The organism is Umezakia ovalisporum Ak1311 (assembly GCF_029891685.1).
Taxonomy (GTDB): domain Bacteria; phylum Cyanobacteriota; class Cyanobacteriia; order Cyanobacteriales; family Nostocaceae; genus Umezakia; species Umezakia ovalisporum.
In genome coordinates, this window is sequence record NZ_JANQDJ010000049.1 from 1 (window position 1) to 57671 (window position 57671).

Below are 57671 nucleotides of genomic sequence, written 5' to 3' on the forward strand. Positions count from 1 at the left end.
ATCGCCATACGTTATATGTTTGGCTCTAGTTTCCCCGGAGAACAACTCATTGATGGCGCCATCGCTCCTGATGCTACCCGTAACTCAGCAGAAATCCAAGCATACTTAACAACTCTCAGCGCTCTAGTTTAGTTGTTAGTAATTAACAAAAACTGCGGAAGTCCCTACCCTCAGCCAAGGAGGGACTTTAACTATTGGCTAATTTCTACCTATAACTAGACAAAACCAACTTAACCTCTACATATTTAGGTACTCCTCATGGGGTTAGATATCAATATTTTCTCCCAATTCCCTTAACCGAGAGGCTAAACATTCCCCTCCTGGATTTGCTGCTTGCTCTGATAACAATGGTAATTAATCATCACTCAAAGTTTCAATTAACAGATTTATCTGTTGGTGTCGCTGGTGCAAAAAACTTTCACACTCACGCAAAGACTCCACAGCACTGGAAAACTGCTCAAACACTTCCTCTAACCCCAATTCGCCCTCCTCAATCCGGCCAATAATTTGTTCTATTTCAACAACCTTCTCTTCAAAACTCCAATTGACCATAGAATCAGCACCAAAACCATCCTGAGGTTTAACCATTCAATTCCACCTATCCCCTGGGTCTATGTCAGTAACCTTCACTTTAACCTTTCCTTGCCCCAACAAAATCAGCAAATCTTCACCCACCGCTAACTCAGAACCAGAACGAGCGATCGCGCCATTTTCCCGCCTCACCACAGCATAACCACGCTGTAAAACTGCTTTGGGGTCAAGACTAGCCAATTTTTCCTCCAACAATTGTAAATGCTGCCTTCCTTGCTGCCATCGCCCCAGAGTCCCTTGCACCAATTGCCGCTTGTGCCAACCCAGCTGCTGTATCTCCTGTTGCACCTTGCGGTCTAACCCCAAACGCCGCAAACCATGGCGTAAACCTTGTAATTTCTTCTCAGCACCTTCCTCAAATTCTCCCACAGCTTTACGTAGAGCAACAATCATTTGTCGGTGCTGAATATACAGATCCGAAAGTGATGGCACAACGGTTTCCGCCGCCGCTGTGGGTGTATGTACACAGACATCAGCCACTAAATCCGCCAAAGACTCATCTCGCTGATGACCAATACCAGTAATCACCGGAACAGAACAACCAGCAACAGCCCTAACTACCCGTTCATCATTAAAACAAGCCAAGTCTTCAACCGCACCACCACCCCGTGATAAAATCAGCACCTCTGCCCGACCATCACCATTGACCCGATTAATAGCCTTAACTATAGAATCTGGTGCTTGCTCACCCTGCACCGTAGCTGGAGAAAATAAAACCTGTAAACCTGGATATCTTTCCTTGAGAGTTTTTTGAATATCCCCCCAAGCAGCCCCAGTGGGAGAAGTAACCACAGCAATAATTTGGGGGTGCAGAGGCAAAGCACGTTTCCGTTGTTCATCAAACAACCCCTCAGCCAGCAATCGGTTTTTTAATTGTTCATAGCGTAGCGCCTGTAACCCAGCACCAGCAGGTATAACTTGAGAAACAGATAATTGATACTCTCCCCGTTGGGGGTAAACTGCGATACTGCCAAGGATAATTAACCGCTCACCCTTAGTGGGCATTTGCGCGAGTTTAGCAATTTTGCTTTTCCATACCACACACTTAATTACCGCCGTACTATTTGGGTCTTGCAGATTAAAAAACAACCCTTTGGCATGGTTGCTAGCACTGGAAACCTCCCCGGTCACCCAAACTTGCCGTAATTCATCCTTTTGCTCCAACAGAAAGCGGATGTAGTCAGTTAATCTACCCACTGACAGCGCTGTATCAGGAATCACAGAATTAAAAGTCATCTCAATGTGTGAGCATCAGTGCCGGAACAATTTTAGCATTTTTAATACCCTGACCAACTCACACCACAAAGTACGCTACCTTAGCGATAGGGTGAAAAGCCCACCAGAACCAGCAACCTAGTGGCGTACTTCATCCCCTAGGGGAGACATCAACCTAGCTCCTGGAGCCGTTTTGTGTAAACTAAAGTTAGTTGCAGATAACTCACTGTGCCTTGGTCTAAACTAGATAGTCTCGGCTTTTTGGCAGGTAGTCAAATTCAAGCCATCACCTGATAATATGAATGTTTACTAATTACCAATCACCATTGCGTACCTCTATGGTAAAAAAATTGTCCTAAAATTCTGTAGTCCTGCTAACCTAATTTCCGATCCATCGCCCTAGCATTTGGTCACATTTCCCTGCTTCAAATTTGTATTTAAGAATTTTCTGGTTAAAATAGTATATCTGTTCTACTCCAACTTCCAGCCCAACACTCCAGCAAATCCACATAATTCCTATATTTAGAGGCAAGAATGGCTATCAACACAGATCCTTCTGGCAAGCAAAAGGCATTGAATATAGTACTCAATCAAATTGAGCGTAGCTTCGGTAAAGGAGCAATCATGCGCCTGGGGGATGCCACCCGAATGCGAGTAGAGACAATTTCTACCGGCGCCCTGACCTTGGATCTAGCATTGGGGGGAGGTTTACCCAAGGGACGGGTAATTGAGATCTATGGACCAGAAAGTTCTGGTAAAACCACAGTAGCATTACACGCTCTGGCAGAAGTGCAAAAAAATGGCGGTATAGCAGCCTTTGTTGATGCTGAACACGCCCTAGATCCCACCTATGCTGCGGCTTTGGGTGTAGATATTGAAAATTTGCTAGTTTCCCAACCAGACACAGGGGAATCTGCATTAGAAATTGTCGATCAGCTAGTTCGATCCGCCGCCGTTGATATTGTTATCGTTGACTCAGTAGCAGCATTGGTTCCTCGTGCAGAAATTGAAGGCGATATGGGTGACACCCACGTTGGTCTTCAGGCAAGGTTAATGAGCCAAGCCCTACGTAAAATTACAGGTAATATAGGTAAATCTGGCTGCACAGTTATTTTTATCAACCAACTACGGCAAAAAATCGGCGTCACTTACGGTAGCCCAGAAACTACCACTGGCGGTAACGCATTAAAGTTTTACGCTTCAGTACGTCTGGATATTCGCCGAATTCAAACCTTAAAAAAAGGCACTGAAGAATTTGGTAACCGCGTGAAAGTCAAAGTCGCCAAAAATAAAGTTGCACCACCGTTTAGAATTGCAGAATTTGACATTATCTTTGGTAAAGGAGTTTCTACCTTGGGTTGTTTAATTGACCTAGCAGAAGAAACAGGGGTTATTATTCGCAAAGGAGCCTGGTACAGCTACAACGGTGATAATATTTCCCAAGGTAGAGATAACGCTATCAAGTACCTAGAAGAAAAACCAGAATTTACTCAACAAATTAAGGATCTAGTGCGTCAAAAGCTAGATATGGGGGCCGTTGTTTCCGCTAATTCAGTTTCGAGAGCCAGCGAAGAAAATGAAGATTTTGAATTAGAAGAAGAAGAAGAACCATAACAATAGCAGCTTTTCACCAACTAGAGTCATAAAATCCTTGAAAAGACTGAACTTATATTAGGTTCAGCCTTTTCTTAGTCCAAACCCACAATTTCACACAAGGGAACAGGGGAAAAATTTTAATTTTCCAGTTTTTTCATCACACTAATCATCATTTCTATTCTTTTCCTGACCATGATCCCAGTTGACTTAAAGAATATGTGAATACCTGTTCAGATATTGTAAGATAGTTCATGATGAACTCATGGAGAAAAATTATGACTACCGTTACCCAAATGAAATGTGCTTGTCCCCACTGCTTGTGTATTGTTACACTCGCAGATGCCATCATCAATAAAGAAGATAAATACTATTGTTCTCAAGCCTGTGCTGAAGGTCACAAAACCATTAAAGGCTGTGGTCATCATGGCTGTACTTGTTAAATCAAGTCCAAATTACTGAATGCTGAGTAGAAAATCACCCACTGAGCTAATCAAACACATCTGATTGATTTTTTGACTCAGCACTCAGCATCAATACTTACAGATTACATAGCACTTCTCGTGCAGCAACTAAAGTCTGGTGGATATCAGCCTCAGTGTGAGCCAAAGAAGTAAAACCAGCCTCAAACTGAGAAGGTGCTAAATAAACACCACGCTCTAACATCCCGCGGTGGAAGCGAGCAAATTTCGCCATATCGGACTTTTTAGCATCCTCGTAGTTATGAACTGGCCCAGAGGTAAAGAATAATCCAAACATAGCGCTGATGTGACCACCACAAGCTTCATGGCCAGTTTCTTTGGCTATTTGCAGCAACCCATCTGCGAGCTTCTGAGTAATTTGGTCAAGATACTCATAAGTACCAGGTCTTTGTAGCAATTCTAGAGTTTTAATTCCAGCCGTCATTGCTAAGGGATTACCCGAAAGAGTCCCCGCTTGATACACATGACCCGCAGGCGCAATCATAGACATAATATCCCTACCACCGCCGTAAGCTCCCACTGGCAACCCACCACCAATGACCTTGCCCAAAGTCGTTAAATCCGGTGTAACACCAAATCTTTCCTGAGCCCCACCGTAGGCAATGCGAAAACCTGTCATCACTTCGTCAAATACCAGTAAAGCCCCATGTTCATGGGTAATTTCCCGTAAACCCTCCAAAAAACCAGCATCGGGAGTAATAAACCCAGCATTGCCAACCACCGGCTCCAAAATTACACCGGCGATTTCGTCGCGGTTTTCTGCAAATAAAGCTTTTACAGCTTCCAAATCATTGTAGGGCGCTGTAAGAGTACTGCTAGTTACCGCTTTAGGTACTCCTGGTGAATCGGGTAAACCAAGTGTAGCTACACCAGAACCAGCCTTCACCAAAAACATATCAGCATGACCGTGGTAGCAGCCTTCAAACTTGATGATTTTTTCTCTGTTTGTGAAAGCCCGCATTAACCGTAACACTGCCATACAAGCTTCAGTGCCAGAATTGACAAATCTGACCATTTCCATACTGGGGACGGCATCAATTACCATTTCCGCCAGTAAGTTTTCCAGCACTGAAGGAGCGCCGAAGCTAGTACCTTTTTCCAAAGCTTCATGAAGGGCTGCTATTACTTCTGGATGGGCATGACCACAAATAGCTGGACCCCAAGTACCGACATAATCTATATACTGGTTGCCATCTACATCCCAAATGTACGAGTCTTTCACACGATCAAAAACTATTGGTTGCCCACCAACTGATTTGAAAGCACGAACTGGAGAACTAACTCCTCCTGGCATGAGATTTTGGGCTGCGGCAAAGATTTCCTGTGATTTTGTGGTTTTAATCGTGGTATTTACCAAGGCTCTCTCCTAAATAGTGGAAAATAAAAAGCTCTATCTGAGCATAGGGTGAAAAACTGCTTAGAAATTGTACCTTATAAAAAAATAGGCTGAAAACCCTTGACGTTAAGTTTTGGAGCTGGGCGGAAAAACTTAGCCCTCCTTTCGCCAAGGCATAAAAGCCAGTTGAGGCGTAAACGCCTCAGTTATTTTAGCTATTCCCCTTATCAAGCAATTTAGCGTTTAACCGTTTCTGTACAAATATTACCAGTTGTGCTAACAAAATAACTAGGACTCCACAAAGTAGGAAGTTTCAGCAAATCGGGAAATTCTCTTCTCATAAAAGTAAGTAGGCTACGGAACGAACACCCTGAAGAAAAAGCGCGTAACCTATCCAGGGACAAGGCCTTAGTCGCCTGTGAAAATTTAAAAGTCAAGAATGCGGCTTGGTGTACTTTTTGTCAACGGCTAGAATATTTTGCTCTTAAGTTTAACTGTGAAGTTGTTGGTGTTCCTCCATATTACACATCTCAAAAATGTAGTAATTGTGATGCAATTGTGAAAAAATCTCTTTTTACTCGTACCCACAGATGTAGTTGTGGCTGTCAGTTGCAATAGAGATGTGAACCCAGCAGTAAATATCCTCAATTTAGCAAAAAATACGGGAGGCTATCCCCGCTCCCCTAAGTACCGTCAGACATATTAACGCCACAAAAGTTAAAATTAATACTCTAGTGGGTAAAAACCTGCTAGGGCAAGTTCTAACGTAGAATGTAGAATCTCCATAGCTTTAGTCCGGAGAGTGTCAACCAACTTTAGTCAATAAATTTATTTAAACTAAACAACATGAGCGGGAAATTAATTGTATTTGAAGGAGTAGAAGGCTGCGGCAAAACCAGCCAAATGCAGCTTTGTTATCAATGGTTACAAAATCTCGGACTTTCCGTAGTTCTCACTCGTGAACCAGGGGGAACAGAGTTAGGCTCACATCTGCGCCGCCTCTTACTGGATAAGCTAGATAATAAACCAATTTCTGAGGTGACAGAGTTATTATTGTATGCTGCTGACCGAGCCCAACATGTTGAACAAGAACTCAAACCAAATTTAGCAGCAGGAAAATATGTATTGTGCGATCGCTATACCGACTCCACCACCGCCTACCAAGGTTATGGTCGGGGTCTCAATCTCAGCTTAATCAATCAACTCAACTATATTGCTACTGGTGGGTTACAAAGCGACTTAACTATTTGGCTTGATGTCGATGTGGAAGTTGGACTAGCCCGGAAAAAAGGCAATGCAGTTGGATTAGACCGCATTGAGCAAGAAACAATTACTTTTCATCGCTGTGTTCAGCAAGGATACGCAGACCTGGCTACTCGCTACCCATCTCGAATCGCACGGGTAGATGGTAATTTAACTCAAGCAGCAGTGCAACAAGTGATTCAGGAAATTTTGCGCTCAAGGCTGCTGTTGCCTCAAGTGGGTTAGTGATGACTTCTTAATTACTGAGGTTTACATTAAGCAAAAAGAACTGAATCCCAATCTTAAAAAAAAACCGGATTCGACAATACAGGTAATCTTTGACCTTAAATCACATTTGCTCAATTGCCGAGTGTTAACTGCGATGCCAACGTAGATAGGCGACATAAATAAGAGCTGCAACCTGCATTGGCAAAAGGGCAATCAGGCTTTTTAAATAATAATTCATTTCTAAATTAGACATGGCACTGAAATATCCACAGCCTAATATAAGTAATAACAACCAAATCATCTCTTTACGTTTGATACTGACCATGGTAGTCTGAATTAAACTTTTTCATCGAAATATAAATTATCCCAGAGTCTGCGGGGTAGTTATTTAATACTTACTGTTGAAAGCAATTGACCTACGGGAGACCTGCTAACAGCAGTGTACATTTCTCCAGTTTGTGATAAGTAATATAAACGAAGGCAATAGTAAATAAAAATGGTAAATAGCCCTAATATTTGTAGCTTTCTCAGCCTTAATAGGCAAAAATAGAATGCTGTAACACGGCGTCTTGTTAATAGTTCTAAGGTAATGTGAACTATTGCAACTACAAAGCTGGCAAATAAAAGTGGACCAAATAAATGTTCTGCTATTGCTTGGCTCCAGTCTCCTCGACCAATAGCCATAAACGAACGAGTCATACCACAGGTGGGACAAGGAATCCCTGTCAAGTGTCGTATTGGACAAACTAGGAACGCTATTCTATAGTTTTGGTTGTAAAAATAGGTACCAAGTAATGGGGCATAAGAAAATCCTAATATACCCCAACGCACTAATTTACCGTGGTATGACAGAGGATAAGGAGATAATTTAAACACTGATGCACTCTTAAATTAAAACAGCAAGCAAAACTTCAACATCAGAGGATCAAAACCAGCCTTTTTTGTTAATAATATAAACACTGGAGAATTCTTCATCGGTCTTGGTTAAGTAAATAATCCCTTCCACTAACCCAACAACTCCCACTATTGGTGCGACAAATCCACACGTGAGTAGGCTAACAAGTAGCATAATCAAGCCCTCGGTTGTGTAACCAAGAATGAACTTATGAATACCTAAAGCTCCCAACAAAATTGCACATATCCCAGCTGCAAGTTTTTTACTGCTGGCTTCACTGGAGTTATTATTCGACATTGATTAGAGATGCTCCTCAAGCACAAATAGCAACCTCATTCTATAGTAGTTATCCTTACTAAGTAAATTCTGCAATATTTATTTACAACTTGTCCCATAGGTGTTACATCTTAGCGGATATACCTAATCAGCCCCTTCAATTTCCCAGAACACTTGATTGTATCGCCATGCAGCAAGGATACGCAGACCTGGCTACTCGCTACCCATCTCGAATCGCACGGGTAGATGGTAATTTAACTCAAGCAGCAGTGCAACAAGTGATTCAGGAAATTTTGCGCTCAAGGCTGCTGTTGCCTCAAGTGGGTTAGGGTTTTTCAACCCAAAGCTAGGCGGAAGTTTTTTCAGTTCGGTTGCTCAAGAATTGAGTTTTATAATTTACCAAAAATGGCGCGATTCTGTCTGATTGTGTCTTGAGGAGGGACGTGGCAAACCACGATTTCCCAACAAAAGTAAAGGCAAACTGAGAATACCTAAAATTATTACTACTCCGGTCATAATCCACACCGGTAAGCGGTGGGGTCGATAATCCCCGCGTTCAATTTCCCAGAATACTTGATTGTATCGCCATGCTGCTAGGGCTATGGCTACAATGCCAAACACCACAAATACAGTCCCTAACTTTTCTGAGTTAAATATCGGGTTGACCAAAGGTTCTTGCTGTGTTAAGGCAAAATTTAACTGACGCATAAATAGACCAAATCGCGCGATCGCAAAACCAAAACCAATCAATGAGATGGAAGTACGTAACCAAGCTAAAAATGTTCGCTCGTTTGCTTGATGTTCCCGTTGACGGTCAATTTTTGGGATTTTACCTGGGATTTTACTCATGTTACTTCTTAAGCCAAGTGATGGCACTCAGTTCATATATCTCAACTAAAATAAGCTAGAATGCTAATATAACAAGCATTTCCCGCTTAAACATCCCATGCTGGAGACCCTGGAAACACGACTTTACGAATTAGAACAATTTGCCAACACCCTAGTATCTAACCAACTCACCCACCTTAATTTACTGAGTATTGGTATAATTTTTGCAGCTGGCTTGCTAACAAGTCTTACCCCCTGTATGCTGTCCATGGTGCCTATTACCATTGGATACATTGGCGGTTATGAAGCGAAAAGTCGCCTACAAGCAGCAGCACAATCTACATGGTTCGCTTTGGGATTGGCGACTACTCTAGCAGGCCTAGGAGTAATAGCAGCTTTTGTTGGTAAAGTCTATGGTCAAGTGGGAATCGGCTTACCAATTATTGTCAGTATTATTGCCATTCTCATGGGGCTGAACTTACTAGAAGCCCTACCTCTACAATTTCCTTCCTTGGGAGAAACTAATTGGATTTCCCCAGATTTACCCCCCGGTGTGCGTTCTTATTCCCTGGGTTTAACTTTCGGATTGGTAGCATCTCCTTGTAGTACACCTGTTTTAGCTAGTTTGCTGGGTTGGGTTGCCAGTACACAAGATTTAATTCTCGGCGCTGTTTTGTTAATATCCTATACGGCAGGGTACGTAGCACCGTTGATTTTAGCAGGTACTTTTACTGCTTCTATTAAAAAGCTCCTAGAACTGCGGCGTTGGTCCGGTTGGATCAACCCTGTTAGTGGTGTGCTATTAGTGGGATTTGGTGTATTTTCCTTGATTTCGCGATTTCCCTGGGGAAATTTCTAAGCCATGACCCTAAAAAATTCAGTGTCCACAGAATCAAATTGGTGGTCAGTACCTGGGGGATTTCTACCCAGAGAGGTTTTACCAGTACTGACTGATTTACGATTAGCCATCACACTACTGCTAATAATCGCTATTTTTAGCGTAAGCGGCACTGTGATAGAACAAGGTCAGTCACCCGCATTTTATCAAGCCAACTACCCAGAGCATCCAGCTTTATTTGGTTTTCTGACCTGGAAAATAATTCAAATAGTAGGTTTAGACCATGTATATCGCACTTGGTGGTTTTTGGCCTCACTGATTTTATTTGGTACTAGCCTCACAGCTTGTACATTCACTCGCCAGTTACCAGCTTTAAAAACCGCCCGTCGTTGGAAATATTACGAAGAACCCCGGAAATTTCAAAAATTAGCTTTGAGTGCAGAACTAGATCATGGTTCCCTGGAAAATCTCAGCAAAATTTTACAGAATCGCCATTATCAAATTTTTCAAGAACAAGATCATATTCTTTACGCCCGTAAAGGAATCATGGGACGCCTAGGCCCCATAATTGTGCATGTGGCAATTGTAATGATCCTTTTAGGGGGAATTTGGGGGGCTATGACTGGATTTATTGCCCAAGAAATGATATCCAGTGGTGAGACCTTTCAGGTCAAAAATATTATTGATGCTGGCCCCTGGGCAAATCCTGAAATTCTCAAAGATTGGTCTGTGCGTGTGAATCGTTTTTGGATTGATTACACACCCACCGGTGGAATTGACCAATTTTATTCAGATATGTCTGTTTTAAATAAACAGGGACAGGAAGTTGACCATAAAAAGATTTTTGTCAATCAACCCCTGCGTTATCGTGGCGTAACATTCTATCAAACGGATTGGGGAATCTCAGCTGTTCGTATCCAATTTAATAACAGTCCCGTTTTTCAATTACCCATGGCCTTGCTAGACACCAAAGGGCGAGGACGCATTTGGGGAACTTGGATCCCCACTAAACCAGATTTAAGTCAAGGGGTTTCTGTCATCACCAAAGACTTACAGGGAATGGTATTAATTTATGATTCCACAGGTAAATTAATCAATACAGTGCGAACCGGAATGTCAGCTAAAGTCAATGGTGTCAACCTGAAAATTATCGATTTAGTTGGTAGCACAGGCTTACAAATTAAATCTGATCCTGGTATCCCATTGGTTTACGCAGGGTTTGCAATACTAATGTTAGGCGCAACCATGAGTTATTTCTCTCACTCCCAAATTTGGGCACTGCAAACAGGCCATCGCCTGTATATTGGTGGTAAAACCAACCGCGCCCAACTTGCATTTGAACAAGAAGTACTACAGATATTAGACCACCTCAGTTCTCAACCACGAACCTAAACCCACCCACAGAAGCGCTAACACCTAGCGTTTCTTTGCTTCTACACTGGTTTTTGATGACGCACTTCCACCACAGTATGCACATTACCACGGGGACTAAAATCCGCCTTGACCGTCACCTCCAACGGGTCACAAGCAGCAACAAAATCATCTAAAATTTGATTAGCAGATTCTTCGTGAGAAATATAGCGATCACGGTAATTATTAATATAAAGCTTTAACGCCTTTAACTCCACCACCCGCCCATCAGGGACGTAAGTAATATAAATCGTGGCAAAATCAGGATAACCAGAAAATGGACACTTACAAGTAAATTCCGGTAAAGAAATGCTCACATCATATCGCCGACCCACACGGGGGTTAGGAAAGGTAATTAATTGACCTTCTTTAATTTCACGTTCACCATACTTCATTTCCGACTGTGGCTGGGATATAGTCTCAGGAGAAGAATTACTCATAACTTGTTCAATGTTCAATATAGATAACTTATGAAATTCCAAAAACTGTCCGCCTGACTAAGTTTAAACCTTTTCCCAATCGGGACAATTATCATCATCCCACCCATGAGGATGCATACCACAGACTAACAGATTACCACCATAAACTTGACCGTGGTAATGCTGACAACCTATACAAGCAGGATTCATTTCTCCTGTTGGCTCCACAGCGTAAGGAAAACCAGGCTCTGGATCTCCCATCACCTCTTCCAGTTCCCAGTAAACTTCCAAAATTGGGTCAGTGAGTTCCTGTAAATAATAGTCTATTTCAGTAGCAATAGAATTTTGGACTTGATCGGAAAATTCTTCTGTTAGCTCAAAAAATACATCTATCATTTCGCTCATCCCTAGGAAGAAACGTTCCACTTCATCAGCCACGGTTTCAACCATTTCCGCTAAATCTTTTTGCCATTGTTCCATAAATTCCACGCCCTTAATGAATATTAACAGCAAACTGTGCGCTACCGGGCTTGCAGCACTACACCAAATCCTAGGCAATGTATCTCACCTAGCTTCCGCACATAATGGTAAGTGGAGATGGCTCTCAATGTAAAGATAAGAGAGGAAAATTTACTTTTTACACATCTTGTTGCAAGTTTCTTAACTCTTCCTGCATTTCTAGCACCTTTTGGCGCAACTCAGCAACATCATCTGTGGAAGCACCCTTTGACCTTGAGTAGTTCCCCACCTCATCCTCTTCTAGAATTTCAATGCGGCGAGGTTCATAGCTTGGTGGTTTTTCCTTACTTTCACCGGGCTGGGGGGTACTTTGAGCCTGTTTCATCATTTCTTCCACGAGACGGCGAGCTTCTTCTGTGCTTATTTCGCCCCTTGCCACCATCTCGTCCGCCAGTTTTTGGGCTTGTAATCGCAGTTCGCTCAACTTTTCTCCCGCCTTCTCACCTGCGTAAGAAGCTAAACCGACACCCAGGTAAAAAGCTTTTTGAACAATATCTCCAAAACCAGGCATTGCTGATGAAAGCTCCTAATGAAATAGGGCGACCCGGAGACTACGCCTACCGTAAGCATCCCGTATTGCTGCTACCTTCCGGTCCTGACAAGGTTTGGGCGTTACAGTCGCGTAGATCCAGGTCTCATACCAATATAACATCAAAAGTTCGTAAGTGTGTGTTATTCCACAACAATTTTCCATTCATATAGCTGATAAGTGACGCAGCCGTTTTGTACCAATGGGTCAAGAGCCACTATTCCTTCTGCTTCATCCCTGGAAGCAGCTTCAAACATCAACATTCCCCCTCTGTCTTCTGCCCAATAACCTGTGCGAGCTTTGTGTCCTTTGGCAATCAAATCTTGCACATAAGCTTTATGGGCAGGTACGAATTGATCAAATATAGGTTTATCAACTTTACCCGCTTCAATTTTGACAAACAAAGGCATTTGCTGGACACCTCTCGATTTTTGTATCTTACATATCTTAACTACCCCGGATGCATCCGAACCGTAAACTAGCACCAAGCAGTCGTCTAAGTTTTAGTTCCCTTAAAGGGATTAGGTTAGCGCAAAGGAATTGAGAGAATATTCCTTTGTCAACTTTCTGGGGATTTGGCAAACTCCCCAGGTTTTTTGACCTTGCTACAGATTTGCCAAACATCTTCCCCATCAGCCAACCACCATATAATGATTGTCTGCTCTTTTCTAGATACTTCCCGGGATTGTCGTCAACTCACGCGCAATTCATCTCATCACTTGCGCTTCCCATTAAGTTAGAGGCTTCCTGCGGTTTAAGCTAATTACGAATTACCACCCGTCCCATGCCCATAGCTGTTTTCCGTCCCACTCCCGCAAAGTTAGCAAAATGGGCTAAGATTGTCCCAATTCTAGCTTGTTCAGGTTCCAGAAACCGATACTTGACCCACCCCTCAACCCCAATTTCTGGACCACCTTCCATTTTCAAAGCATGGGTTTTTAACTCAAAAGCAGAAATTAAAGCATTCCATTCAACTTTGGGAAAATGCAATTCCGGCGGTGCAAAAATATTCCACCGCCGTAATAAACTGTTAAAAACCAACTCCGGCAATGGAAAAGGCTGGATAAATCCACGTTGTTTAAAGCTCGTGGGTGAGAGAAACTTCAATTCAATCACGCTTTGGGTAGGTAAGTTCACTAGTTGTTCAAAGCTGCTAGTGGGGAAAATGTCTATGCACTTACCCAACTGACAAGGTATTCCCCCCAGGGTGATTTCTCCATCGAGACTGGTGCTCAATCCCCAAAGTAGCGGTGCTAATAGTTTTTTTTGTAATAAACTAATTCTCAAATGTAGCTTTTGGCATGAGCCATACCCCATTGTCAGAGTTATGGGCACACTGTCTTGTTCATGCAACTGAGCTGCTAAACCAGGATCAGCAATAGCCAGCCATTGAAAACATTGAGCATGAATCCCTCTTCCCAGGCTTGCTGGCAAAGTTTGTGTAGTGGAAATAGCAACTTCAATAACATGCAAAGCATGATTATCTACTTCTACTCCAGTCACTTCATAGGGCTTTCCTTGCCACTCCACCAAAGTATGATCCGCAATGCGCTCACATATACATTGCATCAGATATTTATACAACAATGGTTGTGGCAACACAGGCATAATTTTAGCTACACCCCCAGAAATTCCTAGAGGAATCCAACTCAGTCCTGGTTTAATTTCTGGCAGCCAAGATGTTAACGCTGTACGAGCGATCGCACCTGGTGTAGACTTGAGAACTAGCTTAACTCCAGCATAAGCAATCTCAGTATCTTTGGTACACATCATAACTGCTACTTGTGGCCATAAATTGCAGAGGCAGAAATCCAGGTTTAATTACGCGGTCTTTATCAAGTTGTGCTTTATCCTGAGAAAAAGGATTAATCCGATTAAAAGTAGTTTTTTCACTTAAATCATCCATAGGTTGCACCGTAAACCCATTACTAGGATTGGGATTAAAGGTAGCCTCTGGGGTTACTTGTCCATACTCGGGAAGATGCTGAAAAAAACAGCCGCGTTTACCAAAGTAATTAATTTGGCCAAACAGTCCCTCTAGTTCTCCTAAATAATTTCCCGCACTACAGCAAATTTGGAGATTTCCCTGCATATACACCCATTCTCGAAAAACAAACCCTCCTTGCATTGGGATTGTCACACGATTTTTATCTACTTTGTCCGCATTTTGATCGTAGTACCGTAATTTGTAACCATTGCGATTCACAACCAATTTTTCTGGAGGCCAAATATAAATTGTTAAATCTCGAATCCAGGTAAATTCGCTATCAATCCATTGAATAAAATCACTTTGGTGTTCTCTTCCCTGAGTTTCTAGCAAAACCCTTAACAATGCCATTTTAATAGCATAAGGAGTAGGCACTAAATTAGACCGTCCCGCCATGCTAGTTGCATCAGACCTTTTAAGGGAAAATAGGCTCACAGGTTGATAAACCACAGTTAGCCACTGCTTAGAAAAAGATTTAGGCGATAGCTTCGGCATTTTTACTCTCCCAAGGTTGACTTTCACCAATTAAAGTTTTAATTTGATCCGCAAACTCAGCCATATTATTAAAATCAAAACAATGAATCGTTTCCGCACCATTAAGATTATTTAATGTCCTTGCTAAACTATGAATTTGATCCTTGTATTCCCATTCCAATGGGCTAATCATCGGTGCAGGACAGCGCCGAGTACTCACAGTGATCACACCTTCAAAATGGTCAGCATGGGGTAAATGAGTATTGCGTTTAGCTCCATTAGGCTGCAAATAGGTATACAGCACACTTTTGAGTAAAGCATCTAAGCGTTTTTTGCGTTCAGTCACGTCAATGCTATAACTAAAATTGTGAGGATTATAACCAATTCGAAAAGCCTCTATATTCAAAACAGTGGCATATAAACCAGAACTGACTTGTACATTATAAGGAGTTGGATTATCCACACCGTATTTAGCATGAAAATAACTCTGAGTTTTTACCGAACTAGGTAAACCCACAACCGCCCCAAATTCAATTACAGAATCCCGCTTCAGAGTTTGTCCCTTCTTTTCTGTCACCATAAAACCTTCCAAATCGCTGATAGTGCAAAGTTTGAGAACCTTACCTGTTTTAGCAGCTAAATCACTATCTTTGTCCCTAAAAAAAGAAAGATTTTTCTCCAAATCATAACCAACTCTATCAGGATTAAATTGCTTACCACCCTCGGATAAACTTAATCCACATTCCATCGCTAGACGGTGTAAATGTTCTGCCTGAATATGTTTGAGCATATCCCCAGAAATTCCATTGACATACTCAGGTTCATTCATACCTTTTTGAATGATATAATAACGCCGAGTTAAAGATTGATTACCCTCATTACCCTCATTATTTAAAGCGTGAAGTTGCCAAGAAACTAAACCACTGATGGAAATTGAATAAACTGGAAATTGCACCCTAGTCATTATCTGATTATCCTTCTGTTTCTAAATTATCATTGCTATCAGTTTCATCAGTATCCTTAACTTTACCCCAACCTTTGGCATAGCCATAAGCAATTAACAGGTTAGCAACTAAACTAGAACCATAATGGTCAATCAGATGAATTACCCGGTCTAAATCATCTTTGGTAGTCCAGATACGGCGTAACTTACCTTTTTTCTTTAATTCCTCATCAATGCGCAGATTCTCATTTTCATAACTAGCCAAAAAGGTTGACAATTCAATAATGAAATCTTTCTTAGAACCTGCTTGACTACTTAAGCGTTGGGCTAAACCATAAATTCGCACCCAACCGTGTTCTTCTTTTCCTGCATACACTGTAGCGCTATTAATGGCTTTAGCTATGCGTAAAAAACCAGAGTCTTCAGTGATTTCTGTTAAAGACCAATCTTGGTCATCTTGACGATGCTGGAAATTTTTGACCATGAGGTTTAATCCCTTAAGAGAAAATAACCGGGGACCTTTAGCCTTGGAATCTGCTAAAACTTTGACAACATAATCAGCGTAAATGATTTGAAAGTGAAAAAATTGGTACAGGTTATTACTAGTAATAAAGTCTCGATAACCTGCCAATAATTCACTATTTCCCTCTTCCGCAGACAAGCTAATAATTACCGATAAATGCTCCTTTAAAAGACTTTGATAATCCATTAATTCCTCATAATTTTGAGGACTAATCCAACCAGGTAAACCCAAACTAAAGACTTCTTTAACACCATACACTTGACCTTTAGAACCAAAGTGAGTCCCCAAAAAGCTGCTAACAAAATGGTTAATTGGTTGCCAAATACTAAATTCATCTGGTTCCCCCTCTGCTTCGGCTTTGTGATAATTAAGTAATTCCTGACAGAACAGTAATATCAACTCAGCATCAAATCGGGCAATTCCATGTCCCCCAGAAGGTGGGTTAAATTTGCGAAGTTTATCCAACACCCCACGATATTTCGTTAATTGAATATCTTGAGGTTGAAGCACAACGACTCGCCAATCATAAACTCCCTCACTAATCTTGAGCCATTCTGCTATGCCAAAGTGAAATAATCCCCCCGCAATTAGCCATAAACTTAACCAATCTTTTTTTTGCGAATCTACCTTGTTACCATCTCCTTTAACCCGATTGACACCTTGCACAGATGTCGGAAAATAAATTTTGACCGCACTAGCTGTTTCAGGTAACTTCTGGCCTGTACCTTGTTGAAATAACTCCGCAACTTTTTGAATATCTCCATCTAGACTGAGGTAATTTTCCTGACTAAAAGCTTGAATTAAACAAGCAAGTAAAACCCCATAATTATCTTTAATTTGCCATCCTAAGCACCATAGTTCATTATGATTGCGATCATGGCGCATAGAAGTAAGAATTACGCCATTTTGCGTACTAGCATGAGGAGGCCTCGGTGCATCTTCATTAAATTGAACTTTACCTCGTTGTTGAAATACATAGTTCCGGTAAAGTTTGCGATGGTCACTTTTCTGAACTGTGTCAAAAAGTTCCGTTTCCCGTGGGATCTTGCTAATGTCAGTTTTTTGACCTTTAACTGGCGGGAAAGGATTGTTATATTTCAGTTGAGCGATAACTTCTAAATTTACAGTTTGTTTGAGTTTTAGGCAGTAGCGTATTCCTTCATCTACAATCTGAATTGCACTTTTTTGGTTAGTTGCCCTCAGTCCGTACTCCACAAGCTGTACCAAACCTAGCATGAGAAAGGTGTCAGCATAAGTGCCGAATTTTTTGGTAACAAAGAGCTGCTTTGTCATTTTGACTTCAACCCATAGGACTTGTGTACTTCCAAACATTATATACTCATATGGAAAACGGCTATTCCATATAAAAATTATGCCTCTTCAGCACATCAGTATCTGCGGCACTGCCCCCGGCGCAATCCCTTCTTACTACCCTTTACACAAATCCACCAACACCTGGGCCAAAGCCTGCACCACCGAGCGACTAGAAACATCCTCTCCCCGTGCCAGGTGATGAATAGTACCAGTCAATAATGGTGATATTGTCATAATTATATCTGCTTGAGCATCAAGATCACTAACAATCTTGGCAATGACCCGTATATTTAAATTGCTACAAAATTCTTCCCATTTCCGTACATCTTCTTGTGCTTTCTCCCCAGCTAAAATCACTGCATGAGTTACTTCACGCATAATTACCCGATTTTCCTCACTGATTTTGCCACCCACATCAACAATATTTAATGGTGTAGTGGCAGACCTCACCCAACCAGCTGCTTTTTGTGCAAACTCCCGTGTAAATTTGGCTTTATACTCATTTTTTAGTCGTCTGGCTAAATCAGGGTCTCGCTTCGCAGCATCCGAAAACCAAGCCCCTTCCCCATCTGGACAAGCTGTAATAACATAAGGATATGGTGCGCCGGAAATATTACTAATAGCTTGCTTTAAACCTTCACGCAGACATGATTTACCCGACTGGGGAGGGCCGCACAGCACAACTTTGATAATTTGCCTATTCTTTTGTGGTTCGTCTGTTTCTATGAGCTCCCCTAATTGATAACTCGGTGTTTGCGTAACGGCAATAATATAAGTTTTGTATCCAGATCTGCCAATTTTAGGGTCAAAAACCGCGATCGCACCATAAAGATGAGCTATTTTATTTGCTATCAAGTAACTCACAGCAACAGATGCCGGTCCATCAATTTTCAGCAGTTTTCCCCCAGACATTTCTCCAGAGTTGATCATTTTATCTAACTGTATTGCCGCATCCCTCACAACTTCGTCGCCATTGCCTGGTTGACCAAACCCAACTTTTAAAACATCACCATTCAGACTGATATGATACGTTGTCATAATATTTCTGACTACCTATTTCATCTCCTTTGTTAATCAAATATCAATCAATCAAGTCTCCCAGCTTATATGTAGGATTATGAGTGATACAAATCACATACTTACCCAATTTAGGATCATAAAAACCAATAGCACCGTAAATATGAGCCAATTTATGAGCTAAAACAAATGCTACAGGTATAGAAATCGGCCCATTAATCCTGAGCAATTGTCCTCCACTCAATTCTCCTAAAGTAGACATTTCTTCCAGTCTTAGCGCCGCATCTTGGACAATTTGGTTATTTTGTGCCGGTTCAGCGAAACTGACACGCAAAATATCATCCTTGAACTCAATTCTGTAGGTACTCATAATTTTCTATCTTCAATTAATACATACATCATACACAGCAATGGAAGATGCTAGTTCCATAGGGTTTTATGCTAGTGTTATACTTCAACTTAGTTAACCAGTGTCTGAGCCAATTTTTGTAGATACTCCCCAAGTAGAACTGCTGCAATGGTTAGCTCGCGGTTCTCTCAAACAAAACTTACTCCGAGCAATTCGATTATGGGTATGGTTACGTTCCTTATATGGCCTTGAAGAAGGATCGTTATATGGATCAACTCCAGAACGCTTGCTCCTGAATAACTCTTTTACCTTTGCCCACTGGCGCGACGCGTTTTTTAGTTCCACACATCCCAAAGGTGAAGCAATTCCTCATCTCCATGATCAAAACTGCCCTTGTGCTAAAACCACTGCTGCATGGTTATTTAACTCAAACACTGAACTTTCAGAACCACAATGGCGGCGATCGCTCATAACCCACGCAGGTGTTTTAGAATCTGATGTGAATAAGGCATTAGAAAAACGATTGTTTAGTGTAACTCGTCGTTCCCTCCAAGCAGATTTACAAATCCTCACAGATATGGGATGGCTGGAATATCGAGCACAGAAATATCATTGTGTCAAAACATTACCATCTCGTCCCATCACCACATCTTCAACAACAATAATTAATAATTATCATCGGGAAGAATTCAACTTTCTCAATCAAGAAGACTTAGTGGCCATCGCTCAAAATCATTCAGCAAAGATTTGTGGTGTACAAAGATTTTTCTGCAAACTTGATTATGTTAGTCCCCGTCATACTATAGATAAAGTCGATGACTGGTGTAATATATTACAAAAAATTTGGAAAAAAACACCAGTACCACCCGTGCAGCTAACTTACAACAGTGCCAGTTTACGAAAATCTGTCAAATGCACAGTTTACCCAGTCTGTAGTTATTATGTACAACGAGCAGTTTATCTGTGTGCCTTTGGGCAAAGTCCTGATGGGCACAATGATTGGTACAACTATCGACTCGACCGAATTCAAAATATTAGACCCATCAACTGGACCGATATATCTATTCCCCTGGTTTTACAGCAACGCTATCAACAAGCTAATTTGCCCAATCCCGAAGACATTGAAACCCAAATGTCTAAAGCTTGGGGCTTTGATTTTTACCTACCCCCCCAATTGATGCTGCTACGATTTGACCGAGATCATCATGACCTATATATTCAGGATACTGTTCGTCATAACACATTTGAAGTTATCTCTTACCAGCAAGCAAAAACTTTAATCAGGCAACACACTCCAATACCAGAACAACGACAAGCACTACTCACAATCCTCAAAGATCGTTCTCCACAAGACGCCTACTACCGTGTCCAATATCGACATCTAGATCACGATGTCAGTATGCGTATACGCGCATGGCGACCCAAAGCAGAAGTTATCCTACCTTGGGACTTACGGCAAAAGGTTGCCGCCGATATCCTTGCCGAACATAAACTCTACCTTAATTAATTAAACTATGAAATCCACAAAATTGACAGCAAAATTTGAATCAGCATTAGTATATGCCACTCGTCTCCACGCTAATCAAACCCGTAAAACTGGCGGAGTTCCTTACATTGCCCATTTGCTAAGTGTAACAGCATTGGTACTAGAAGCTGGAGGAACCGAAGAAGAAGCGATCGCATCTTTATTGCATGATAGTATCGAAGACCAAGGAGGGAAAGTTATCCGTAAGGAAATCAACGACCTTTTTGGTGAAACCGTAGCAGAAATTATTGATGGTTGTACAGAGTGGGATACACCACCTAAACCCCCTTGGAAACAACGAAAGCAGCGATATTTGCAAAACCTGCATCACGCCTCACCATCCGTAAGATTAGTATCTTTAGCAGATAAATTACACAATGCGAGATCATTACTTGCCGACTGGCAACAATATGGTAATAGTATCTGGGGTCAGTTTAAAGCTGGCAAAGAAGGAACTCTATGGTTTTATCAAGAGTTATTAAAAGTTTACACAGCCACCGGCTCTGATTTTATGACCGATGAATTTTCACGAGTTATTAATAACTTGCGCCAACAAAGCTAAAACAATCCAGCCTCTACCACAATCAGGTTAGCAGTGATCCCAACTTTGTCAAGAGTCTAAGAATTATTTATTGCTTACCCTTAACCCACCCTTTCCCCTCCACCAAGCTGGTTTGCTCTAGTGATTTTTCTTAATGATTTTTATTGAGCAAAATTCTCTCTTTCCACCTGAAAAGCTTTAAACCTATTTACTGCCATTTTGCAGTAATCAGACCTAATTTCAAACCCTAAAAATATCCGTCCTAAACCTGCTGCTGCTATACCAGTAGACCCAGAACCAGCAAAGGTATCAAGAACTAACTCTAACTGATTTGATGAAGCTTTAACAACTCTCTCAACAATCCCTAAAGGAAACTGCGCCGGGTGTCCAGTGCGTTCTTTTGAACTGCGTTTTTTACCTGTAGTGATTTTAGGAAACTCCCAAACATCAGACGGATTTTTCCCCAGAGGATTACATCTATATTTACCATTTTTTTTCTGATGGGGATACTTCACATTTGGATCACGGATGTCATCTAAATTGAAAGTATACCTTTGAGCATCCTTAACATAAAAAAGCCATTTTTCGTTACGTGGACTCAGACGATATTTTGTGCAAACACCAGCGCCATATTGCCATACCACCTCTTGCAGTAAATAAAACGGTGACTTATCCCATAATAAATAAGGTATGGGTACACATAAACCTTTATTGGCAACTGCAAAATGCCCCACATTTAACCAAAATGCACCGTCAGGTTTAGTAACTTTATGGATTTGACACATCCACACCGAGGAACTTTCAATATACTCATCCACAGACATTGGGGCTTCATATTCTTTACCAATGTTATATGGCGGAGAGGTCACAGTTAGATCAATATTGATATTTGTTGAACTGAGTTTGTCTAAAAAATCTTTAGCATCACCGTTATAAAGAATAAATCCATTGTCAGAATAAAATGGCGCACCTAAAACTTTAAATAATTGTCCCTCTAAAACTTGTTGTTTAACTGAGAGATCATATTTTAAACTTTCAGAAAAACATTGCAACAGGGAAGATGGAACACACTGAGTTGCCTTGTGTGGTGCCATGCCTTGAGCAAGATAATTATTGTGTTCTTTACTAGCAATTTTGCGTGTTTTATCCATTGGCTCTGGAACCTTCATCCCCAATTTAACAAACACAACTTTCTTCACCACACCTTACCACGTCCCCCACTTCTTAAAAAAGCGGGGGATCTAAATTTTGTTAAGCAACTACAAAATTCACCAACTTGCCAGGAACTACAATCACTTTTTTAATCTCCTTACCTTCAAGGTAACGCTGAACCACTTCAGATTCACGCGCGTATTTTTCCAAGTCAGCCTTATCAGCTTGTGCAGGAACACAAATATCAACACGTTTTTTGCCATTAATTTGAATTACCAAAGTAATTTCTTCTGCTACCAAAGCAGCCCGGTCAAAACATGGCCAAGTCTGAGTGTGAACAGAATTAGTATTACCCAGCAAGTGCCACAATTCCTCAGCAATGTGTGGAGCGAAAGGAGCTAACATCATCACTAAAGTCTGAATACCTTCAGCATAAATTGGCGAATTTTTGCACTCGGCATCAGTAAGAGCATTACTTAACTTCATCAATTCAGAAACAGCCGTATTAAATTGATATTCGTCTTCCAAGTCCTCCGTTACAGCTTGAATAGCTGCGTGAATTGCCCGGCGTAATTCCTTTTCTGGTTTACTTAAATTAGAAACTTGGGCTTGCTGAGTTGATACTCCAGCCCCAGCATAATCTGTTACCAAGCGCCACACCCGATTCAAAAAGCGGAATTGTCCTTCTACATCGGCTTCATCCCACTCCAGGTCTTTTTCTGGTGGTGCTTTGAACAAAATAAACATCCGCGCTGTGTCCACACCATACTTACTAATTACATCTTCCGGTGCTACACCATTACCCTTAGACTTGGACATAGTAGCATAAAGGCGTTGTAATGGTTCACCCGTGTGGGGGTCCCTGGGGTCCTCTGGGTTGACTAAATGTGAGGGAACCCATTTATCTTTACCACTTTTATTAGGATTCATGTAAGTTAAACCCTGTACCATCCCCTGGGTTAACAAACGTTCAAAAGGTTCATCAAAATTCAATAAACCTCGATCCCGCAACACTTTAGTAAAGAATCTCGAATATAACAAGTGTAAAATGGCATGTTCAATACCACCTACATACTGATCCACTGGCATCCAGTCATTAGTTTTAGCAGGGTCGAATACCTGTTGTTCATTTTTGGCATCAGGATAGCGCAAGAAATACCAAGAAGAATCAATAAAGGTATCCATTGTATCGGTTTCCCGCCGAGCTGGAGTGCCGCAAGTCGGACAAGGAACATTTAGCCAGTTTTCCAACTGAGTCAAAGGTGAACCACCACGTCCAGTCAATTCCACCTCTTCTGGCAACTTCACTGGCAAATCCTCATCTGGGACTGGCACCACACCACAATTGGGGCAATGAATTATCGGTATGGGTGCGCCCCAGTAACGTTGTCGAGAAATCAACCAATCCCGCAAGCGATATTGCACTCGCAGTCTACCAACATTGTTTTCCTCGGCATATTTAGTGATTGCAGCTTTGGCATCTGCAGAATTCATCCCAGTAAAAGGCCCAGAATTAATTAAAATTCCCGGTTCAGTATATGCCTCGTTATATTCAATATTAATAACTTTTGTGATTTCATCTGTTGCTAATGCTGGCGTTAAGTCAAAATCTGCCACATCTTCCACAGAAGCAATGACAAATTCAATAGGTAAATCATAAACACGGGCAAATTTAAAATCTCGCACATCGTGGGCAGGTACACCCATTACTGCCCCAGTACCATACTCATACAACACATAATCAGCAATCCAGATGGACACTTCTTCCCCCGTAAAAGGATTGATGGCTTTACCGCCAGTGGGGACACCTCGTTTTGGTTTATCTTCGGCAGTACGTTCTAACTCACTTTGCTGGGAAACTTCTCGAATAAAAGCTTCTACATTTCTTTTGTGTTCTTTGGTCGTAACAACCTTGGTTAAAGGATGCTCTGGTGCCAATACCACATAACTAACACCATAAACTGTATCCGGGCGCGTGGTGTATACAGGGATTTTTTCATCCATCCCCACCACAGCAAATTCTAAATAAGCACCTGTAGATTTACCAATCCAATTCCCTTGCATCACCTTGACCCGTTCCGGCCAGCCTGTTAATTTATCTAAATCATTGAGCAATTCTTCAGCATAGTCAGTAATCTTTAAAAACCACTGCCGTAATAGTTTGCGCTCAACTTTTGCCCCACTGCGCCAAGAACGTCCTTCGCTATCAACTTGCTCGTTGGCCACCACTGTTTGGTCAACAGGGTCCCAGTTAACTGCTGCTTCTTTTTGATAAGCTAAACCTCCTCGCCAGAACTGCAAGAAAATCCACTGCGTCCACTTATAATAATCAGCCGAACAAGTAGCAAGTTCACTATCCCAATTAATAGACAAACCAAGACGCTTTAATTGCTGACGCATTTGAGCAATATTTTCATAAGTCCACTTTGCCGGTGGAACTCCTCGGTCAATAGCGGCATTTTCTGCTGGCAAACCAAAGGCATCCCAACCCATTGGGTGCAGCACTCTATATCCTTGCATTCGCTTGAGGCGTGCAATTACATCAGTGATAGTGTAATTACGGACGTGACCCATATGGAGGCTGCCGGATGGATAAGGGAACATGGAAAGAGCGTAGAATTTTGGCTTGTGACTATTTATAGCTGTCTGATCTAAGCCAAGTTCCGCCCATGTTTGTTGCCATTTTTCCTCAATGTTTACTGGGTTATATCGGGAATCCACCAAAAATTCTCCTAGGGGACTGTAATCGTGTCTGCTTAAATATTGTAGATGCTAGGTACTGTAATAAGTTGCTGCAAAATAATATTTCCTGGCTGAGTTAAAATTTTTGTTGAGCATCTACTCAAACCACCTCAAGCTAATTATCCCAGTTACAAAGATTCAAACTCAGCTGTAAATCCTGGCAAGTTTGCACACTCTTCCTGAAAAGCCTCAGCATCACTGACATCTTCTATTTTATATTCCATGATCCGCGTGCCATCTGGCATTTTCTTAGAAGCAATACATTCACCTTGATACTTATCTGACCTAATTTTGAAACTAGCACCTTGTTGTTTCCAAGCATCACCCGAACAAATAACACTAACCCGCCACATAGTTGATCTCATTTACTAGAATTTAGTTTTAATCATCTCATAAACGTTACACCATTTTTTTAGTGATTTTAGATTTTCTCTCTAAAGGAGGTATTTATTTATTTAAACATCTATTACGATATGGGTGCAAGATAATGTCTGAAAAATTTTATCCAATTATCTCAAAAGGAAAAATTAACAATGCCTAACAACATCAAAGAGCAAATTAAAACTGACCTACAGCAAGTAAAAGAAACTGGAAAGTTAAGAACTGATCGCATTCGTGAAATTGTCAAAACCGCCGTTTCTCAGCTTGGTTCTGAGTTAAAAGCAGGTTCCAGCGAAATTCGTTCTTTGGTAAAAGATGCAGTTTCCGCTGTGGTGGAAAGTTTGCAAGGTAAAGGGGCAGAAATTAAAGAAGAACTCACAGCATCAATTGAAGGTGCCCTGGAAGGTGCTAATACTAAAAGACACGAAGCTATTGTCAAAACTCAAGCAGAGTTGAAAAAGCTACAAGCTCAATTGAATCAAGAAGAAGAACAAATTCAACAAGAAGTTGACGGTATGTTAGCGGAAATTGAAGAAACCACCAAAGATAAAACTGCTGATACTAAAAATGCTATTATTTCCGCCATCAATGCAGTTAGAGATAGTGAAGAGTTTACATTAATAAAGAAACGTTATGCTCAACTCCAAGCACAACTAGCCATTATTCGCGCCAATTTAGCTGCACGCTACGGCGGAAGAGATGGTGAAATTAAAGATTATATCGACGAAGCAAAACACTGGTATAATCAAGCTCGTCCACAAGCTGAAGCCGTAGCTACACAAGTAGAAGAAAAGCGATCACAGTTAGAAGATAAACTAGGTGAAGCTGGTTCAGTTATTGCTAAAAAAGAGCGTCAAATTAAACAAACTTTAAGAGAGTTATTGCTATCAACAGCTGACTTGTTCAAAGAGGAAGAACCTGCACAGAAACAAGAAAAACTTCCTCAAAAGAAATAAGCTAGTACGAGCAACACACAACTCCCCAAAATTCCCGACTCATTAAAGATGTCGGGAATCTCAACCTTTCGCCCTTAGCAAATCACATATGAAAATCTAGACATTGACCAAAAAAAACTAGGGTGGTAACTAACCCCATATTTTAGTAGAAAACTGCAATTATTAAATCCTAGGAAATGCGTCTTTCTTTATTCATTTCTTCTTCATGTTTAGCAATAACCCACACTGCATGGATGCTACCAGGAAGCCAACCTAAAAGTGTAAGTAAAATGTTAATTAACAAAGTTGGGCCCACACCCACTGTGAGAAAAACACCTACAGGAGGTACTAATAAACCTAAGAGTAACCGAACTATTTTCATGACTTCTTCATCTTGTAGAATTGGTTTTCTCTGAAAATCCTGAAATTATCCCGCTTCATCCTAATACTCATCTAGAAGGTAATTCCCCTTGGCCATTTACATCCCCCCTGGATAAAGCAAGACTTTTTTCGGCAAAGTATTTGTTCATAAAGGTGCTAGCAAAAGAGAGAATCACCGGTCCTAAAAGAAATGCCACCAGCCCACGCACTGCGAACCCAGGAACCAGCACTGCGGCTAACCAAAAACAAAAACCGTTAACTATCAGCGAAAATGCTCCTAACGTCAGGAAGTTAAGTGGTAGCGAAAAAGTGGAAAGTACTGGTTTAACTGAACCGTTAATTAAACCAATTACTAAAGCAGCAATTAACGCAGCCGGAAAATTAGCAATATTTACACCTGGGACAACTAAATCAACAATTAATAAACTCAATGCTGTGGCTATAGCAGTTAAAAATGTTCCCCACATTGTTTTTACTAAAAATTACTGATACACTTTTTACGAATCTTGATACTATTATTCAATAATTACTAAAATTTTGTCTCTGATGAAAGATAGATTTCGGTTCCACCTTTAGACCAGTGTCTTGGTGTCTCGGTGGTGAAATTTATCTCATAACCACAAAGGCACAAAGACACAAAAATCCTATGATTGTTTAACAGCTTTCATGGACAAACTAATACGCTTTAATTTTTCGTTAACTTCCAACACCTGCACCTTAACAAGTTGCCCTACTTTGACAATTTTTTGAGGATTATCCACGAATCTATCAGCTAGTTGGGAAATATGTACTAAGCCATCTTGATGTATACCAATATCCACAAAAGCACCAAAGTTAGCAACATTGGTAATAATTCCCTCTAATTCCATTCCCGGCTGTAAATCGGTAATTTCTTTAATTCCTTCCCTAAAGGTGGCATACTTAAACTCTGCACGGGGGTCTCTACCCGGTTTCTCTAATTCCCTCACAATATCCCGCAGTGTAGGTTCACCAACACCGTCAGTGACGTATTTTTTCAAGTTTATGTTTTTGAGTTTTGCGGCAACTTGTGTCACCTGATTTAACGGTACATTTAAATCAGCTGCCATCGCTTCCACCACAGGGTAACTTTCTGGATGCACTGCTGTATTATCCAAAATATTATCACCACCACGAATTCTCAGAAAACCCGCAGCTTGTTCAAAAGCCTTTGGCCCCAACTTAGCAACTCTTAACAGTTGTCGGCGGTTCTTAAACACTCCATGCTCGTTGCGATGAGCAACAATGTTATTAGCAACTGTGGGTGTGATTCCAGAAACAAAAGTCAAAAGTTCTTTAGAAGCCGTGTTTAAGTCCACACCCACGTAATTGACGCAACTTTCTACAGTTTCATCTAATTTCTTTTTCAGCAACTTTTGATCTACATCATGCTGATATTGTCCCACACCAATAGATTTAGGATCAATTTTAACCAATTCCGCCAGAGGGTCTTGTAACCGTCGACCGATACTAATGGCTCCACGCACGGTAATATCCAAGTCAGGAAATTCTTCTATTGCCACCTTACTGGCAGAATATATTGATGCACCCGATTCATTGACAATGACTTTAATCGGTTTGCAGTCCATATTTTGTAATACCTCGCCGACAAACTCATCTGTCTCACGGGAAGCTGTACCGTTACCAATTGCAACTAACTCAATGTGATACTTTGCAATTAAATTTTTAATGGTTTGTGCGGCTTTGGCCCGTTGTTCCGCTCCTTGGTGAGGAAACACCCCCTGATATTCTAAAAATTGTCCAGTTTGGTCCAGTACCACAACCTTACACCCAGTTCTAAACCCTGGGTCTATAGCTAGTGTTGGCTTCATCCCGGCTGGTGCAGACAATAATAATTCTCGCAGATTTGCTTCAAAAGTTTTAATCGATTCCATATCAGCATAAGTTGTTTTTTCAGAAATCACCTCACTCATAATGGAAGTTTTCATCAGCCGATTAAATGCGTCTTTGAGTATTGCTTGATAAAAGTCTCGAATTATAGGATTTTTATTCTTAATCTCTTTTGATTCCAAATATTTAAGTACCAAATCTTCATCAAAAGCAATTTCATAATTCAAGACCTTCTCCGCTTCACCGCGACACAAAGCCAGCATATTATGGGGTGCAATATTCCTTACCCGCATTTGATAGTTGCGGTACATTTCAAACTTGGTTGTACCCTCGGGATAATCCTTTTTAATCTGAGAAACAAATATCCCCTCTGCTAAAAAGTAATCACGCAAATAAGCCCGTAATTCCGCTTTTTCTGCCACCTCTTCCGCTAAAATATCAGCAGCACCCTTTAGTGCTTCTTGTGGTGTTTTTATTCCCTGGCTCTCAGCAACATAGTTTGCTGCTGCTCCTTCTAGTGATGCCGTTGCAGCATTTTTGATATTTAGGGACTTTATAAACTCTGCCAAAGGTTCTAGCCCTTTTTCTCTCGCGATGGTAGCGCGGGTACGTCGTTTTGGTCGATAGGGAAGATACAAATCTTCCAGTTCAGTTTTTTGTAAACAGGATGAAATTTTGGCTTTGAGTTCATTCGACAGTTTGCCTTGTTCAGCGATCGCATTGAGAATCACCGCCTTGCGTTCTGCCAATTCTGTCAAATAAGTATATCGCTCAAAAACATCCCGCAGTTGGACTTCATTCATTTCACCAGTGCGCTCTTTGCGATAACGTGCAATAAACGGAACCGTCGCACCTTCCGCTAAAAGTTCTAACGCGTTTTGTACCTGATGCGGTTTGAGGTTAAATTCAGTCGCTAGTAGTTGAGGAATATTCAACATTGGGTGTTTAATTTAAAAAAGTTACTCCTAAATGTAATATGCTGGATCCTCGATACAAGAATAGCAGCAAGCGTTGACTTACTCATTGGATTTTTGCAAAATCTCAAGGTACTAGACGGTTAATTAATTTCAAGGATTTTGTATAAAATTTATAAATTTTACTTAGTTACAAAATTAACAACCATTATCAAAAAGTTTTCGTTTGCTTTGATATACTCTTGTATTTTATTTACGAGGATAGTCAAAATGCACTTGTCTTTTTTAATTCCCCTCTGTACTGGTTTAGCCATTGGTTATGTATCTAAAAAGTGTCACGGTGAAATAGCCTATCTCATCAGTTTATTTACAGTGATCAGTTTAATCTTAAGTTTAGTATTAGCACCTTGGCAGTTTCAACTCATGCTATTAATTTTTGTTATGGTCAGCAGTGAGATATTTTTACATAGAAATTAGAGAAGTACCTCCCATGTTGCAATAATCCAAGTTTTACAGTGACAAATTAATGTCATTTTATGAATCATTGCTGTACAAGAATTTTAGCTACTTGAGGATATAATACTTTCATATCCTCTAATAATAAATCAAGTGCCACATCCTGGATCAGTGACAAACTATCTGTCCCTTCACTCACCAATAAGAAGTTTTCCCATATAAGTGGACGTACCCCGACTCGAACGGGGGACCTCTACGATGTCAACGTAGCGCTCTAACCAACTGAGCTATACGTCCCTAAACAAATCATAACCTAACATAACATACATCTCACAAAAAAAGCAAATATTAATTTTTATGCACTTTTCCCAGTTCCACAGTCCCAGAACCCAACCTCATAGGATTGAGTCCCAAAACTTTCAACCAACATTGGTTATGGGTGATCTTAAAACTCAAATCAGAACTACATCATTAAACAATCATCCCATATCACATGGCAACATACTTAGACACATCCTTTAGGAAGATGACCTTAATAAATAGTACGTTTAAATTAATTTTGGTGTGTCGAATAACTGCTTTCTATGGAGGTTTAGCCAAATGCTAAACCTTTTTTATGTTCGCAATGTCAAGTCATATCACATTGTAAAATATCTGGACACTTCCTATTGGAAGATGAATAGTGTAATTGCAAGAGTTAAGTTAATTTGATAGATTCTACTTCTACTAAGGCTTGGTTTATTGCCAAGCCTTTTTTATAGCGCAGCAACTTTATTGGTCAAATTATATAGTGTTTATCTCAGTTTTAAGTAATATTAGAAACTTGAAATTCTCAAGGATTGAACTAAATAATTTATTATTAGCAAATATATTAATCTAGTCCAGTTATTATCACATTTAAGCAAATTTAGACATAACCTATAGATAGATGAAATTGACTATAAATATATTTAGACTTACAAGATATGGTAAACTCTTGGTATATAATAGGCTTGGCTAATAGTCAAGCCTCTTTTGTTATTATTTAACTCAACTTAATACTCAATTTTTTAGTGAATCTAAAAAAACGTTTTGCCATCCTAGCATACATAAGATTAATTTAATATCTTTCAATAGGTAAAGAAAATAATTTGTTTCTAGTGTTATCATTCAACGTATTAATGCCTGAAAAATATGTTAACACCCTGGAATAACAGCCAGGGTTTTTTTATAAGCATGAAGAAACATATATTTCAATGGCATGAATTTGCACTACAAAATGATTATAATTTGTTATAAATATAACAATGCCTACCACATTGTAGAAAATTTGTACACATCTTTAAGACAGATGAATTAATATACATTAATATATAAATTATCTAGATATGGTAAACACCTGGTATATAAAGGCTTGACTGTTGTTCAAGCCTTTTTCATACTTTTGATGCATCAATAAAAATTAAGTAATATAAAATTATATCTCAAGAAGATGAACTTTCAAAATATTAATTTAAAACAATGACTTACTATATTGTTAAGCACAGCAATAATCGAGGTTTGGTTATCAACCAAACCTCTTTTTGTGATTAAAAAATTATTGTTTATCAGTTTTCATTTTATTTGCACACATCCTTTAGGAGGATGAACTAAAGAGGTAGAAATATTAAATTAATATTGGTGTAGTAAATGCTTGGTATACATAAAGGCTTGGCTTGGCCAAGCCTTTTTCCTTTATAAGGATGGATGAATTTATATCATTTTTAGAATACACATATATAATTTAAGCCACAGCAAACACTATATATTGCCATAGCATATTCCAGAATAAATTGGATATTTTTTGGCAAAAACTTGCTTTTCTTTCTCAACACTGTTCTAACTATTAATCAAGAAAAAACCAATTTAATAACACCATAAAATTAAGAACATACCCTGCCGGAAAATATATGGTTGTTAATTTTAAAAACAACTTCTTATTCCTGTAAAATATGTTACTTAAGTTTATACTTAAATTGGACATATAAAATTTTTACATACAACTAAACTATTTGATAGCATAACACCACGAACCACACAGGCACAGAAAAGCCAATGAGTTAGGCAGATTTCCCAACTTGTTAGCGAAGCTCCGTGAATCAGAAAATTGAATAAAAGCCGTCCTAAATTTTTGGTAAATTCTGATAGACTCTCTAGTGAACTAGAAACTTTACGATAAATATAATGTAAATTTCTACCAGAAGCCAATAAAAGCCCAACTTAATAGCTGACTATGGTAGAAAGGACTCACTACAGCCATGAAAATGAGGATTCACCACAAAAATTTCAGATGGCTTAGTCAGCTTTGTAGGCTGCAAGTTAGCAGATATAAGCTTGGTCTTTATCGTTCTTTTATTTCATACCGTAAAATCTATGACACTTCAACTCACAGTTCCCAATATGGCCTGTTCTGCTTGTGCAAACAATATTACCAATGCCGTTAAAACAGTTGATGCCAATGCCATTGTTCAGGCTGATCCACAAACCAAATTTGTGAGCGTAGAAACTCAAGCCTCAGAAACAGCAATTAAGGATGCTTTAGCTGCTGCTGGCTATCCAGTTGCTTAAACCTGACATCAAGTTGCATCCTTGAGATGCAAATTCTGCTGGATAACTCTACATAAGTAAAAATGGTTTACTTAGCATGGATACTCTCAGACTCAAACTCCGAGGCATGAGTTGCGCCTCCTGTGCGAACAATATCCACCAAGCAATTCGCTTAGTTCCAGGGGTGATTGACTGCAACGTTAACTTTGGTGTTGAGGAGGTCACCATCAATTATGACCAAAAAAGCACTGACCTAAAGACCATTCAAGCCGCTATTGCCGCTGCGGGATACTCCTCTTACTTACTTCAAGAAGATATTCTTTCCCTAGAAGATGAGCTTGAGACAGCAAGTAAATTAGCACAAGAAAGGCAAATTACCCGCAAGGTGATAGTAGCTGGTGTAATCAGCATCATTATGTTTGTCGGATCCATACCCATGATGACCGGGCTACACCTACCCTTTATTCCAGCATTTCTCCATAACTCTTGGGTGCAGTTACTGTTAACTACACCAGTGCAATTCTGGTGTGGTTGGACTTTTTACATCAATGGATGGAAAGCCCTAAAACACCATACGGCAACCATGGATACTCTGATGGCGGTGGGTACTAGTGCGGCATTTTTATATTCTGTGTTTGTTACTCTCTTCCCTGGATTTTTCATTGCTCAGGGCTTGATGCCTTATGTGTATTATGAAGTTTCTGTGATTGTGATTGCTTTAATTTTGTTGGGCCGATTATTGGAATATCGCGCTAGGGGAAAAACTTCCGAAGCCATTCATAAACTCATTGGACTACAACCCAAAAATGCCAGAGTCATTCGCGATGGCATGGAAATGGATATTCCCATCACTCAAGTCAGAATCAATGATGTGATTTTAGTGCGTCCTGGAGAAAAGATTCCTGTAGATGGGGAAGTGATTTCAGGTAGTTCTACAGTAGATGAGGCAATGGTGACTGGTGAAAGTTTACCAGTGCAGAAGCAACCAGGGCATGAAGTCATTGGGGCAACGCTCAACAAAACCGGTAGTTTTCAGTTTCGGGCCACACGAGTGGGAAAAGATACATTTTTGTCCCAAATCGTCAAACTCGTGCAGCAAGCACAGGGTTCTAAAGCACCAATTCAAAGATTAGCAGACCAAGTTACAGAATGGTTTGTACCTGTTGTCATTGCCATCGCCATCGCCACTTTTGTTATTTGGTTTAACTTCATAGGTAACTTGACCTTGGCAATCATGACAACAGTAGGTGTACTAATTATTGCCTGTCCCTGTGCCTTGGGTTTAGCCACTCCCACTTCAATTATAGTCGGTACTGGCAAAGGTGCGGAAAATGGCATATTAATTAAGGATGCCCAAAGCTTAGAATTAGCACACAAAATCCAAACCATTGTTCTCGATAAAACCGGCACTTTAACTCAAGGAAATCCCACAGTTACAGATTTTGTCTCTGTTAACGGTACAGCCCATGAAAATGAACTCAAGCTTTTACAGTTGGTTGGTTCTGTAGAACGGAATTCTGAGCATCCCTTAGCTGAGGCAGTGGTAAAATATACCCAGTCCCAGGCAGTGAGTTTAACTCACACCGATAACTTTGCAGCTGTGCCAGGTAGTGGTGTTCAAGCTGTAGTTTCAGGCCGCTTAGTACAAATTGGTACACAACGTTGGATGTCAGAACTAAAAGTTAATACTGACACCCTCCAGGAATATAAACAAGCTTGGGAAGACGCGGGTAAAACTGTAATTTTAATCGCTGTAGATAGCAATATACAAGGAATAATGGGTATTGCCGATGCCTTGAAACCTTCCTCAGCAGCAGCGGTAAAAGCACTACAAAAGTTAGGTTTAGAGGTAGTAATGCTCACTGGAGATAATCGCCAAACCGCAGAAGCCATCGCTCAAGAAGTTGGCATCCAGCGAATTTTTGCCGAAGTGCGCCCACACCAAAAAGCAGCTATGATTCAATCTTTGCAAGCAGAGACCACAAAAGTGTCCCATCCCCAATCCAAAATTGTCGCTATGGTAGGTGATGGCATTAACGATGCACCTGCACTAGCACAAGCAAACGTGGGAATTGCCATTGGCACAGGAACAGATGTGGCCATAGCCGCTAGTGATATTACTCTGATTTCTGGGGACTTGCAAGGAATTGTGACAGCAATTCAACTCAGCCGGGCTACTATTCGCAATATTCGCCAAAATCTTTTCTTTGCTTTCATTTACAATGTCATCGGTATTCCTGTAGCTGCGGGAATTCTTTTCCCTTTTTTAGGTTGGTTCCTCAATCCTATTCTCGCCGGTGCTGCAATGGCTTTATCTTCGGTGTCTGTGGTCACAAATGCTCTAAGATTGCGTAAATTTAAACCAAAAATCACCTTTTGAACTGTACAAGCATTGAGCGAATGTTGAGCAAAAATATACTTTGGGCTAGCCTTACTGCTTTAGGCCTGTCTGTGGGAACTACACCACCAGCAGTGCCAACTTCTTCATCCCTGGAAGTTACGCAATTTCAACCCATTGAGCAACCTTTAGCATTGAAACTTGGTGTGACTATTGGCGGTCTAGGGTTAATTACACTAGAGCTATGGTGGTTTCTGTTCAGTAAATCGCCACGACAAACCAATGGCAAAGAACAATAATCAATCTTGAACAGAGAAGCGATCGCAGTTCCGTATAATTCCGCACGGCGATCGCGTTGTTGATTAATCCCTAGCCACAGGAATCGATCATGAAGATTGTAATTCGCTTTTGGTAATTAATGATTGCAGTGGCAAGCCCCCCATTTGCCCTAAATCTTTTCATCAGAATTTACAAAACCCCTCTATGACTTGCTTTCAACTCTTCCATCTTCCTTCAAAACAAGTTTTGGCGGTGAATTTTTGTATTTCATGAAAATTCTACTAGGTTTTCAGCTTAAAATTACTTAAAAGTTAAATTTATAGTTAACTTGGCCACTTGCACCATATCCCCAAGCTATTATGACTGAAATTTTTCCTTTCCATTTTGAGGTAAACACGGCAGCGATCGCCGGCGCGAGTTTGTGGTCATTGGCCCTATATTTAGCTTTTTCGCCACTCCGGGACAAGATTATTGAGTTGCTCAATCGCTGGTTTAATTTTGCCGAGCGATCTCTTTATACCAGCCAAACAGAATTTGAAAAGACACGCCAAGCCAGAGAATCCCAAAATGCTTTTTATGCTTCACTATTTAGTATCGTGCCTTTCCTCATATTTGGTGCTTTATCCAACTGGCTCATAGATATTAGCCTAGGACGCAGCTGGGGCATTAGCATGGGGATTATGGCTTCTATGATTTCTGCTATTTATGAGCTAGCTCGTCAAAGCGAACAATCAGAAGAATAACTTCATAAACCCCACACCATAGCTATTTACCCATCTGTTAATTCTTTGTTGTTGAATTCTTCTTTTAGCTGCGGAGTTTGACATTGATTTACTTATTCATGCACAAACAACATTTGTTCCACTTTAACAAATTTAATAACTGTTCATAAATTTCAATTCCCCTATCTTCACAAATGTGCAAAAAAACAATTCTATTTGCTGCCCAAAATTATCAACCAATCTTACAATGCTTTTCGGCCCATTCATAATCGGTCTAAGGATTTTTGTAATTATCTCAATAACAGCTGATCTGACATTCAAAAAATCATACTTAACACTATATAATATAACGTTGTATAGTAATACTTTAACCGATTATTTTAGCATTACAAACAAAAATCCCTAATTCATACAAACTAACAACACAGGCCTTTGAAAATTAGGATTATAACCAGAATTAATATACTTACTCGGTTGAGTTAACCTTAAAGTTAGGGATAATCTAGTTTGACCACTTGTATTACAGACAGAACGGTGAATAAGATTATCAGTAAACATAATAAATTCACCAGGTTTTAACACCACTTTTACCGCCTTTTTTGCCAATTCATCCTTAATTTCAAAAAAATTATTCCCGCTAAAAGGATCTGTGACTTTCACCGCTAGTGTATCTGTAATCTCATTAGTGGGGATGAACTCAAAACCATTAAACTGATTTACTTCAGTCAGGGCAATATAAATATTAATTGTTTTACCTTCGCCCACAAGTAACTTAGGATAAGAATCTTGATGCCAAAATGGAATTAATTCTTGGGCGGGATAATTAGCCCATATTTCAGAACGCCATAATACTATTTCTTGACCCAAATATTCTTGCAACTTAACTAAAAGATTTTCATCACAGCATAATTTCCACACCTCTGGTGAATCTATATGTCTTTCCATATTAAATTGCTGTTTTTTTAATTGCAATAGTAAGAGTAAAAATGAACCAAATTTGAACTTAACTAAAAAACCTAAAAGATGTAAAAACAATAATTTATGGGGTGGTTTTGGTAATACATCCGCGAAAATAGTTTTAGTAATATCAGCAATTTCTTTACTATCTAACTTCAGCCTATAAGGTCCTGAAATTTCTGTAAAATTATCATAATTATTAACAACGCTTTCCCGGTGTTGCTGATACCCAGTCCAAATTAAACTTCTCTCCCAAAGTTGGTTAACTGTTCTAACATCTGTAACTATTTTCGGTAAGGTAATTTCCTGACATTTAGGATTAAAGAATTTTCCACTTACCTGTTCTAGTTCCCTAGAAGTTGCACAAAATAAGCTGCTATTTGCCCCCTGCTCTGGAGTAATGCCCAAACCTAAATATTTACTGAGACGATGCCCAATTGTAATATTTGACTGGACAAATCCGGGATGAACTGCGTTAACAGTTACATGGCCATGAGCTAAATGTTTTGCAAGTTTACTTGTCAATAATAATAAACATAATTTAGAAACAGAGTAAAGCTCTAGAAAATTCAATGGTGTTTTTTTCACTAACAAATCCCAAGGAATATGTTGCGGACCTAATGCCAAGTCAGAACTCACCATCACAATTCTACTAGGGGCTGAAACTTCAAGTTTCTCTAACAATAGATATGTAAGTAAAAAATGTCCTAAATAGTTAGTCCCCCAAATTAATTCAAATCCCTCTTCTGTTGTACCTCTGTGATGGAAAATCCCCGCATTGTTCACTAAGATGTGTAGGGGAAGTTGTCTAGCTGTAAATAAATCCACAAATTGACGAACCGATTTTAAAGAAGCTAAATTAAGGGGCAAAAACTCAACTTTGTTATTTCCACTATTGTCACGAATATATTTTAAGGCTTTAGTAGCCTTAGTCATAGAACGACAGCCAATAAATACATGATATCCCTTTTCAGCCAGACCCAAGGCAGTCATCAAACCAACACCAGAATTACCGCCAGTCACAATACATACTTTCTCTAGGTCGCTATTCATAAATTAAACAATATTGCTGATGAATAATTATACTCCTCGCTTATTAAGTATAATTGGCAATTTCATCCAAGACAATCTCTGCTATTTTCTGGGCTGCCAGACTTTCTCCCCTGACACTGCGAAGCTGATTTCTCATCTGATCTAGCTTTTCTGGATGAGCTAAAAACTCTAAAACCATTTCTCCCACTTCCACAGGCTGGAGTTTGCCTACTAGTTCTGGTACTATCTCCTCTTTAGCCCAGATATTCGGCCATGCTAATAAACCTTTTTGACTTAATACCAACCAGTTAATCACCTTCGCAAAGCTAGAACCCACCCCCGGTAAATTAGCTAATAATCCCGGTAAACCATCCCAAGAACGCATAGCATCAAGTTGTTGTGTAGGTATTAAAACAATCATCGGTACGGCCAAAGCACCAAGTTCAGCTGTGTTTGCTCCTACTGTGGTTAAGCAGATACTACATTGAGATAATAATTCATGGGCGGGATTTTCTGTGCACAATTCCAAACACAAACCCTTTTCAGTTTTCAAAACCAGATGATCACATTGCACTAAACTAGCTGAAACACCGCCAAATACCTTGACAAAAGGGTTTTTTTCACCATCAGCAAAATTCGCTAAAGTTGCTAAATCTAATGTCGGCGCAACGAAAATCACAAATCTGGTTTCAGGTCTTTTTCCATAAATATATTCGGCAATAGCCAACGATAATGGCACTCCTTGGGATAATTTTGCCGCTTTCGAGCCAGGAAGCAAACCAATCAGTTCATTCCTCAATGAGGACTCAGGAGTTAAAACTTGCTCAAATTTTTGCGCCTCTACCATCAAATCTCCCACAACCGTGAATTTGTGAGCATATTTTGGCGAAACTTTTTCAGCAACTTTTGCCTGCATCACCCCAAAACGATCAATCAAGTTATGCCAACGTGCTTCCCATTCTGCATAAACAACTGTGCGATATCCTAATTTTCTGCCAATGACTACAGAAAAAACTTGATCTCCACCTAAGAAAAGTACCACACCCCTATCCCGCCAGTCCCAATTGTCAAATGTTTTACCCCATAACAAAAACCGCCAAAAATGCTCAGATGCTTGTACTCTATCAACTTCTGGGTAGGAAATAGCCATCGCAGCTTCTTTCCCACTAGCGTTTGGACATGGCGACAAAACTACAGAAATCCTCACCACACAACGATCATCCCCCAGTTGTTGGCGCAAAGCTTTCACCACTGGGCGCACCCAGGTTGTTACCTCACCCGGGCCATTAGAGAGAATCACAATATCAACCGGCTTAGTCATTGGTCATCGGTGATTGTTCATTGGTCATATTCCCATATTTTTGCCTTCTCAGTCCCCAATCATCAATTGTTACTATTTCGTTACACGAAATGAGTAAACACTTTTATAATTTGTCAAGTTTTATAAATAAATATTTATTTTTTTATATCGATTTGTGTCAAACAACCCAAAAAATGCTCAAAGGTTAAAGTTTTTCTGATAAAAAATTAATATTGCCGAAAATAAAGAAGTAACTCTAGCGGCAGATGTCGTTGAGAACTTCTGTTAGAGAACACGCATCAAAGGAGCCTATCTGCATGTTCACACACGTCAAGTCCACCATTAGACATATTGCGCCTGATGACTTACGCGGACGTAATTTAATCAAGGTGGTCTATGTCGTGCTTGAGTCCCAGTATCAAAGTGCATTGTCGCAAGCTGTTAGCACAATTAACTCGAACAATCCCAACCTAGCCATTGAAATTAGTGGGTATTTGATCGAGGAACTGCGAGACCCGGAGAATTATGAAGATTTCAAACGGGACATCGCAAATGCTAATATCTTTATCGCCTCACTTATTTTCATAGAAGACTTAGCACAAAAAGTAGTTACTGCCGTCGAACCATACCGAGATCGCCTGGATGTTTCAGTTGTCTTCCCATCCATGCCAGAAGTAATGCGCCTCAATAAAATGGGTAGCTTTTCCTTGGCACAGTTAGGACAATCGAAAAGTGCGATCGCCCAATTCATGCGCAAACGCAAGGAGAAATCCGGGGCAAGCTTCCAAGATGGAATGCTCAAACTGCTGCGAACTCTGCCGCAAGTATTAAAATTCTTGCCCATGGAAAAGGCACAGGACGCACGAAATTTCATGCTCAGTTTTCAGTATTGGCTTGGAGGTTCACCAGAAAACCTGGAAAACTTCTTGCTGATGCTAGCTGATAAATATGTATTAAAAGACATAGACAAACAAAACTTTGCATCTTCAACATATGAAGCGCCAGTTGTCTATCCCGACATGGGAATTTGGCATCCTTTGGCGACGACAATGTTTGAAGACATCAAAGAATACCTGAATTGGTATACTGCCCGCAAGGATATTTCCAGCGATCTAAAAGATCCCCTAGCGCCTTGTGTAGGATTAGTATTACAACGCACCCACCTAGTCACAGGTGATGATGCTCATTATGTAGCCATCGTCCAAGAATTAGAATGTCTTGGTGCCAAAGTAATTCCTGTATTTGCAGGCGGCTTGGATTTTTCCAAACCCGTACATGCTTACTTTTATGAACCCACAAGTAAGACACCGTTAGTAGATGCGGTTGTTTCTCTAACCGGTTTTGCCTTAGTAGGAGGCCCAGCTAGACAAGACCATCCCAAAGCAATTGAAGCACTCAAACGCTTAAATCGTCCTTACATGGTGGCATTGCCGTTGGTATTCCAAACCACCGAAGAGTGGTTAGATAGCGATTTAGGCTTACATCCCATTCAAGTAGCTTTACAAATTGCCATTCCAGAATTAGATGGAGCCATTGAGCCGATAATCCTATCAGGCAGAGATGGGGCCACAGGTAAAGCTCACGCGTTACAAGATCGAGTAGAAGCAGTAGCCCAACGGGCATTAAAATGGGCTAACCTGCGCCGCAAGCCAAAACTAGAGAAAAAAGTTGCCATCACTGTTTTCAGCTTCCCCCCAGATAAAGGCAACGTGGGAACCGCAGCCTACCTAGATGTATTCGGTTCCATATATGAAGTATTGAAAGGGCTAAGAAATAACGGCTACGACGTGCAAGACATTCCCGAAAACCCCCAAGTGTTAATGGAACAAGTCATTCACGATGCCCAAGCCCAGTATGCTAGCCCAGAACTGAACATCGCCTATAAGATGTCAGTACCAGAGTATGAGTCACTCACTCCCTACTCTCAACGCCTAGAAGAAAACTGGGGACCACCTCCAGGAAACCTGAATAGCGATGGGCAAAACCTACTGATTTACGGTAAACATTTCGGTAACGTCTTCATTGGCGTACAGCCCACCTTTGGTTATGAAGGTGACCCCATGCGTCTATTGTTCTCCCGTTCCGCCAGCCCGCACCACGGTTTTGCTGCATACTACACCTACCTAGAACGCATTTGGGGCGCAGATGCAGTCCTCCACTTCGGCACTCATGGTTCCTTGGAATTCATGCCAGGTAAGCAAATGGGGATGTCTGGTGACTGTTACCCAGACAACTTAATTGGCACAATTCCCAATCTGTATTACTACGCAGCTAACAACCCGAGTGAAGCCACCATTGCCAAGCGGCGCAGTTATGCAGAAACAATTTCTTACCTGACACCACCCGCAGAAAATGCAGGTTTATACAAAGGTTTGAAAGAACTCAGCGAACTAATTGGTTCTTACCAAACTTTAAAAGATAGTGGCCGCAGTGTTCCCATTGTCAACACTATTATGGATAAATGCCGCATCGTCAACCTAGACAAAGATATTAACTTGCCAGAAATTGATGCCAAACATATGACCGCCGATGAGCGCGATGTCATTGTTGGTAGCGTCTACCGCAAGTTAATGGAAATTGAATCTAGGTTGTTACCTTGTGGCTTACACATTATTGGTAAACCACCCACTGCGGAAGAAGCAGTAGCCACCCTAGTCAACATCGCTAGTTTAGACCGTCAAGAAGAAGAAATTCTCAGCTTACCCCGCATCATTGCCAACAGTATCGGGCGTAACATAGACGATATCTACCAAAACAGCGATTTAGGCGTTTTAGAAGACGTCCAACTATTACAAGACATTACCTTAATCACCCGTGAAGCAGTGGGTGCATTGGTCAAAGCCCAAACCGACGCTCAAGGGCGTGTGTCTCTGGTTTCCCGATTGAACTTTTTCAACATGGGTAAAAAGCAACCTTGGGTAGAAGTACTGCATCAAGCTGGTTATCCCCAAGTTGACACTGCTGCTTTAAAACCACTGTTTGAGTATTTGGAATTCTGCTTACAACAAGTTTGTGCAGATAACGAACTCGGCGCATTACTCCAAGGCTTAGAAGGAGAGTACATTCTACCCGGTCCTGGTGGCGATCCCATCCGTAACCCAGATGTATTACCCACAGGTAAAAATATCCACGCACTTGATCCCCAAGCTATCCCAACCACAGCCGCAGTCCAATCAGCCAAAATCGTTGTAGATCGGCTCTTGGCACGTAACAAAGCAGAAAATGGCAACCAATGGCCAGAAACCATTGCCTGTGTACTCTGGGGAACCGATAACATCAAAACTTACGGTGAATCCCTAGCACAAATCATGTGGATGATTGGTGTACGTCCCCTCCCTGATGCCTTGGGACGCGTGAATAAGTTAGAATTGATACCTTTAGAAGAGTTGGGACGACCCAGAATAGATGTGGTCATCAACTGTTCTGGTGTATTCCGCGACTTGTTCATCAACCAAATGAACCTGCTAGACCAAGGTGTGAAAATGGCTGCTGAAGCCGACGAACCTTTGGAAATGAACTTTGTTCGCAAACACGCTTTGCAACAAGCAGAGGAAATGGGAATTAACCTCAGACAAGCAGCAACCCGCGTCTTCTCTAACGCTTCTGGTTCCTACTCGTCAAACATTAACTTGGCAGTAGAAAACAGCACTTGGGATAGTGAAGCCGAGTTACAGGAAATGTATCTAAAACGGAAATCATTCTCCTTCAATTCCGATAACCCCGGCATGATGGATGAATCCCGGCAGTTGTTTGAAAGCACCTTAAAAACTGCCGATGCAACTTTCCAAAATCTCGACTCCTCCGAAATTAGCTTAACTGATGTTTCCCACTACTTCGACTCAGATCCTACTAAGTTAGTCGCAAATCTGCGTGGTGATGGTAAGAAGCCAGCATCCTACATTGCAGACACCACCACAGCTAATGCACAAGTGCGGACATTATCGGAAACCGTGCGTTTAGACGCCCGTACCAAGTTGTTAAACCCCAAATGGTATGAGGGGATGTTATCTCACGGTTACGAAGGTGTGCGCGAACTTTCCAAGCGGTTGGTAAACACTACCGGTTGGAGTGCCACAGCCGGTGCTGTGGATAACTGGATTTATGAAGAAACCAACGAAACCTTCATCAAAGATGAAGCCATGCAGAAACGGTTGATGAATCTCAACCCCCATTCTTTCCGCAAGATTGTCTCAACTTTGTTGGAGGTGAATGGTCGGGGTTATTGGGAAACTAGCGAGGAGAATTTAGACCGCCTCCGCCAGTTGTACCAAGAGGTTGAAGACCGCATCGAAGGAATAGAATAATCTTTAAGATAGAGGCGCTCTCAAGAGCGTCTCTACTGATTCTCAAGGACGATATCCCATAAGGATTTCAGTGTGCTTTGATGAGACAATTAACAGAATAATCCCTTAATTGAAAACACTATATAAAACCTCATGGTCATGATTAACAACTTGAATTATTTCAATTATCTCAACCTGTAAAAATTATAAACCATCAAGCAAAATTTACATTCTTATATCTTCTTTCTGGTATGGGTGGCTTTAGAATTTCCCTCAAAGATTTGGGAAGTTTTTGTTTAGGATAAGAAACAGAAAGTAAGAAAAAAGCATAATGTAGTGCCATCCCCTTGATTTACCAACTACCAAACAGTAGCAACTAAACCCGACGCAGTTAAATTTTCCTCGCAAGTTAATAACTGCACATATTCACCTTTACTTCCTATAATTAGCGCAGTTGCTACAATTTGTCTATTGTGCATTTCATCAATCCCAGATAACCTCATAGTCATGTGCAGTACATCTTGATCAAATGGGTAAATTACCACACGGGGGTCAGCTTCTACTATAGAAATTATATCTTTAGGATCAGGAATAGATGTTCTACCTCTTTCCACAATCCAAACAGCCTCAGCTAAAGTAGTTGTAGGAATAATTAACTGAGAATCTGGTTGAGACAAAATAACTTTAGCTTTTGTACTTAACCGTGAATTACCTTCCAGAAACCAAATTAAAGCATGAGTGTCTATAACGTATTTCATAACTACTTATAACCAGTCTAAGCTATCCTCAATATCCCCATAAAATTCAGCAATTTTAAAATCTGCTGCTGTTGATTGTTTCTTTCCCGCAAAAATCCCAAACTGCATCATCTGCTTTTTCCGTTGATTTTTTTTAGCATCTAAAAAAGTCACAATCACACGACTTTCTGAAATATCTTCTGGTAATTCTGTAAGTTCTACTTTACCGTATTTGTAAATTCCTTCAATTGATTTCAACATAGTCTTTACCATTAACAAATTTTGCTTGTATATTTAATAAACCAAGATAACTATTTATAAAATAAACTGATAATGCAAATTTCACAATATCGCATTTTACAGCAATTTAATCTGAATTGTGATAGTTAGCGTTGCGTAACTATTAACCCAGATTTATCACCAGAGAAAAAATCACTTATGAACAGCAATACCAAGGGCTGTTTATTTGATACATAACTACCAAAGATGAGTAAGGGAAATATTATACATATATATTTTATGACTAACTTTAAATATCCCTCTTTTTTATAAAAATTATGGTTTAATATTCAAAATCAAGAAATTGTCTTTAATCAAAATATTGGGATTAATAACCCTGGAGTTAAAACATTTATACTGCTTTAATGGTCAATTTTTTTTGCAATGCAAGTAATGAATACTAATAATTTAGTTAAATTAAATACAGAGCAACCATAAGATTTGTGACACTTTCCTATGACATTTTACACTTATTACTAAATCCTCCTCAAGATTCATGAAAAACTTTTTTATAGGAATTTAATATTCAAGTTCCACCATTAAGTATTTTTCTTCCTCTATCAATGCGTAAGACCTAGAAGCATGGTCAAAAAAGTAGCAATTATCGGTGCTGGACCCAGCGGAATTCTGCTAGCCGAGTATCTTTTACGTCGTGATAACAAATACAATATCAACATTTACGAACGTCGCAGCGATCCTCGCATTGTCTCCTTCTCAAAATCCCGCACCTTTCCCATCTCTCTAAACCCAAGGGGAATGAGTGTTTTGACACAAATTGAGGGTTTAGAAGCAGCAGTCAAAGCAGTAAGTGTAGAGATGACAGGAACGCTTTTTCACCAAAAAAATCGTAAGTCCAGATTCACACCCAGGAAAAAACCCCTGGTTACTCTTGACCGTACTAATTTAGTAATTGTACTGTTAAAACAATTAACGCAAAAGTACGATGAAAGTCGTCTAAAAATTCACTTTGATTCTGAATGTACTTCTGTAGATTTTGCAGCTAAAATTGTCAAATTTAAAAATATTGGGGCAAAAGATGATTTCACTGTTAATTATGATTTGTTAGTTGGCACAGATGGAGCAAATTCCGTCGTCAGAGAAGGTTTCCTGGGTGCGGAAGATTTTTACTGCGAGCAAAAGTATTACCCTACTGATTACAAATCAATTTTTTTAGAAAATACCAAAAACTCAAGTTCTTGCCTCAAATCAGATAATATTCACACTTGGAGATTAGAAGACGGCACACTGATGGTAGCACTGCATCAAGCCGATGGGACAATGAGTGGTGCAATCAATTTTCCCCATCAAAAAAATCAAATAGTTAATCTGTCTAGCGCACAAGAAGTAATGCAATTTTTTCAACAAAACTTTCCAGAAATTGGTCAGATGATGACATTAGAAGCAGCCAAAGCTTTTCTCGAAAGACCAACTGCTAAAATTTTAACCGTTCGCTGTAACCATTATCATCTAGATGATAGCGTAATAATTATGGGAGACGCAGCCCATGCAGTCTCATCTTCCATTGGTCAAGGTTGTAATGCAGCATTGGAAGATGTAGCAGTTTTTAATCAGATTTTAAACGAATATGCTGACAATTTAGCTGAGACTCTGCCACAATTTACTACCCGCCGTCAACCAGATGGTTACGCCTTAGTGGAATTAGGAGATTATGCTTTTCCCAAATCAACCAAATTATTTATTGAGTTTATTTTGAGAGAACATATTGCCAAAACTATGCACCGATTTTTACCACAGTTTTTTCCACCTTCACTAATCGACCTGATATTTGAAACCTCAGTTCCCTACTCAGAAATTTTGAATTTATATCAACCCTGGATATCCAAAGTGAAAAAATCCAACGATAAATGACTAGCTATATTACAGAATAATACTTAACCCATGGTTAACAAAGTAGCAATTATTGGTGCGGGACTTGGTGGTTTATCCGTGGCTCAGGCACTCCGTAAACAAGGTATCAATGCCCATGTCTACGAAAAAGCCCGTCTTTTGCGCCCAGTGGGTGCTGCTTTAAGTCTTGTGCCCAACGGTTTGCATAGTCTAGAGGCAATTACACCTGGTATCACTGACTTATTAAAAGCAGAAGGTAGCGAAACTCACAAGCTGAAACTGTATAAAAGTAACGGCGAGTTAATTGGGGAGAAATCGGTAACACTCTTGGAAAAATACAAACAACCAATGTTACAAATTCGCTGGTCACGTCTCCAAGAAATCCTCGCGGCTCAACTTCCACCTGATATCATTCACCTTGACCATAGGTGCATTGGCTTTCAGCAAAATCAGCAACAGGTGGAAGTATGCTTTGAAGGTGGAAAAACCGTGCAGGCAGATTTATTAATTGGTGCCGATGGATTAAACTCCGCAGTTAGACAAACATTAATTGGTGACGGAGATCCCACTTATGCCGGTCGTATGTCTTGGCGAGCTGTTCTCAAATACAGCCACGAAAAACTACTTCCTCATCAAGTTATGTCTATCACAGCATCCGATGGCAAAATATTTGGCTTCTTTGACCTAGGTAGTGGATATGTATTTTGGAGTGCAGCTTCTCTATGTCCCCATGGATCTATTGCTCAAAGTCCTGCTGATGTAAAATCTCGTATCCAAGAAAACTTTACTGGTTGGGCAGAACCAGTACAAGAAATATTGGCAGCAACAAATCCTCAAGACATTGTGGAGCGCCCCATATGTCACAGACCCCCCCTAAAAAACTGGAGTCAAGGCAGAGTCACACTCTTAGGAGATGCTGCTCATCCAATGGTGCCATTACTAGGACAAGGAGCCAATACAGCCTTTGAAGATGCTTGGGAACTTGCCCAATACCTTCGCAACGGGGCCGATATTAACGCAGCCTTAGCTAATTATGAAAATAGTCGTAAACCCCGCACCCACATTATACAGGTTCGTAATGCAGTGGGGGCCAAGGATGCCTATAAAGCTGATAGCGAAATCTATTTAGGAAAAATGATGCGGCAAGCACAAGTGAGTGATGCTAAGTTTGAACAGTGGCTCTATAGTTATCTTCTAACTTCATGAGTAATCAATTAACACAAATGAATCAACCCGGTCTAATTTTAGCACCAGGAACAGAAGGCTGGTGGGACTCCGAGCGGGTTTCTGCACCACAGGTAATGCACTGTCCTGATGGTACCTGGAAGATGTGGTACTACGGTCGGGATGCTTCTTTTGATCAGCAAATTAATTTACCTACTGGTCGCTGTGGCTTGGCCATTTCTCCTGACGGTGTGAATTGGCAACGGCTCAAAGGCCCACTGACAATGGGATCTGTATTAGAGCCTCACCCAGACGCTCATCGCTTTGATTCAGCCCATGTTGGTGTTAGTAATGTTAACTTTGACGATAATCTTTATTGGATGTGGTACTTTGGCGGTAACCACACAATTGTTGATATTGGCAAATTTTCAGCCAAGGGGTTAAAGATGCGCCCCGGCTGCGCTATTTCCCGTGATGGTATAAATTGGGTACGGTTAGAAGGTGCTTACCAAGGGGCAATTCTCGATGTCGGTCAAGCAGGCGAATTTGATGCCCTGTTTTGTGCCTGGCCCCAAGTCTTGCGTGATGGTCAAAGTTGGAAATTATACTACCACACCTTAAACCCAGAAAAAGGTTTTTTAGTTGGTCTAGCAGTATCAACTGACGGTTTGCATTGGGAAAAAGTGGGTCAGATTTTAAGTCCGGGGGAATCTGGAAGTTTTGATGAGAGAGGTATTGGCACTCGCCATGTCTTGAAAATCAACAAACAATACTTAATGTTTTATGAAGGTGTTAATAACAGTGGTTACCACTCTATTGGTTTAGCCATTTCTGATGATGGTATTCACTGGCAAAAAGATACAGATGTCCCCATATTTAGTCATGCTGAAAAAGGTTCTGGTTATTGGGATGCACGAGCAGTGGGTACCCCTTGTGTGGTACCAATGGATGATGGTAGTTTCCGGATGTATTACATCGGTGCTAACGAAGGCGGTCACGACGAACTATCATTACAGCATCAAATTGGTTTGGCTGTGAGCGCTGGAGCCAATTTTCGTCAGTGGTATCGCTGGGGTGAATAAGTTTTTTGATATTTAAGTTTTTTGATATTTAACTTGGCGTTCATTCTCATCACTGTTGTAGAAACGTTCCATAGAACGTCTCTACATTTTTGGGCGAAGATGTCTACTCCAAGCCCTATTGCCACAAATAAATGAGGATAAACAAAACAATCCAAATTACATCTACGAAGTGCCAAAACAAAGAAGTGGCATTTACGCCATAGTGACCTGATTCGTAGTTGTCTGGAATAAAAGAACGGACAAAGATAATCAACTGCAATATAATACCAGTGAGAACGTGCAAACCGTGAAAACCAGTTAGCAGGTAGAACATACCACCGAATACCCCGGAGGTAAAGCCAAATTCCAAGTTACTCCATTCAATAGCTTGTCCCACTAAAAAGTAGCTACCCATTCCCATTGTTGCGCCGAGATAAAAGCGAAACCCATTTAAATTGTGGTTTTGCAACGCGCGTTCTGCTAGGTAAATCACAAAGCTACTGGAAACAAGAATAACTGTGTTGATTGCAGGTTCTTTGATTTCTAGTCCGGAAACTCCGGCTGGTAGCCAGTTAGGAGTTGTGGTTTTGTAGACGATATATCCAGCAAAGAAACTGAGGAAGATCACACTTTCGGACAGAAGGAAGACTACGAAGCCAAACATTTTGTTACCTTCTTCGTCGTGTTCGTGTTCAACCCCTGTGTGATACTTTGGCAATTGCAACTCCTTTGAGTTGATGGAACTGTCCATTGATGAGAATTCTCCTTTTTTAAACCCAGAAAAACGCCAAGGAAAGCCCAAAAGTGCCCCGAGGGAAAGGTTAGTCTGCGTTTTTGAATGCAGGGTTGTTGGCTGTTAAAGGTTCTGATTTGCCGTAGCCGTAGGGTGCGGAGATGATGATGGGAATTTCTTCAAAATTTTCTACCGGCGGGGGAGAAGAAACCATCCACTCTAAGCCTATGGCACGCCAGGGATTATCCAGTGCTTTTTCCCCCTGCATCCAGGAAGCTATGATATTGAAGATAAACGGTAAAGTGGACATTCCCAGCAGAAATCCGCCTAAGCTAGCAATTATGTTCCAAAATTCGTACTCTGGCGGGTAGGAAGAAACTCGGCGTAACATTCCTTGGAGTCCCAATGGGTGCATCGGCCAAAAGTTCAGGTTAGTGCCAATGAATGTTAACCAAAAGTGTAATTTACCCCAGCCTTCGTAGTACATTCTCCCCGTCATTTTGGGAAACCAGTGGTAGATGGCAGCATATAAACCCATCGTCACTGTGCCAAAGAGAACATAGTGAAAATGACCAACTACAAAGTAAGTATTATTGACGTGTACATCTACAGGTACGGAGGAAAGCATAATTCCCGTTATACCTGCAAAGACAAACATCACTAAAGCACCCAGGGAAAACAGCATCGGTGTATCTAGTCGTAGTTTCCCGCCCCAAATGGTCGCTACCCAAGCAAATACTTTAATGCCTGTGGGCACAGAAACAAACATGGTTGTGAGCATGAATATTAGCCGCATCCAGGCAGGTGTACCACTAACGTACATGTGGTGTACCCAAACTATACCACTGACTACAGCAATTAACATAGAGGAAATCGCAACTACTTTGTAGCCAAATAGTGGTTTGCGGGCATAGACCGGGAAAATTTCTGAGAAAATACCAAAAATAGGCAGAATGATCACGTAAACTGCCGGGTGGGAGTAAAACCAGAAGTAGTGCTGAAACAGAACTGGATTACCTCCGTGGCTGGGGTTGAAAAAGGCAGTACCAGCCGTCAGGTCTAGCAGCAGCATGACCGCACCTGCTGTCAGTGCAGGTAATCCAAACAATTGGATAATCTGAGCGCTAAATACTGCCCAAACAAATAAGGGCATCCGAAAAAATCCCATACCAGGAGCGCGCATTTTGACAATTGTGGTAACAAAGTTCACTGCCCCCATAATTGAGGATACCCCGGATACAGCTACTGCCACTAACCAAAGCACTTGACCATTGATTAAGTGACCTGTGGGGTTTTGCAGACTGACTGGCGGGTAAGCCCACCAACCAGCTTGGGCCGGACCTCCAGGGACAAAGAAACTGGCCATGAGGAGAATCCCAACTATCGGTACCATCCAAAAGGCAACGGCGTTGAGTCTGGGAAATGCCATATCTCGCGCCCCAATCATCAGAGGTACTAAATAGTTAGCAAAACCCACTAGGGAGGGAAATGTCCACAAAAACAGCATGACAGTGCCGTGCATCGTGAACATTCCGTTATAAACGGTGCGGTCAATTAAGTCAGATGGGGGTGTAATTAGTTCTCCCCTAATCACCATGGCGAAGATACCGCCTACCAGAAAGAAGATGAATGAGGTGACAAGGTACTGAATACCTATAACCTTATGGTCGGTGCTGAAGCTAAAGTATTTCTTCCAGTCACCAGGTTGTTCACTAGTGTCCCTGATGCCTACAAGAGGGATATTTGTCATCGGTAAGTTTCCTTTTAATCATTAATCATTAGTCATTAGTCATTAGGAAAATTGCTTCCCCCAGCATAATTCACTAGGGGAGATGCCGCCGGCGCTACCGTAGTCCAACCAGTTTTGACTGACTGACTGGTTGCTTGGGCATACTCAGAAGCTGCTTGATTGTTCGCCGGGGTTGGCTTTTGGGTCGCAACTCGAGACAGCCATTGATGGTAATCTTGTAAAGATTCAACGACGACATTGGCCTGCATCGTCGCGAAGTATGTACCGCTATATTGGGAATCAGTGAGCCTATACTGTCCTACCCGCATGGGAGTAAATTCAAAGTGAATGATGTGGTTGGGTACAATATCCTGCTTGAGGCGAAATGCAGGAATATAGAAGCCGTGCAGCACATCTTGCGATGTTAGTGCCAAACGTACCCGGCGATCGCTTGGTAAATGCAGTTCCGTACTGGTAATATTTTTTTCAGGGTAATGAAAGATCCACGCCCATTGTTGAGCCACTACATCAATTTTTTCTACGGCTGAGGCTTCAGCCTCAGGCGGTTCTTCTTTTGCTGCTGCATAAGCCGATTCCATGCCTATAGGATTATGGAAATGCACGATTTCCATCGGCCCTTGAATTCCCATTTGCTCGTAGACTTGGTAGCTATAGCCAGCAATCCACAGCACTAACATAATGGGGATGGCTGTCCAAACAATTTCTAAGGTGACATTACCTTCAATGTGTGGGCCATCTGTCAAGTCCCCTTCTTCTGCTCGATGGAAAATAATGGAATACATCAGAGTGCCGGTTACGCCCAAGAAAATGAACCCACCGAGGGTCACTAAGAAGCTAATTAAATTATCGATTAGCTGAGATTCTGCTGCTGCTTGAGGGGGAAGCCACCCATAAGCCTGCTGTCCTATCCAGAGACTAATCACAGCCACAATGGTTGCACCCACAAACACTCTGAAAATATTGAAAATCTTCCGCACGTTCATAATTCTTAGTCTTTATTTGTTAGTCATCAGTCATTAGTAAAAAATGACCAACATTGGTTACTTCAGCATTGTGTTAAGGTCTTCGCCCAATCGCAGTAAGCTATCGGCAGTATTATGTATGCCAAATTCAGCTGCCATTTGCGCTCCTAATGTACCGTGGAAGTACATAAGCAAAATCACTGCCATACCCGTGGCGAGATAACCCCACTGCACTTGTTGATCTGGGTACTTACTCCAAACAAAACGCTGCCATCCTCTCCACATGGTCAGACCCACAATCAACCCGAATAATAATACCCCACCAACCCCATGCCAAAGCATAGTTTCCATAGCCTGCATTCCCCAGGCACTCTTGACATCAGCTGGGGGTGTTGCCAGCAGCATTTCATAAAAGCCTGCCGCTACAGTGAAGATAGTAACGACGGTAGAGCCTAGCATATTGTACCAGCCCACATCAAAGAAGTTGGCAGGTTGTGCCGGAATCGCCAAAAACTTCAAGACTCGTTTTTGCAACGGCAACAGCATACCCACAATATCAAAAGTAATACCAATGATGAACAGACCCAAAGTCAAATGAACTAAGTTGGGATGTATGGGAATAGAGTAAGGTAATCCATTTGCGCCCAATTGTGCCCTTAACTGATCAATGAGTTCAGAGTTCATGGCAAGATACCTTCCTTCACTGCTTCAACCACTGGTACCGTGTGCAGTCCATATACCCAAACCAGTTGATCTCCGAGATATACTTGCACGCCAACAATAACAGTCAATAACAACCCAGTTAACATATAATGAAACGGCAATTTGTAAGGGTTGCGGATACGAATTACATAGCGCCAAGCTGTAATTGATACGATAATTCCAGACAGTGACCAACCAATCAATGTATGTACATTCAATACTGATTTAGCTAGGTCGTAAGGTTGTGCTAGACCTGCTTCAAATTGCCCAAAAATAATAGCAACGAAGATAGCAATGGTCGCTACACACATATTCCACCAACTCACCTCAAATAGATGAGTTCTACCAGTAAAGTAGCCTATTATATCGCAGAAGAATGCAAACAAAACCATCGCAATTATAAAGTGGACAACGATGGGGTGCATCGTATCTGGATAAGGCAGATTATGGTCATTCAAAGATATCAGATTCTCAAGCATTGTGTTCTCCTGGACATATCTATTTCTCCTGAATAGTTAATATTCACAGCCCGCACACCACTACATTAGTTAGTTGCAACTGACCGGAGTTTGTTCAGATATGCGGGCGAAATCCGGTTTTTGTCAAGACAAAGCAGTTCTAAGTCTCTAGTTTTAGTCTAACGAAATGCAATTACTATCAATCATTAATGATTAACGTCAATTCATTTGTTCATGCCGATAATTTACAACAACAATTTTTAATTTATCTAACAAAACAGATGTGTTCTCTTTTCTTTGTGCAACCTATACTTTAGCTTAAAGATTTTTTTAGTAATTGTCAAAATTATCAGATTTTTTTTTAAACTGCTTATATTTTTCAAATCAATATTTTGATAATGTAAATTCTTTTGCTATTTAAAATATATTGCATAGATTAAAATATTTAAATGTAAATATGTAACATTTAGGAATTATTAATTTGTGATTTAAATTACTAACTATTAGTCATCTTCAGAAATTAAATGTACCAATTCTATTTGATTTGCCAAAACCAAAAAGCTAAGAACCCCCACTGATTCAAGAAGTTAGGGATCTTTATGTTCTTAACTTATCAGCACTGCCATATAGCTTGTCTAAAAGCCTTGTGGAGAAAAAGTGTTAAAGACATATTTTGTGAACTGAGAAGATAAATTATAGATTAACCTCAAAAGTTTGCCCATATACTGTTACTTTGTCGCCTACCACTAATTTTCTTCCCCGTCGAGTTTCAACTACGCCATTTACTTTTACACCACCATCAATAATTATCAATTTAGCTTGTCCTCCTGTTGAGGCTACCCCCATAAACTTTAAAAACTGGTCTAGTTTAATCATCTAATCTAGGTAATTTATCTTGCACAATAATTCTATTTTACGTTGAATACTTCATCCTGTGGCTAAGACTGTCGGTGATTCGCTATGCTTCAAAATATTGGGTTAAGGGTGCAATATGAAAAGATATTGGCAAGTGCTAAGGCTATTTTGGAGTACTGCTATCGCCGCTGAGATGGAGTATCGCCTCAACTTTTTGATAGCTGCCCTCAGCAGTTTGGGTAGTCTTGCAGGTAGTCTGTTTGGATTATTCTTGTTTTACCGTACTGGCTACACCTTTACTGGTTGGTCATGGGAAGCAGCATTACTGGTTCTGGGAATTTTTACCTTGCTACAAGGCTTTGCCGCCACCCTTCTCGCCCCAAACTTAAATCGCATTGTCCGCCATGTCCAGGAAGGTACATTAGATTTTGTGCTCCTAAAACCTATCCGCAGTCAGTTTTGGCTTTCTACACATACCCTATCACCTTGGGGACTACCAGATTTAATTTTTGGCAGTATTATCATTGGCTATGCAGGTAAAAGCCTGGGTTTGGGAATCAGCAATTATCTTCTGAGTGCAGTGCCATTGTTATTCGGTTTGGCAATCCTTTATAGTTTATGGTTTATGTTGGGAGCAACTAGTATTTGGTTTGTCAAAATATACAATGCTACTGAAGTTTTACGGGGTTTACTAGAAGCTGGCAGATACCCTATGGTAGCTTATCCCACCGCTTACCGCTTTTTCTTTACTTTTGTAGTACCAGTAGCATTTTTGACAACTATACCAGCAGAAGTGATGCTAGGTCGGGGTCAAATCAACTGGTTAATAGGTGCAGGAGTGTTAGCAGTGGTGTTATTTTGGGTTTCCAGTGGATTTTGGCGATTTGCTTTGCGCTTTTATACTAGTGCTTCGAGTTAGGATTACGGAAAACTTCTACACAAAACACCATAACATCAAAGCCGTCCCAGAAACACCGGGCTGTAAACCCATTTTTTCGGTAAAATCAGGACTTAGGGAATATGAAGAGGGAGATACAAGGGTGCCTACACTTGGCGTTAACATTGACCATATCGCCACCATCCGCCAAGCCCGGCGGACAGTGGAACCAGACCCCGTAGCGGCGGCAGTACTAGCAGAATTAGGGGGTGCAGACGGTATTACCGTCCATCTGCGAGAAGATCGCCGACATATCCAAGATAGAGATGTGCGACTGCTACGCCAGACGGTGCGAACACACCTCAATTTAGAAATGGTTGCCACCGATGAAATGCTGGGTATCGCTCTAGATATTAAACCTGATTACGTAACTCTAGTCCCCGAAAAGCGGGAAGAAGTCACCACAGAAGGCGGATTAGATATCGTCGGGCAAATTGCTAGAATAGGTGAGATAGTGGATAAATTGCAAAGCGTCGGTATTCCAGTCAGTTTATTTATCGATGCAGAGCCATCACAAATTGAAGCATCTGTCAAGGTAAAAGCGCAATTTGTTGAACTCCACACCGGTCAATACGCTGAGGCTAAAGATGAAAAAAGTCGCCAGCAAGAATTAGCTATATTGGCTCAAGGATGTGAGCAAGCAATTCAAAGCGGATTGCGGGTCAATGCTGGTCATGGACTTACCTACTGGAACGTTTATCCCGTAGCTGCACTACCAGGAATGGAAGAACTGAATATTGGTCATACTATTATCAGTCGAGCAGCATTAGTAGGAATAGAAAGAGCAGTCCGCGAAATGAAACAAGCTATACAGGGATTGTAGTTATCAGTCATTGCAGCGATGCATAGGGTCTTAAGATTTCCAAACTAGAGGGGTTGTAACTGCGAAATCCAGCAATTTGGAGTTAAATTTTCAGCAAAAACTTCTATGACCTCAACAAAGTCGAACAATCTGCCGCTTTGGGTACAGCACAGAGATAAAGTACTAGAACAGAGTACTGATATCCAATGGCGCTATGGCAAGTTTCCTGACTATAGCCGTTCCAACGAAAATCTGGCCAAAGAAAGTACACGTAATCATCCCCAAGGTTCACTAGAAGCGATAGTTCAAAACTTGGTGAGAACCTTCGATGTAGAAGCTAACTTCAAAACTAACCCCCAGCAGTGGATATCCGTTGTCCATGACCAGTTCTCCATGAGTACCAATGGAGGACCTAGCTATACAGTATCAGATGTGGTAGAGTCGGGGACTTACAAACTCTTAATCGGTAATACACAACATTACAAAGCTGCTGAAGAAAACTTTGAAACATCCACAAACCTCTTTCATACAGCATTTCCCGAAGGATTTCTCTGGGAAGTGCTAGAAGTATTCTCAGCTCCACCCACCATTGCATTTAAATGGCGGCATTGGGGACATTTTCAGGGCACATACAAAGACTATGCACCCACAGGAGAGACAATAGAAGTTATCGGTATGAGCATTGCCCGGGTTACCGATGACTTGAAAATCTTGTCCTTGGAACACTATTATGACAACACCAAGTTCTTAGAGAAGCTAACAGCAAGTGGACCACAAGAAACTGCTGAACAACAGCACAAACAAACAAATTTTTGGAGTTTTTTGCAACACTTCTGGCATGGGAAAAAAAAATCAACCACTGCTCAAGGAAAAACCAGTACTTGTCCCTTTAGTGCTTTGAAGAAGTAATTCCGGTTCAATTATTTTTTAGGGGTACAGTGCTAGATACTGTACCCTGAACTATGAGATAGCAAGCAAAGGTAAAAAAATGCAAACATACTATTACGTTTTGGCAAGTCAAAAGTTCCTGATAGAAGAAGAACCAATGGCAGAAGTGCTAAAAGAACGCACTCGTTATTACCATGAGCAAGAAAAAGAAATTGATTTTTGGTTAATCAAGCAGCCAGCGTTCTTAGAATCACCTCAAATGGCAGACATCAAAGCTAAGTGTCCTAAACCAGCCGCCGCCATTATTTCTACCAATTCCCAATTTATTACCTGGCTGAAACTGCGGTTAGAGTATGTGATTACAGGAGAATTTCAGGCTCCTTCTGAGACAATTTCAAATCCTTTGGCATCCCTCGCTGCCCTGTCTTAGTCCATTGGTTCCCGGCCACGTCCCCCTTACCTTCGCCAGCGAGAACAACATGGGGCAGCTAAAAAACCTGCCCTAAAATTAGCTAAACAAAAAATATTTTGGAAATTTTGGTAGAGAATCTGGTTTATGCGTTACAGCTTTGTGCACCAACTTAATACTTTATTCAATACATTAGCAATTGCAGCAACAGGCTTGATAGGTAGCATGACTTCTGTCATTGCCCAACAAAATGTTCCTATTTGTCAACCACCCCGCCCTGGGGAGTATCTTTTGCTAGTAGTTAGTCCCACAGCAAATAGTCAGAAACAGCTACGTAGTGTATTACCCAGTGAAATTCAAGCTACAACTTGCCAATATCTTACTGATACAGTGACGCGCATCGGCGGGTTTAAAAAAATGGAGGATGCTAATCGTTGGGCAAGATATGTAAATAATATTGTTGGTTTATCTGCCATCATTACTACAACACCGACAGTAGCAGGTATCACACAAGCACCACGAACTCAAACTCAGACAATCAGCTTTAATCCCCAAGTATTAGGAGATGGTTATGCTGTATTGGTAGATTATTTCAACCAACCGCAACTGGCAAATAGTGTACAAGAAGTGATGGGTGGTAACATAGGCTTTGCTTCCTACGGACAACGCCCTTATTTGCTAGCAGCTTACACTAGCAACCAACGAG

The 57671-nt window shown here is 40.8% G+C and carries 57 protein-coding genes, 1 tRNA gene, 1 other RNA gene and 1 pseudogene (1 of these 60 running past the window's edge); 24 read left to right on the plus strand and 36 right to left on the minus strand.

All coding sequences use genetic code 11. The features are described 5' to 3' along the window. Positions 1–354 precede the first annotated feature (354 nt). The gene (xseB, locus tag NWP25_RS08935; protein ID WP_280649453.1) at positions 355–588 is read right to left on the minus strand and encodes an exodeoxyribonuclease VII small subunit; all 234 of its coding nucleotides are present in this window, start codon (positions 586–588) and stop codon (positions 355–357) included. Further along, positions 589–1827: an exodeoxyribonuclease VII large subunit gene (gene xseA / locus NWP25_RS08940; RefSeq protein WP_280649454.1), complete on the minus strand. Its 1239-nt coding sequence runs from the start codon at positions 1825–1827 to the stop codon at positions 589–591. A 513-nt stretch (positions 1828–2340) separates the two neighbouring features. Between xseA and recA the strand changes: the two genes are divergently transcribed. Together recA and NWP25_RS08950 are read left to right on the plus strand one after the other, a co-directional pair. Next, complete coding sequence (recA, locus tag NWP25_RS08945) at positions 2341–3420, plus strand: recombinase RecA (protein WP_280649455.1); 1080 nt, start codon at positions 2341–2343, stop codon at positions 3418–3420. 257 nt (positions 3421–3677) lie between these two features. Next, complete coding sequence (locus NWP25_RS08950; RefSeq protein ID WP_280649456.1) at positions 3678–3842, plus strand: metallothionein; 165 nt, start codon at positions 3678–3680, stop codon at positions 3840–3842. Positions 3843–3939: 97 nt separating this feature from the next. Here the strand turns inward: NWP25_RS08950 and hemL are convergent, their stop codons facing one another. Both hemL and NWP25_RS08960 read right to left on the minus strand, forming a co-directional pair. Further along, entirely contained in the window at positions 3940–5238 is a 1299-nt protein-coding gene (hemL, locus tag NWP25_RS08955; protein WP_280699227.1) for a glutamate-1-semialdehyde 2,1-aminomutase, read from the minus strand. Between the two features lie 215 nt (positions 5239–5453). Continuing rightward, a pseudogene (locus NWP25_RS08960) lies at positions 5454–5558 on the minus strand (IS200/IS605 family transposase); the annotation flags it as partial. Here NWP25_RS08960 and NWP25_RS08965 point away from each other — a divergent pair. Together NWP25_RS08965 and tmk are read left to right on the plus strand one after the other, a co-directional pair. Continuing rightward, on the plus strand, positions 5557–5835 hold the full coding sequence (locus tag NWP25_RS08965; protein ID WP_280649491.1) for a zinc ribbon domain-containing protein: 279 nt from the start codon (positions 5557–5559) through the stop codon (positions 5833–5835). The pseudogene NWP25_RS08960 and the gene NWP25_RS08965 overlap by 2 nt on opposite strands. Before the next feature lie 228 nt (positions 5836–6063). Continuing rightward, positions 6064–6705, plus strand: coding sequence for a dTMP kinase (gene tmk, locus NWP25_RS08970; protein WP_280649458.1), 642 nt, complete (start codon positions 6064–6066; stop codon positions 6703–6705). A gap of 127 nt (positions 6706–6832) precedes the next feature. Here the strand turns inward: tmk and NWP25_RS08975 are convergent, their stop codons facing one another. Genes NWP25_RS08975 through NWP25_RS08985 form a run of 3 tightly spaced genes read right to left on the minus strand, consistent with a single transcriptional unit; the run spans position 6833 to position 7879 of the window. After that, positions 6833–7012, minus strand: a complete 180-nt coding sequence (locus tag NWP25_RS08975) for a hypothetical protein (protein ID WP_280649459.1) — start codon at positions 7010–7012, stop codon at positions 6833–6835. A gap of 59 nt (positions 7013–7071) precedes the next feature. Beyond that, a complete protein-coding gene (locus NWP25_RS08980) occupies positions 7072–7563 on the minus strand; it encodes a DUF2752 domain-containing protein (protein ID WP_313958970.1) in 492 nt (163 codons plus the stop codon). A gap of 49 nt (positions 7564–7612) precedes the next feature. Next, entirely contained in the window at positions 7613–7879 is a 267-nt protein-coding gene (locus tag NWP25_RS08985) for a TM2 domain-containing protein (RefSeq protein WP_280649460.1), read from the minus strand. A 167-nt stretch (positions 7880–8046) separates the two neighbouring features. On the opposite strand from NWP25_RS08985, the gene NWP25_RS08990 reads away from it, so the two are divergent. Continuing rightward, on the plus strand, positions 8047–8187 hold the full coding sequence (locus NWP25_RS08990; RefSeq protein WP_374912408.1) for a hypothetical protein: 141 nt from the start codon (positions 8047–8049) through the stop codon (positions 8185–8187). Positions 8188–8254: 67 nt separating this feature from the next. Here the strand turns inward: NWP25_RS08990 and NWP25_RS08995 are convergent, their stop codons facing one another. Further along, positions 8255–8707, minus strand: a complete 453-nt coding sequence (locus NWP25_RS08995) for a YidH family protein (protein WP_280699230.1) — start codon at positions 8705–8707, stop codon at positions 8255–8257. Positions 8708–8804: 97 nt separating this feature from the next. Between NWP25_RS08995 and NWP25_RS09000 the strand changes: the two genes are divergently transcribed. Then, the gene (locus NWP25_RS09000) at positions 8805–9545 is read left to right on the plus strand and encodes a cytochrome c biogenesis protein CcdA (RefSeq protein WP_280649462.1); all 741 of its coding nucleotides are present in this window, start codon (positions 8805–8807) and stop codon (positions 9543–9545) included. A 3-nt stretch (positions 9546–9548) separates the two neighbouring features. Beyond that, positions 9549–10916 carry a cytochrome c biogenesis protein gene (locus NWP25_RS09005; protein WP_280656684.1) on the plus strand — a complete coding sequence of 456 codons (1368 nt, stop codon included), beginning with the start codon at positions 9549–9551 and terminating at the stop codon, positions 10914–10916. Between the two features lie 41 nt (positions 10917–10957). Here the strand turns inward: NWP25_RS09005 and queF are convergent, their stop codons facing one another. The 11 genes from queF to NWP25_RS09060 all read right to left on the minus strand — a co-directional run bounded on the left by queF (position 10958) and on the right by NWP25_RS09060 (position 19029). Then, positions 10958–11374 carry a preQ(1) synthase gene (queF, locus tag NWP25_RS09010; RefSeq protein ID WP_280649464.1) on the minus strand — a complete coding sequence of 139 codons (417 nt, stop codon included), beginning with the start codon at positions 11372–11374 and terminating at the stop codon, positions 10958–10960. 63 nt (positions 11375–11437) lie between these two features. Further along, a complete protein-coding gene (locus NWP25_RS09015) occupies positions 11438–11833 on the minus strand; it encodes a hypothetical protein (RefSeq protein WP_280649465.1) in 396 nt (131 codons plus the stop codon). A gap of 157 nt (positions 11834–11990) precedes the next feature. Beyond that, positions 11991–12383: a phasin family protein gene (locus tag NWP25_RS09020; protein ID WP_280699232.1), complete on the minus strand. Its 393-nt coding sequence runs from the start codon at positions 12381–12383 to the stop codon at positions 11991–11993. Between the two features lie 27 nt (positions 12384–12410). After that, positions 12411–12507, minus strand: an RNA gene (gene ffs / locus NWP25_RS09025) — signal recognition particle sRNA small type. A gap of 37 nt (positions 12508–12544) precedes the next feature. Next, a complete protein-coding gene (locus NWP25_RS09030; RefSeq protein WP_280649467.1) occupies positions 12545–12811 on the minus strand; it encodes a YciI family protein in 267 nt (88 codons plus the stop codon). Positions 12812–13160: 349 nt separating this feature from the next. Next, positions 13161–14174, minus strand: a complete 1014-nt coding sequence (gene cas6, locus NWP25_RS09035) for a CRISPR system precrRNA processing endoribonuclease RAMP protein Cas6 (protein WP_280699234.1) — start codon at positions 14172–14174, stop codon at positions 13161–13163. Further along, a complete protein-coding gene (locus tag NWP25_RS09040; protein ID WP_280649469.1) occupies positions 14152–14883 on the minus strand; it encodes a hypothetical protein in 732 nt (243 codons plus the stop codon). Before NWP25_RS09040 ends, cas6 begins: the two co-directional genes overlap by 23 nt. Beyond that, positions 14864–15826, minus strand: coding sequence for a DevR family CRISPR-associated autoregulator (locus NWP25_RS09045; protein ID WP_280649470.1), 963 nt, complete (start codon positions 15824–15826; stop codon positions 14864–14866). Before NWP25_RS09045 ends, NWP25_RS09040 begins: the two co-directional genes overlap by 20 nt. A gap of 7 nt (positions 15827–15833) precedes the next feature. Further along, a complete protein-coding gene (locus NWP25_RS09050) occupies positions 15834–17621 on the minus strand; it encodes a hypothetical protein (protein WP_280699235.1) in 1788 nt (595 codons plus the stop codon). A 135-nt stretch (positions 17622–17756) separates the two neighbouring features. Then, on the minus strand, positions 17757–18680 hold the full coding sequence (locus tag NWP25_RS09055) for a CRISPR-associated protein Csx3 (protein WP_280699237.1): 924 nt from the start codon (positions 18678–18680) through the stop codon (positions 17757–17759). 43 nt (positions 18681–18723) lie between these two features. Next, entirely contained in the window at positions 18724–19029 is a 306-nt protein-coding gene (locus NWP25_RS09060; protein WP_280649473.1) for a CRISPR-associated protein Csx3, read from the minus strand. Positions 19030–19129: 100 nt separating this feature from the next. Between NWP25_RS09060 and NWP25_RS09065 the strand changes: the two genes are divergently transcribed. Beyond that, positions 19130–20515 carry a TIGR03985 family CRISPR-associated protein gene (locus tag NWP25_RS09065; protein WP_280649474.1) on the plus strand — a complete coding sequence of 462 codons (1386 nt, stop codon included), beginning with the start codon at positions 19130–19132 and terminating at the stop codon, positions 20513–20515. Positions 20516–20522: 7 nt separating this feature from the next. Beyond that, a complete protein-coding gene (locus tag NWP25_RS09070) occupies positions 20523–21095 on the plus strand; it encodes an HD domain-containing protein (protein WP_280649475.1) in 573 nt (190 codons plus the stop codon). A 140-nt stretch (positions 21096–21235) separates the two neighbouring features. On the opposite strand, the gene NWP25_RS09075 is transcribed toward NWP25_RS09070, so the two are convergent. The 3 genes from NWP25_RS09075 to NWP25_RS09085 form a co-directional block, all read right to left on the minus strand. Next, a complete protein-coding gene (locus NWP25_RS09075; RefSeq protein WP_280687787.1) occupies positions 21236–22273 on the minus strand; it encodes a DNA-methyltransferase in 1038 nt (345 codons plus the stop codon). A 52-nt stretch (positions 22274–22325) separates the two neighbouring features. Continuing rightward, positions 22326–24947, minus strand: a complete 2622-nt coding sequence (leuS, locus tag NWP25_RS09080) for a leucine--tRNA ligase (protein WP_280649477.1) — start codon at positions 24945–24947, stop codon at positions 22326–22328. 149 nt (positions 24948–25096) lie between these two features. Then, complete coding sequence (locus NWP25_RS09085) at positions 25097–25321, minus strand: hypothetical protein (protein WP_280649493.1); 225 nt, start codon at positions 25319–25321, stop codon at positions 25097–25099. Positions 25322–25501: 180 nt separating this feature from the next. Here NWP25_RS09085 and NWP25_RS09090 point away from each other — a divergent pair, with 180 nt between their 5' ends. Continuing rightward, on the plus strand, positions 25502–26305 hold the full coding sequence (locus tag NWP25_RS09090; RefSeq protein ID WP_280699239.1) for a histidine kinase: 804 nt from the start codon (positions 25502–25504) through the stop codon (positions 26303–26305). Between the two features lie 169 nt (positions 26306–26474). Here NWP25_RS09090 and NWP25_RS09095 read toward each other — a convergent pair whose 3' ends face one another. The 3 genes from NWP25_RS09095 to NWP25_RS09105 all read right to left on the minus strand — a co-directional run bounded on the left by NWP25_RS09095 (position 26475) and on the right by NWP25_RS09105 (position 29472). Beyond that, positions 26475–26666 (minus strand): YqaE/Pmp3 family membrane protein, encoded by a 192-nt coding sequence (locus NWP25_RS09095; protein ID WP_280649479.1) that lies wholly within the window; start codon positions 26664–26666, stop codon positions 26475–26477. A gap of 67 nt (positions 26667–26733) precedes the next feature. Then, on the minus strand, positions 26734–27132 hold the full coding sequence (locus NWP25_RS09100) for a phage holin family protein (RefSeq protein WP_280649480.1): 399 nt from the start codon (positions 27130–27132) through the stop codon (positions 26734–26736). A gap of 177 nt (positions 27133–27309) precedes the next feature. Further along, positions 27310–29472 (minus strand): Tex family protein, encoded by a 2163-nt coding sequence (locus tag NWP25_RS09105; protein ID WP_280649481.1) that lies wholly within the window; start codon positions 29470–29472, stop codon positions 27310–27312. A gap of 246 nt (positions 29473–29718) precedes the next feature. Between NWP25_RS09105 and NWP25_RS09110 the strand changes: the two genes are divergently transcribed. Then, positions 29719–29925 carry a hypothetical protein gene (locus NWP25_RS09110; RefSeq protein ID WP_280649482.1) on the plus strand — a complete coding sequence of 69 codons (207 nt, stop codon included), beginning with the start codon at positions 29719–29721 and terminating at the stop codon, positions 29923–29925. Positions 29926–30127: 202 nt separating this feature from the next. Here the strand turns inward: NWP25_RS09110 and NWP25_RS09115 are convergent. Next, positions 30128–30201 (minus strand) — tRNA-Val (locus NWP25_RS09115). Between the two features lie 2094 nt (positions 30202–32295). Here NWP25_RS09115 and NWP25_RS09120 point away from each other — a divergent pair. From NWP25_RS09120 to NWP25_RS09135, 4 genes are all read left to right on the plus strand, one after another. Continuing rightward, complete coding sequence (locus NWP25_RS09120; RefSeq protein WP_280649483.1) at positions 32296–32490, plus strand: heavy-metal-associated domain-containing protein; 195 nt, start codon at positions 32296–32298, stop codon at positions 32488–32490. Between the two features lie 76 nt (positions 32491–32566). Further along, entirely contained in the window at positions 32567–34849 is a 2283-nt protein-coding gene (locus NWP25_RS09125) for a heavy metal translocating P-type ATPase (protein ID WP_280649484.1), read from the plus strand. A gap of 20 nt (positions 34850–34869) precedes the next feature. Further along, a complete protein-coding gene (locus NWP25_RS09130; RefSeq protein WP_280699241.1) occupies positions 34870–35106 on the plus strand; it encodes a hypothetical protein in 237 nt (78 codons plus the stop codon). A gap of 336 nt (positions 35107–35442) precedes the next feature. Next, complete coding sequence (locus tag NWP25_RS09135; protein ID WP_280649494.1) at positions 35443–35829, plus strand: hypothetical protein; 387 nt, start codon at positions 35443–35445, stop codon at positions 35827–35829. Between the two features lie 381 nt (positions 35830–36210). Here the strand turns inward: NWP25_RS09135 and NWP25_RS09140 are convergent, their stop codons facing one another. Next, positions 36211–37818, minus strand: a complete 1608-nt coding sequence (locus NWP25_RS09140) for an SDR family NAD(P)-dependent oxidoreductase (RefSeq protein ID WP_280649486.1) — start codon at positions 37816–37818, stop codon at positions 36211–36213. A 43-nt stretch (positions 37819–37861) separates the two neighbouring features. Continuing rightward, complete coding sequence (locus tag NWP25_RS09145) at positions 37862–39118, minus strand: glycosyltransferase family protein (RefSeq protein ID WP_280656696.1); 1257 nt, start codon at positions 39116–39118, stop codon at positions 37862–37864. Between the two features lie 296 nt (positions 39119–39414). Between NWP25_RS09145 and NWP25_RS09150 the strand changes: the two genes are divergently transcribed. Next, positions 39415–43401: a magnesium chelatase subunit H gene (locus NWP25_RS09150; protein ID WP_280699243.1), complete on the plus strand. Its 3987-nt coding sequence runs from the start codon at positions 39415–39417 to the stop codon at positions 43399–43401. 338 nt (positions 43402–43739) lie between these two features. On the opposite strand, the gene NWP25_RS09155 is transcribed toward NWP25_RS09150, so the two are convergent. Beyond that, entirely contained in the window at positions 43740–44138 is a 399-nt protein-coding gene (locus NWP25_RS09155) for a type II toxin-antitoxin system VapC family toxin (protein ID WP_280649489.1), read from the minus strand. Between the two features lie 6 nt (positions 44139–44144). Then, complete coding sequence (locus NWP25_RS09160) at positions 44145–44378, minus strand: hypothetical protein (RefSeq protein WP_280649490.1); 234 nt, start codon at positions 44376–44378, stop codon at positions 44145–44147. Between the two features lie 600 nt (positions 44379–44978). On the opposite strand from NWP25_RS09160, the gene NWP25_RS09165 reads away from it, so the two are divergent. The 3 genes from NWP25_RS09165 to NWP25_RS09175 are packed head-to-tail and all read left to right on the plus strand — an operon-like array spanning position 44979 to position 48490. Beyond that, positions 44979–46265 (plus strand): FAD-dependent oxidoreductase, encoded by a 1287-nt coding sequence (locus tag NWP25_RS09165; protein ID WP_280699245.1) that lies wholly within the window; start codon positions 44979–44981, stop codon positions 46263–46265. Between the two features lie 30 nt (positions 46266–46295). After that, positions 46296–47450, plus strand: a complete 1155-nt coding sequence (locus NWP25_RS09170) for an FAD-dependent oxidoreductase (protein WP_280699248.1) — start codon at positions 46296–46298, stop codon at positions 47448–47450. Further along, positions 47447–48490: a glycoside hydrolase family protein gene (locus NWP25_RS09175; RefSeq protein ID WP_280699250.1), complete on the plus strand. Its 1044-nt coding sequence runs from the start codon at positions 47447–47449 to the stop codon at positions 48488–48490. The genes NWP25_RS09170 and NWP25_RS09175 overlap by 4 nt, the downstream gene beginning before the upstream one ends. A gap of 115 nt (positions 48491–48605) precedes the next feature. Here NWP25_RS09175 and NWP25_RS09180 read toward each other — a convergent pair whose 3' ends face one another. From NWP25_RS09180 to NWP25_RS09205, 6 genes are all read right to left on the minus strand, one after another. Continuing rightward, a complete protein-coding gene (locus NWP25_RS09180; RefSeq protein ID WP_280652533.1) occupies positions 48606–49220 on the minus strand; it encodes a cytochrome c oxidase subunit 3 in 615 nt (204 codons plus the stop codon). Positions 49221–49290: 70 nt separating this feature from the next. Continuing rightward, positions 49291–50952 carry a cytochrome c oxidase subunit I gene (gene ctaD / locus NWP25_RS09185; protein ID WP_280652534.1) on the minus strand — a complete coding sequence of 554 codons (1662 nt, stop codon included), beginning with the start codon at positions 50950–50952 and terminating at the stop codon, positions 49291–49293. A 35-nt stretch (positions 50953–50987) separates the two neighbouring features. Further along, positions 50988–51935, minus strand: coding sequence for a cytochrome c oxidase subunit II (locus tag NWP25_RS09190; RefSeq protein WP_280652535.1), 948 nt, complete (start codon positions 51933–51935; stop codon positions 50988–50990). A 57-nt stretch (positions 51936–51992) separates the two neighbouring features. Further along, entirely contained in the window at positions 51993–52598 is a 606-nt protein-coding gene (locus NWP25_RS09195) for a DUF2231 domain-containing protein (protein WP_280652536.1), read from the minus strand. Beyond that, positions 52595–53095 (minus strand): DUF2231 domain-containing protein, encoded by a 501-nt coding sequence (locus tag NWP25_RS09200; protein ID WP_280652537.1) that lies wholly within the window; start codon positions 53093–53095, stop codon positions 52595–52597. The genes NWP25_RS09195 and NWP25_RS09200 overlap by 4 nt, the downstream gene beginning before the upstream one ends. Positions 53096–53767: 672 nt before the next feature. Further along, a complete protein-coding gene (locus NWP25_RS09205) occupies positions 53768–53950 on the minus strand; it encodes an RNA-binding S4 domain-containing protein (protein ID WP_280652538.1) in 183 nt (60 codons plus the stop codon). Between the two features lie 115 nt (positions 53951–54065). Here NWP25_RS09205 and NWP25_RS09210 point away from each other — a divergent pair, with 115 nt between their 5' ends. From NWP25_RS09210 to NWP25_RS09230, 5 genes are all read left to right on the plus strand, one after another. Next, positions 54066–54848, plus strand: a complete 783-nt coding sequence (locus NWP25_RS09210; RefSeq protein ID WP_280652539.1) for an ABC transporter permease — start codon at positions 54066–54068, stop codon at positions 54846–54848. 121 nt (positions 54849–54969) lie between these two features. After that, complete coding sequence (locus tag NWP25_RS09215; protein ID WP_280652540.1) at positions 54970–55689, plus strand: pyridoxine 5'-phosphate synthase; 720 nt, start codon at positions 54970–54972, stop codon at positions 55687–55689. A gap of 105 nt (positions 55690–55794) precedes the next feature. Further along, the gene (locus NWP25_RS09220; RefSeq protein ID WP_280656700.1) at positions 55795–56577 is read left to right on the plus strand and encodes an ester cyclase; all 783 of its coding nucleotides are present in this window, start codon (positions 55795–55797) and stop codon (positions 56575–56577) included. A 79-nt stretch (positions 56578–56656) separates the two neighbouring features. Next, positions 56657–56986, plus strand: a complete 330-nt coding sequence (locus NWP25_RS09225; protein WP_280652542.1) for an MgPME-cyclase complex family protein — start codon at positions 56657–56659, stop codon at positions 56984–56986. Between the two features lie 126 nt (positions 56987–57112). After that, positions 57113–57671, plus strand: partial view of a hypothetical protein gene (locus NWP25_RS09230; RefSeq protein ID WP_280652543.1) — the 5' portion only. It continues 101 nt past the right edge of the window; the window shows 559 of its 660 coding nt (coding positions 1–559); the start codon lies at positions 57113–57115; the stop codon falls past the right edge of the window.

Excerpts from the sequence above, each read along its gene's own strand:
- NWP25_RS09225 (WP_280652542.1), top strand. The coding sequence starts at position 56,657 with ATGCAAACATACTATTACGTTTTGGCAAGTCAAAAGTTCCTGATAGAA.
- NWP25_RS09145 (WP_280656696.1), bottom strand. The coding sequence starts at position 39,118 with ATGACTAAGCCGGTTGATATTGTGATTCTCTCTAATGGCCCGGGTGAG.
- NWP25_RS09120 (WP_280649483.1), top strand. The coding sequence starts at position 32,296 with ATGACACTTCAACTCACAGTTCCCAATATGGCCTGTTCTGCTTGTGCA.
- NWP25_RS09000 (WP_280649462.1), top strand. The coding sequence starts at position 8,805 with ATGCTGGAGACCCTGGAAACACGACTTTACGAATTAGAACAATTTGCC.
- NWP25_RS09110 (WP_280649482.1), top strand. The coding sequence starts at position 29,719 with ATGCACTTGTCTTTTTTAATTCCCCTCTGTACTGGTTTAGCCATTGGT.
- NWP25_RS09050 (WP_280699235.1), bottom strand. The coding sequence starts at position 17,621 with ATGACAAAGCAGCTCTTTGTTACCAAAAAATTCGGCACTTATGCTGAC.
- cas6 (WP_280699234.1), bottom strand. The coding sequence starts at position 14,174 with ATGATGTGTACCAAAGATACTGAGATTGCTTATGCTGGAGTTAAGCTA.
- ctaD (WP_280652534.1), bottom strand. The coding sequence starts at position 50,952 with ATGACAAATATCCCTCTTGTAGGCATCAGGGACACTAGTGAACAACCT.
- NWP25_RS09200 (WP_280652537.1), bottom strand. The coding sequence starts at position 53,095 with ATGCTTGAGAATCTGATATCTTTGAATGACCATAATCTGCCTTATCCA.
- NWP25_RS09165 (WP_280699245.1), top strand. The coding sequence starts at position 44,979 with ATGGTCAAAAAAGTAGCAATTATCGGTGCTGGACCCAGCGGAATTCTG.
- NWP25_RS08990 (WP_374912408.1), top strand. The coding sequence starts at position 8,047 with ATGCAGCAAGGATACGCAGACCTGGCTACTCGCTACCCATCTCGAATC.
- recA (WP_280649455.1), top strand. The coding sequence starts at position 2,341 with ATGGCTATCAACACAGATCCTTCTGGCAAGCAAAAGGCATTGAATATA.
- NWP25_RS09030 (WP_280649467.1), bottom strand. The coding sequence starts at position 12,811 with ATGCCTTTGTTTGTCAAAATTGAAGCGGGTAAAGTTGATAAACCTATA.
- NWP25_RS09160 (WP_280649490.1), bottom strand. The coding sequence starts at position 44,378 with ATGTTGAAATCAATTGAAGGAATTTACAAATACGGTAAAGTAGAACTT.
- NWP25_RS09060 (WP_280649473.1), bottom strand. The coding sequence starts at position 19,029 with ATGAGTACCTACAGAATTGAGTTCAAGGATGATATTTTGCGTGTCAGT.
- NWP25_RS09045 (WP_280649470.1), bottom strand. The coding sequence starts at position 15,826 with ATGACTAGGGTGCAATTTCCAGTTTATTCAATTTCCATCAGTGGTTTA.
- NWP25_RS09015 (WP_280649465.1), bottom strand. The coding sequence starts at position 11,833 with ATGGAACAATGGCAAAAAGATTTAGCGGAAATGGTTGAAACCGTGGCT.
- NWP25_RS09170 (WP_280699248.1), top strand. The coding sequence starts at position 46,296 with ATGGTTAACAAAGTAGCAATTATTGGTGCGGGACTTGGTGGTTTATCC.
- NWP25_RS09005 (WP_280656684.1), top strand. The coding sequence starts at position 9,549 with ATGACCCTAAAAAATTCAGTGTCCACAGAATCAAATTGGTGGTCAGTA.
- NWP25_RS09020 (WP_280699232.1), bottom strand. The coding sequence starts at position 12,383 with ATGCCTGGTTTTGGAGATATTGTTCAAAAAGCTTTTTACCTGGGTGTC.
- NWP25_RS08995 (WP_280699230.1), bottom strand. The coding sequence starts at position 8,707 with ATGAGTAAAATCCCAGGTAAAATCCCAAAAATTGACCGTCAACGGGAA.
- NWP25_RS09100 (WP_280649480.1), bottom strand. The coding sequence starts at position 27,132 with ATGTGGGGAACATTTTTAACTGCTATAGCCACAGCATTGAGTTTATTA.
- NWP25_RS09190 (WP_280652535.1), bottom strand. The coding sequence starts at position 51,935 with ATGAACGTGCGGAAGATTTTCAATATTTTCAGAGTGTTTGTGGGTGCA.
- NWP25_RS09105 (WP_280649481.1), bottom strand. The coding sequence starts at position 29,472 with ATGTTGAATATTCCTCAACTACTAGCGACTGAATTTAACCTCAAACCG.
- queF (WP_280649464.1), bottom strand. The coding sequence starts at position 11,374 with ATGAGTAATTCTTCTCCTGAGACTATATCCCAGCCACAGTCGGAAATG.
- NWP25_RS09175 (WP_280699250.1), top strand. The coding sequence starts at position 47,447 with ATGAGTAATCAATTAACACAAATGAATCAACCCGGTCTAATTTTAGCA.
- NWP25_RS09090 (WP_280699239.1), top strand. The coding sequence starts at position 25,502 with ATGCCTAACAACATCAAAGAGCAAATTAAAACTGACCTACAGCAAGTA.
- NWP25_RS09155 (WP_280649489.1), bottom strand. The coding sequence starts at position 44,138 with ATGAAATACGTTATAGACACTCATGCTTTAATTTGGTTTCTGGAAGGT.
- xseB (WP_280649453.1), bottom strand. The coding sequence starts at position 588 with ATGGTTAAACCTCAGGATGGTTTTGGTGCTGATTCTATGGTCAATTGG.
- NWP25_RS09070 (WP_280649475.1), top strand. The coding sequence starts at position 20,523 with ATGAAATCCACAAAATTGACAGCAAAATTTGAATCAGCATTAGTATAT.
- NWP25_RS09125 (WP_280649484.1), top strand. The coding sequence starts at position 32,567 with ATGGATACTCTCAGACTCAAACTCCGAGGCATGAGTTGCGCCTCCTGT.
- NWP25_RS09180 (WP_280652533.1), bottom strand. The coding sequence starts at position 49,220 with ATGGACAGTTCCATCAACTCAAAGGAGTTGCAATTGCCAAAGTATCAC.
- NWP25_RS09195 (WP_280652536.1), bottom strand. The coding sequence starts at position 52,598 with ATGAACTCTGAACTCATTGATCAGTTAAGGGCACAATTGGGCGCAAAT.
- xseA (WP_280649454.1), bottom strand. The coding sequence starts at position 1,827 with ATGACTTTTAATTCTGTGATTCCTGATACAGCGCTGTCAGTGGGTAGA.
- NWP25_RS09140 (WP_280649486.1), bottom strand. The coding sequence starts at position 37,818 with ATGAATAGCGACCTAGAGAAAGTATGTATTGTGACTGGCGGTAATTCT.
- NWP25_RS09220 (WP_280656700.1), top strand. The coding sequence starts at position 55,795 with ATGACCTCAACAAAGTCGAACAATCTGCCGCTTTGGGTACAGCACAGA.
- NWP25_RS09055 (WP_280699237.1), bottom strand. The coding sequence starts at position 18,680 with ATGACAACGTATCATATCAGTCTGAATGGTGATGTTTTAAAAGTTGGG.
- NWP25_RS09085 (WP_280649493.1), bottom strand. The coding sequence starts at position 25,321 with ATGTGGCGGGTTAGTGTTATTTGTTCGGGTGATGCTTGGAAACAACAA.
- NWP25_RS08950 (WP_280649456.1), top strand. The coding sequence starts at position 3,678 with ATGACTACCGTTACCCAAATGAAATGTGCTTGTCCCCACTGCTTGTGT.
- NWP25_RS09040 (WP_280649469.1), bottom strand. The coding sequence starts at position 14,883 with ATGCCGAAGCTATCGCCTAAATCTTTTTCTAAGCAGTGGCTAACTGTG.
- NWP25_RS09205 (WP_280652538.1), bottom strand. The coding sequence starts at position 53,950 with ATGATTAAACTAGACCAGTTTTTAAAGTTTATGGGGGTAGCCTCAACA.
- NWP25_RS09130 (WP_280699241.1), top strand. The coding sequence starts at position 34,870 with ATGTTGAGCAAAAATATACTTTGGGCTAGCCTTACTGCTTTAGGCCTG.
- NWP25_RS09150 (WP_280699243.1), top strand. The coding sequence starts at position 39,415 with ATGTTCACACACGTCAAGTCCACCATTAGACATATTGCGCCTGATGAC.
- NWP25_RS08975 (WP_280649459.1), bottom strand. The coding sequence starts at position 7,012 with ATGGTCAGTATCAAACGTAAAGAGATGATTTGGTTGTTATTACTTATA.
- NWP25_RS09095 (WP_280649479.1), bottom strand. The coding sequence starts at position 26,666 with ATGAAAATAGTTCGGTTACTCTTAGGTTTATTAGTACCTCCTGTAGGT.
- tmk (WP_280649458.1), top strand. The coding sequence starts at position 6,064 with ATGAGCGGGAAATTAATTGTATTTGAAGGAGTAGAAGGCTGCGGCAAA.
- NWP25_RS09210 (WP_280652539.1), top strand. The coding sequence starts at position 54,066 with ATGAAAAGATATTGGCAAGTGCTAAGGCTATTTTGGAGTACTGCTATC.
- NWP25_RS08985 (WP_280649460.1), bottom strand. The coding sequence starts at position 7,879 with ATGTCGAATAATAACTCCAGTGAAGCCAGCAGTAAAAAACTTGCAGCT.